This is a genomic window from Streptomyces sp. NPDC050743, from assembly GCF_044456925.1.
GTDB lineage: Bacteria > Actinomycetota > Actinomycetes > Streptomycetales > Streptomycetaceae > Streptomyces.
Genome location: NZ_JBITGJ010000025.1, coordinates 57,672 through 112,970, shown reverse-complemented (window position 1 = coordinate 112,970; position 55,299 = coordinate 57,672). Strand labels below are relative to the sequence as shown.

54 protein-coding genes (2 of these 54 running past the window's edge) are annotated in these 55,299 nt (G+C 71.5%); 37 read left to right on the top strand and 17 right to left on the bottom strand.

What is annotated here, in order from left to right; all coding sequences use genetic code 11:
- Positions 1 to 1,072: the 5' portion of a fibronectin type III domain-containing protein gene (locus ACIBJF_RS24140; RefSeq protein WP_399176552.1), read on the bottom strand. It extends 605 nt beyond the left edge of the window; only the first 1,072 of its 1,677 coding nucleotides appear in the window; it begins with the start codon at positions 1,070 to 1,072; the stop codon falls past the left edge of the window.
- 295 nt (positions 1,073 to 1,367) lie between these two features.
- Here ACIBJF_RS24140 and ACIBJF_RS24135 point away from each other — a divergent pair, with 295 nt between their 5' ends.
- Complete coding sequence (locus ACIBJF_RS24135; protein WP_399176550.1) at positions 1,368 to 2,474, top strand: sugar ABC transporter substrate-binding protein; 1,107 nt, start codon at positions 1,368 to 1,370, stop codon at positions 2,472 to 2,474.
- Positions 2,475 to 2,830: 356 nt separating this feature from the next.
- Entirely contained in the window at positions 2,831 to 3,877 is a 1,047-nt protein-coding gene (locus ACIBJF_RS24130; RefSeq protein WP_399176548.1) for a LuxR C-terminal-related transcriptional regulator, read from the top strand.
- On the opposite strand, the gene ACIBJF_RS24125 is transcribed toward ACIBJF_RS24130, so the two are convergent.
- Both ACIBJF_RS24125 and ACIBJF_RS24120 read right to left on the bottom strand, forming a co-directional pair.
- Entirely contained in the window at positions 3,840 to 4,829 is a 990-nt protein-coding gene (locus tag ACIBJF_RS24125; RefSeq protein ID WP_399176546.1) for a helix-turn-helix transcriptional regulator, read from the bottom strand. The genes ACIBJF_RS24130 and ACIBJF_RS24125 overlap by 38 nt on opposite strands.
- Positions 4,830 to 4,893: 64 nt before the next feature.
- Positions 4,894 to 5,838 carry a helix-turn-helix transcriptional regulator gene (locus ACIBJF_RS24120; RefSeq protein WP_399176544.1) on the bottom strand — a complete coding sequence of 315 codons (945 nt, stop codon included), beginning with the start codon at positions 5,836 to 5,838 and terminating at the stop codon, positions 4,894 to 4,896.
- Between the two features lie 377 nt (positions 5,839 to 6,215).
- On the opposite strand from ACIBJF_RS24120, the gene ACIBJF_RS24115 reads away from it, so the two are divergent.
- Positions 6,216 to 6,548 (top strand): hypothetical protein, encoded by a 333-nt coding sequence (locus tag ACIBJF_RS24115; protein ID WP_351807511.1) that lies wholly within the window; start codon positions 6,216 to 6,218, stop codon positions 6,546 to 6,548.
- 150 nt (positions 6,549 to 6,698) lie between these two features.
- Here the strand turns inward: ACIBJF_RS24115 and ACIBJF_RS24110 are convergent, their stop codons facing one another.
- Positions 6,699 to 7,091 (bottom strand): PPOX class F420-dependent oxidoreductase, encoded by a 393-nt coding sequence (locus tag ACIBJF_RS24110; RefSeq protein ID WP_356300297.1) that lies wholly within the window; start codon positions 7,089 to 7,091, stop codon positions 6,699 to 6,701.
- Positions 7,092 to 7,208: 117 nt separating this feature from the next.
- Here ACIBJF_RS24110 and clpB point away from each other — a divergent pair, with 117 nt between their 5' ends.
- Both clpB and ACIBJF_RS24100 read left to right on the top strand, forming a co-directional pair.
- Complete coding sequence (gene clpB, locus ACIBJF_RS24105; protein WP_399176541.1) at positions 7,209 to 9,806, top strand: ATP-dependent chaperone ClpB; 2,598 nt, start codon at positions 7,209 to 7,211, stop codon at positions 9,804 to 9,806.
- Between the two features lie 174 nt (positions 9,807 to 9,980).
- On the top strand, positions 9,981 to 10,520 hold the full coding sequence (locus ACIBJF_RS24100) for a YbjN domain-containing protein (protein WP_351807515.1): 540 nt from the start codon (positions 9,981 to 9,983) through the stop codon (positions 10,518 to 10,520).
- A gap of 15 nt (positions 10,521 to 10,535) precedes the next feature.
- On the opposite strand, the gene ACIBJF_RS24095 is transcribed toward ACIBJF_RS24100, so the two are convergent.
- Positions 10,536 to 11,726 carry a hypothetical protein gene (locus tag ACIBJF_RS24095; RefSeq protein ID WP_399176577.1) on the bottom strand — a complete coding sequence of 397 codons (1,191 nt, stop codon included), beginning with the start codon at positions 11,724 to 11,726 and terminating at the stop codon, positions 10,536 to 10,538.
- A gap of 119 nt (positions 11,727 to 11,845) precedes the next feature.
- Positions 11,846 to 13,039, bottom strand: coding sequence for a pyridoxal phosphate-dependent aminotransferase (locus tag ACIBJF_RS24090; protein WP_399176539.1), 1,194 nt, complete (start codon positions 13,037 to 13,039; stop codon positions 11,846 to 11,848).
- Between the two features lie 118 nt (positions 13,040 to 13,157).
- On the opposite strand from ACIBJF_RS24090, the gene ACIBJF_RS24085 reads away from it, so the two are divergent.
- From ACIBJF_RS24085 to ACIBJF_RS23990, 20 genes are all read left to right on the top strand, one after another.
- Entirely contained in the window at positions 13,158 to 13,502 is a 345-nt protein-coding gene (locus ACIBJF_RS24085; protein ID WP_399176537.1) for a hypothetical protein, read from the top strand.
- A 318-nt stretch (positions 13,503 to 13,820) separates the two neighbouring features.
- Positions 13,821 to 14,345, top strand: coding sequence for a DUF2617 family protein (locus ACIBJF_RS24080; protein ID WP_399176535.1), 525 nt, complete (start codon positions 13,821 to 13,823; stop codon positions 14,343 to 14,345).
- A 99-nt stretch (positions 14,346 to 14,444) separates the two neighbouring features.
- Positions 14,445 to 16,082: a polyamine aminopropyltransferase gene (locus ACIBJF_RS24075; RefSeq protein ID WP_399176534.1), complete on the top strand. Its 1,638-nt coding sequence runs from the start codon at positions 14,445 to 14,447 to the stop codon at positions 16,080 to 16,082.
- A gap of 54 nt (positions 16,083 to 16,136) precedes the next feature.
- On the top strand, positions 16,137 to 16,910 hold the full coding sequence (locus ACIBJF_RS24070; protein WP_399176532.1) for an SRPBCC domain-containing protein: 774 nt from the start codon (positions 16,137 to 16,139) through the stop codon (positions 16,908 to 16,910).
- A 39-nt stretch (positions 16,911 to 16,949) separates the two neighbouring features.
- Positions 16,950 to 17,738, top strand: coding sequence for an aldose 1-epimerase (locus ACIBJF_RS24065; protein ID WP_399176530.1), 789 nt, complete (start codon positions 16,950 to 16,952; stop codon positions 17,736 to 17,738).
- Positions 17,739 to 17,748: 10 nt separating this feature from the next.
- Positions 17,749 to 18,297 carry an orotate phosphoribosyltransferase gene (gene pyrE / locus ACIBJF_RS24060; protein ID WP_356300279.1) on the top strand — a complete coding sequence of 183 codons (549 nt, stop codon included), beginning with the start codon at positions 17,749 to 17,751 and terminating at the stop codon, positions 18,295 to 18,297.
- Between the two features lie 144 nt (positions 18,298 to 18,441).
- Positions 18,442 to 19,464, top strand: coding sequence for a class II fructose-bisphosphate aldolase (gene fbaA / locus ACIBJF_RS24055; RefSeq protein ID WP_399176528.1), 1,023 nt, complete (start codon positions 18,442 to 18,444; stop codon positions 19,462 to 19,464).
- Between the two features lie 69 nt (positions 19,465 to 19,533).
- A complete protein-coding gene (locus tag ACIBJF_RS24050; RefSeq protein ID WP_399176526.1) occupies positions 19,534 to 20,988 on the top strand; it encodes an MFS transporter in 1,455 nt (484 codons plus the stop codon).
- Between the two features lie 143 nt (positions 20,989 to 21,131).
- Positions 21,132 to 21,545 (top strand): DUF3151 domain-containing protein, encoded by a 414-nt coding sequence (locus ACIBJF_RS24045; RefSeq protein WP_208899685.1) that lies wholly within the window; start codon positions 21,132 to 21,134, stop codon positions 21,543 to 21,545.
- Between the two features lie 153 nt (positions 21,546 to 21,698).
- Positions 21,699 to 22,547, top strand: coding sequence for a tryptophan 2,3-dioxygenase family protein (locus ACIBJF_RS24040; RefSeq protein WP_351807525.1), 849 nt, complete (start codon positions 21,699 to 21,701; stop codon positions 22,545 to 22,547).
- Positions 22,540 to 23,724, top strand: coding sequence for a kynureninase (gene kynU, locus ACIBJF_RS24035; RefSeq protein ID WP_399176524.1), 1,185 nt, complete (start codon positions 22,540 to 22,542; stop codon positions 23,722 to 23,724). The genes ACIBJF_RS24040 and kynU overlap by 8 nt, the downstream gene beginning before the upstream one ends.
- 215 nt (positions 23,725 to 23,939) lie before the next feature.
- Positions 23,940 to 24,842, top strand: a complete 903-nt coding sequence (locus ACIBJF_RS24030; protein WP_399176522.1) for an alpha/beta hydrolase — start codon at positions 23,940 to 23,942, stop codon at positions 24,840 to 24,842.
- 153 nt (positions 24,843 to 24,995) lie between these two features.
- Positions 24,996 to 26,174, top strand: a complete 1,179-nt coding sequence (locus ACIBJF_RS24025; protein ID WP_399176520.1) for an alpha/beta hydrolase — start codon at positions 24,996 to 24,998, stop codon at positions 26,172 to 26,174.
- Positions 26,175 to 26,229: 55 nt separating this feature from the next.
- The gene (locus tag ACIBJF_RS24020; protein WP_399176575.1) at positions 26,230 to 27,525 is read left to right on the top strand and encodes an acyltransferase; all 1,296 of its coding nucleotides are present in this window, start codon (positions 26,230 to 26,232) and stop codon (positions 27,523 to 27,525) included.
- On the top strand, positions 27,518 to 29,032 hold the full coding sequence (locus ACIBJF_RS24015; protein ID WP_399176518.1) for a sensor histidine kinase: 1,515 nt from the start codon (positions 27,518 to 27,520) through the stop codon (positions 29,030 to 29,032). Before ACIBJF_RS24020 ends, ACIBJF_RS24015 begins: the two co-directional genes overlap by 8 nt.
- Positions 29,029 to 29,709 (top strand): response regulator, encoded by a 681-nt coding sequence (locus ACIBJF_RS24010; RefSeq protein ID WP_399176516.1) that lies wholly within the window; start codon positions 29,029 to 29,031, stop codon positions 29,707 to 29,709. Before ACIBJF_RS24015 ends, ACIBJF_RS24010 begins: the two co-directional genes overlap by 4 nt.
- A gap of 98 nt (positions 29,710 to 29,807) precedes the next feature.
- Complete coding sequence (locus tag ACIBJF_RS24005; protein WP_399176514.1) at positions 29,808 to 31,145, top strand: sensor histidine kinase; 1,338 nt, start codon at positions 29,808 to 29,810, stop codon at positions 31,143 to 31,145.
- Positions 31,142 to 31,807, top strand: a complete 666-nt coding sequence (locus ACIBJF_RS24000; protein WP_399176513.1) for a response regulator — start codon at positions 31,142 to 31,144, stop codon at positions 31,805 to 31,807. Before ACIBJF_RS24005 ends, ACIBJF_RS24000 begins: the two co-directional genes overlap by 4 nt.
- Before the next feature lie 68 nt (positions 31,808 to 31,875).
- A complete protein-coding gene (locus ACIBJF_RS23995) occupies positions 31,876 to 33,099 on the top strand; it encodes a cytochrome P450 (protein ID WP_399176511.1) in 1,224 nt (407 codons plus the stop codon).
- Between the two features lie 87 nt (positions 33,100 to 33,186).
- Positions 33,187 to 33,768, top strand: a complete 582-nt coding sequence (locus tag ACIBJF_RS23990) for a Uma2 family endonuclease (protein WP_399176509.1) — start codon at positions 33,187 to 33,189, stop codon at positions 33,766 to 33,768.
- A gap of 3 nt (positions 33,769 to 33,771) precedes the next feature.
- Here the strand turns inward: ACIBJF_RS23990 and ACIBJF_RS23985 are convergent, their stop codons facing one another.
- Together ACIBJF_RS23985 and ACIBJF_RS23980 are read right to left on the bottom strand one after the other, a co-directional pair.
- Positions 33,772 to 35,343 carry an ABC transporter permease gene (locus ACIBJF_RS23985; RefSeq protein ID WP_399176506.1) on the bottom strand — a complete coding sequence of 524 codons (1,572 nt, stop codon included), beginning with the start codon at positions 35,341 to 35,343 and terminating at the stop codon, positions 33,772 to 33,774.
- A complete protein-coding gene (locus tag ACIBJF_RS23980; RefSeq protein WP_399176504.1) occupies positions 35,340 to 36,242 on the bottom strand; it encodes an ATP-binding cassette domain-containing protein in 903 nt (300 codons plus the stop codon). The genes ACIBJF_RS23985 and ACIBJF_RS23980 overlap by 4 nt, the downstream gene beginning before the upstream one ends.
- A gap of 74 nt (positions 36,243 to 36,316) precedes the next feature.
- Here ACIBJF_RS23980 and ACIBJF_RS23975 point away from each other — a divergent pair, with 74 nt between their 5' ends.
- A complete protein-coding gene (locus ACIBJF_RS23975) occupies positions 36,317 to 36,817 on the top strand; it encodes a GbsR/MarR family transcriptional regulator (protein ID WP_399176502.1) in 501 nt (166 codons plus the stop codon).
- Positions 36,818 to 36,836: 19 nt separating this feature from the next.
- Here ACIBJF_RS23975 and ACIBJF_RS23970 read toward each other — a convergent pair whose 3' ends face one another.
- Complete coding sequence (locus ACIBJF_RS23970; protein ID WP_399176501.1) at positions 36,837 to 37,670, bottom strand: diacylglycerol kinase; 834 nt, start codon at positions 37,668 to 37,670, stop codon at positions 36,837 to 36,839.
- A 211-nt stretch (positions 37,671 to 37,881) separates the two neighbouring features.
- On the opposite strand from ACIBJF_RS23970, the gene ACIBJF_RS23965 reads away from it, so the two are divergent.
- The 4 genes from ACIBJF_RS23965 (at position 37,882) to ACIBJF_RS23950 (ending at position 42,082) form a co-directional block, all read left to right on the top strand.
- Positions 37,882 to 39,165: an adenylosuccinate synthase gene (locus ACIBJF_RS23965; RefSeq protein ID WP_399176499.1), complete on the top strand. Its 1,284-nt coding sequence runs from the start codon at positions 37,882 to 37,884 to the stop codon at positions 39,163 to 39,165.
- Between the two features lie 182 nt (positions 39,166 to 39,347).
- A complete protein-coding gene (locus tag ACIBJF_RS23960) occupies positions 39,348 to 39,560 on the top strand; it encodes a hypothetical protein (RefSeq protein WP_399176497.1) in 213 nt (70 codons plus the stop codon).
- Positions 39,561 to 39,798: 238 nt separating this feature from the next.
- A complete protein-coding gene (locus tag ACIBJF_RS23955; RefSeq protein ID WP_399176495.1) occupies positions 39,799 to 41,622 on the top strand; it encodes a bifunctional metallophosphatase/5'-nucleotidase in 1,824 nt (607 codons plus the stop codon).
- 28 nt (positions 41,623 to 41,650) lie between these two features.
- Positions 41,651 to 42,082 (top strand): ester cyclase, encoded by a 432-nt coding sequence (locus ACIBJF_RS23950; RefSeq protein WP_399176493.1) that lies wholly within the window; start codon positions 41,651 to 41,653, stop codon positions 42,080 to 42,082.
- An 86-nt stretch (positions 42,083 to 42,168) separates the two neighbouring features.
- Here ACIBJF_RS23950 and ACIBJF_RS23945 read toward each other — a convergent pair whose 3' ends face one another.
- From ACIBJF_RS23945 to ACIBJF_RS23920, 6 genes are all read right to left on the bottom strand, one after another.
- Positions 42,169 to 42,642 carry a hypothetical protein gene (locus tag ACIBJF_RS23945; RefSeq protein ID WP_399176491.1) on the bottom strand — a complete coding sequence of 158 codons (474 nt, stop codon included), beginning with the start codon at positions 42,640 to 42,642 and terminating at the stop codon, positions 42,169 to 42,171.
- 46 nt (positions 42,643 to 42,688) lie between these two features.
- Positions 42,689 to 42,922 carry a hypothetical protein gene (locus ACIBJF_RS23940; RefSeq protein WP_351807544.1) on the bottom strand — a complete coding sequence of 78 codons (234 nt, stop codon included), beginning with the start codon at positions 42,920 to 42,922 and terminating at the stop codon, positions 42,689 to 42,691.
- Positions 42,909 to 43,148 carry a DUF6400 family protein gene (locus ACIBJF_RS23935; RefSeq protein ID WP_351807545.1) on the bottom strand — a complete coding sequence of 80 codons (240 nt, stop codon included), beginning with the start codon at positions 43,146 to 43,148 and terminating at the stop codon, positions 42,909 to 42,911. Before ACIBJF_RS23935 ends, ACIBJF_RS23940 begins: the two co-directional genes overlap by 14 nt.
- 77 nt (positions 43,149 to 43,225) lie before the next feature.
- Positions 43,226 to 43,876, bottom strand: a complete 651-nt coding sequence (locus ACIBJF_RS23930) for a hypothetical protein (protein WP_399176489.1) — start codon at positions 43,874 to 43,876, stop codon at positions 43,226 to 43,228.
- Between the two features lie 62 nt (positions 43,877 to 43,938).
- Positions 43,939 to 44,634: a GntR family transcriptional regulator gene (locus ACIBJF_RS23925; protein WP_399176487.1), complete on the bottom strand. Its 696-nt coding sequence runs from the start codon at positions 44,632 to 44,634 to the stop codon at positions 43,939 to 43,941.
- A 135-nt stretch (positions 44,635 to 44,769) separates the two neighbouring features.
- Entirely contained in the window at positions 44,770 to 46,125 is a 1,356-nt protein-coding gene (locus ACIBJF_RS23920) for an aspartate aminotransferase family protein (protein ID WP_399176485.1), read from the bottom strand.
- A 287-nt stretch (positions 46,126 to 46,412) separates the two neighbouring features.
- On the opposite strand from ACIBJF_RS23920, the gene ACIBJF_RS23915 reads away from it, so the two are divergent.
- Positions 46,413 to 48,491, top strand: coding sequence for a serine/threonine-protein kinase (locus tag ACIBJF_RS23915; protein WP_399176484.1), 2,079 nt, complete (start codon positions 46,413 to 46,415; stop codon positions 48,489 to 48,491).
- A gap of 118 nt (positions 48,492 to 48,609) precedes the next feature.
- Positions 48,610 to 50,139 (top strand): substrate-binding domain-containing protein, encoded by a 1,530-nt coding sequence (locus ACIBJF_RS23910; protein WP_399176482.1) that lies wholly within the window; start codon positions 48,610 to 48,612, stop codon positions 50,137 to 50,139.
- Between the two features lie 23 nt (positions 50,140 to 50,162).
- On the opposite strand, the gene ACIBJF_RS23905 is transcribed toward ACIBJF_RS23910, so the two are convergent.
- Positions 50,163 to 50,912 (bottom strand): SLATT domain-containing protein, encoded by a 750-nt coding sequence (locus tag ACIBJF_RS23905; RefSeq protein ID WP_399176480.1) that lies wholly within the window; start codon positions 50,910 to 50,912, stop codon positions 50,163 to 50,165.
- Positions 50,913 to 51,197: 285 nt separating this feature from the next.
- On the opposite strand from ACIBJF_RS23905, the gene ACIBJF_RS23900 reads away from it, so the two are divergent.
- Genes ACIBJF_RS23900 through ACIBJF_RS23890 form a run of 3 tightly spaced genes read left to right on the top strand, consistent with a single transcriptional unit; the run spans position 51,198 to position 52,848 of the window.
- Positions 51,198 to 51,542: a YbaB/EbfC family nucleoid-associated protein gene (locus ACIBJF_RS23900; RefSeq protein WP_055705749.1), complete on the top strand. Its 345-nt coding sequence runs from the start codon at positions 51,198 to 51,200 to the stop codon at positions 51,540 to 51,542.
- A 51-nt stretch (positions 51,543 to 51,593) separates the two neighbouring features.
- The gene (gene recR, locus ACIBJF_RS23895; protein WP_031164801.1) at positions 51,594 to 52,193 is read left to right on the top strand and encodes a recombination mediator RecR; all 600 of its coding nucleotides are present in this window, start codon (positions 51,594 to 51,596) and stop codon (positions 52,191 to 52,193) included.
- Positions 52,186 to 52,848: a DUF5063 domain-containing protein gene (locus tag ACIBJF_RS23890; protein ID WP_399176478.1), complete on the top strand. Its 663-nt coding sequence runs from the start codon at positions 52,186 to 52,188 to the stop codon at positions 52,846 to 52,848. The genes recR and ACIBJF_RS23890 overlap by 8 nt, the downstream gene beginning before the upstream one ends.
- Positions 52,849 to 52,959: 111 nt before the next feature.
- On the opposite strand, the gene ACIBJF_RS23885 is transcribed toward ACIBJF_RS23890, so the two are convergent.
- Positions 52,960 to 53,688, bottom strand: coding sequence for a sulfite exporter TauE/SafE family protein (locus tag ACIBJF_RS23885; protein WP_399176477.1), 729 nt, complete (start codon positions 53,686 to 53,688; stop codon positions 52,960 to 52,962).
- A 232-nt stretch (positions 53,689 to 53,920) separates the two neighbouring features.
- On the opposite strand from ACIBJF_RS23885, the gene ACIBJF_RS23880 reads away from it, so the two are divergent.
- Positions 53,921 to 55,192, top strand: coding sequence for an aspartate kinase (locus ACIBJF_RS23880; RefSeq protein WP_351807554.1), 1,272 nt, complete (start codon positions 53,921 to 53,923; stop codon positions 55,190 to 55,192).
- A 34-nt stretch (positions 55,193 to 55,226) separates the two neighbouring features.
- A protein-coding gene (locus tag ACIBJF_RS23875; protein WP_399176474.1) for an aspartate-semialdehyde dehydrogenase crosses the window boundary here: on the top strand, positions 55,227 to 55,299 show its start. It continues 986 nt past the right edge of the window; 73 of the gene's 1,059 nt are visible here — the first part of the coding sequence; the start codon lies at positions 55,227 to 55,229; its stop codon lies beyond the right edge, outside the window.

The window sequence follows — 55,299 nt, the reverse complement described above, 5'->3', positions numbered from 1 at the left end:
TCTCGTCCCAGTGCACCCCGCTGACCGTGGCCGACCGCCCGGACTCGTTGCCGGCGGCGTCGACGGCCGTGACACGGTAGTAGTACCGCGTGCCCTCGGTGGCGGACGCGTCGAGGTAGGACGGCTGGTCGACGGTGGCGACGCGGGTGTAGGCGCCGTCGGTGCTCGCGGCGCGGTAGACACGGTAGGAGTCCGCGTCCGCGAGCGCGTCCCACGCGATGCTCACCCCCTTGCCGCCGCTGCCGGCCGTCACCCCCGAGGGGACGGCGGGCGGGGTGCGGTCGGCGGTGGTCACGCCCTGGTCCGCCGTGCCCGCGGACTCGTTGCCCGCCTTGTCGTAGGCGCGGACCTCGTAGTAGTACGTGGCGCCGGTCTTCGGCAGGGTGGTGTCGGTGTACGTGGTGGAGGTGGTCGTGGCCAGCGGCCTGTCGGGGTACGAGGTGCCCTTCAGCCGCCGGTAGACGCGGTAACCGGCGAGGTCCATCTCGGCGTTCTTCGCCCAGTTGATCCCGGCCTTGTAGGTCGAGGAGTCGTATCCGACCGAAGTCCCGGTAGGCACCAGGGGTTTGACCTTGTCGACGGTGGCGGAGGTGCGCGGGGTGTAGGCGAACTCGACGCTCGCGGTGCCGGTCCAGTTGACGTGGTCGACGCGCAGGGTGTGTCTGCCGGACGGGACGGTGAGGTTGATGGTCTTGGCGCGGGCGCCCGAGGTGTTCGACCACAGGTCCACCTTGCGGACGCCGTCCAGGTAGACGCGGATGCCGTCGGTCCCGGAGACGGCGAACGCGAAGGGCCCGCCGGAGCCGAAGTCACGGGTGACGGTCCAGCGGACGCCGAAGTTGTCCTTCGGCAGCCCGGTGGCGGGCGCGCCGGTCCAGTTCTGGTCGATGACGGGGTCGCAGTCCGTCTTCTTCGGCGTGCCGGAGAACGTGGTGTTCGCGTAGAACGTCCTCTTGTACACCGGTGAGCTGCACGTCACCGTGGCGGAGGCGGGCGTGGCGACCGCGCTCAGCAGAGCGCCGGCGGTGGCGAGCACGACGGCCGTGGCGGTCGCGCGTCTGGCTGGGTTCATTCGGTCCTCTGGTCGAGTCGGGGAAGCGGCGCACGGCCGCCGATGATCACGACTCGCGGGGACCCGGGTTGGTTGTGCCGATCTTTACCGGTCCATGAACTCCCGTTGAATGGAGGGTCCGTAAAGAGAATTTGGAGGCGATTCCGCTCCTCCTTCACAGGGTCAGCCGAGCGTGGTGTTGCGGACTCGTTAAGTAGTTCCGCTTGACGTCGGGTGTGGCCTCCGCGTTGTCTTTTCAGACACCTGGGTCGTATAGCAGGCCTACGTCCGGAACGCACCTGAAGTGAGCCCTCGAATGCGTCGAATCGCCATATCCGTGGCCGTGTCCACGATGACCCTCTCGCTTGCCGGCTGTGGCGTGCTGGGAGCGACGGGGGACGGCGCGAGCGCGAGCCCGAGCAAGGGCAACGACATCACCGTGGGCCTGTTGCTGCCGGAGAAGGCGAACACCCGTTACGACAAGTTCGACTACCCCATCATCAAGGACAAGGTGGCCGAACTCACCCGTAAGCAGGGCAGGGTCGAGTACGACAACGCCGACGCGGACGCCTCCCGGCAGGCCTCGCAGATGCAGAAGATGATCGACGAGAAGGTCGACATCATCATGCTCGACGCGGTCGACTCGCACGCCATCGCGCCCGAGGTGAAGAAGGCCAAGGACGCGGGCATCCCGGTCATCGCCTACGACCGTCTCGCCGAGGGCCCGATCGACGCCTACGTCTCCTTCGACAACGAGCTCGTCGGCGAGGTGCAGGGCCGCACCCTGCTGGAGGCCCTCGGGTCGGGCGCCGACAGCTCCGGCAAGATCGTCATGGTGAACGGCTCGCCGACCGACCCGAACGCCAAGCAGTTCAAGCAGGGCGCGCTCTCCGAGCTGAACGGCCATGCGCAGATCGCGGCGACGTACGACACCACGGACTGGAAGCCGGAGCTCGCCGAGACCGAGATGACCAGGGCCATCAGCGCGATCGGCAAGAGCAACATCGCCGGTGTCTACGCCGCCAACGACGGCATGGCGGGCGGTGTCATCAAGGCCCTGAAGGCGGCCGGCGTCACGAACCTGCCCCCGGTCACCGGCCAGGACGCCGAACTCGACGCGGTGCAGCGGATCGTGGCCGGCGAGCAGTACATGAGCGTCTACAAGGCCTACCCGGACGAGGCCCAGGCCGCCGCGCAGATGGCCGTCGCCAAGGTGCAGGGCAAGGACATCCAGTTCGACGCGCTCACCCAGGACAAGGTCGACAGCCCGACCGACAAGAACATCCCCTCGAAGCTGATCCAGCCGGTCGCCCTGACCAAGAGCAACATCAAGTCCACGGTCATCGCGGACGGCATCTACACCGTGGGCGACATCTGCACCGCCCAGTACAAGGCGGCCTGCGCGGCGAGCCACCTGAAGTAGGGGCGTCCCTCCCCGCGCCCCTGACGGGGCGCGGGGCTTTTCCCGGGGAGCGCCCCCGCACCGCGTCACCCCCGTGAACGCGGTGCGACGGCCCGGCGGCTCTCCCGGCGGAGCGTCCCGCTCCGGGGTGTCCGGTGATCCGGTGACACCCGGGGGAGACGTGACCAACGATGCCCTGACGCAGTCCGCCCCACCACCATCAGCTTGTTGCAATGCGAGGGGCGGAGCCTGGCATATACCCGGACATAACAGCGCTTTACGACAGCCCTGTTGAGGTGAGCCGTGTTGCGGACCCGGTCGGCGCCCGCGCATAGTTGCGCTGCGGAAGTGACAGCACACCGGGGGTGAAATGGGCGATGGCCGGGCGCGGGGCGGAGCAGCATCCACACGGCGCCGACCGCCTGTGCGCGGCCGGCGACCGGGTCTATTCCCGGGCCGTACGCCGGGGGCGCGTGCCGCGCACTGATGCAGAGGCGGTGCCCTGCCTGCTGGAACTGGCCCTGCTGCACCCGGACCCCGACGACATGGACTGGCTGGTGCCGACCTCCCCGCAGGAGGTCATGACCAGGCTGCTGCGCGGGGTCTACGACGAGGTCAGCGCGAGCCAGCGGCGGGTGGGCTCGGCGGTGGCCGCCTTCGAGTGGTACGCGGGACTCGGCCGTCAGCTCGGCGCGCTGGCCGCACCGGCCGAGGGCAGCGCGATCCGGGTGCTGGACGGGCTGTCCCGGATCCAAGCCGCGATGGACGAGGCGACCGAGGCGTGCACGACCGAGGTGCTCACCGTGCAGCCCGGCGGCATCCGCCGGGAGGCCGAGCTGACCGAGGGGCTGCACCGGGCGCTGGCCCTGCGCGGCCGCGGCGTGCGCATGCGCGACCTGTACACGCATGTCGCCCGGCACGGCCAGGGCCTGCTGAACTACCTGGAGCTGATGGGCGACACGGTCGAGGCCCGGACGCTGGACGAGGTGATCGACCGCCTGATCCTCTTCGACCGCACGGTGGCCTTCATCCCGGCGAACGCCGACCGCACGATGGCTCTGGAACTGCGCCACCCGGCCCTGGTGGAGTACCTGGTGACAGTCTTCGAACGCCTCTGGCGCCTGGCCATCCCGCTCACCGCCCCGCTCCCCGACACCGGCATCGAAGGCATCTCGCACCGCGAGCAGTCCATCGCCGCGCTGCTCGCGGAGGGGCACCAGGACGCGGTGATCGCCGAGCGGCTCGGCATCAGCGTGCGCACCTGCCGCGCCCATATCGCCCGGCTCTCGGAGACCCTGGGCGCGGCCAGCCGTACCCAGCTGGGCGTCCGGATCGCCCAGGTCGGCCTGGACGGCCACCGTGGGCCCGGGCTGTCGGCCGGCGCGCTCACGGCTCCTGATCGAGGATCCCCGAGCGTGCGATGAGATAGCCCAGCTGGGCCCGGCTGTCGCTGCCGAGGGTGGCGGCGAGCTTGGCGATGTGCAGCCGGGCGGTGCGGATGTTCATGCCCAGGCGGTCGGCGATGACGGCGTCGGTGTGGCCCTCGACGAGGAGGGCGGCGATGGCGCGCTGGCGGGGCGTGACGCCGTTGACCGACGGTGGCTGCACCGCCTTCGGGAACATCGGCGTGGCCAGCCGCCAGAGCCGGTCGAAGGTCGTGACGAAGTACTTGATCAGCGCCGGGTGGCGGACCTCCAGGGCGAGCTTGCCGTCGTCGTCGGCGGGGAGGAAGGCGACCTTGCGGTCGATGACGATGAGCCGGTCCGGCACCTCGTCGAGGCTGCGCGCCTCGGTGTCGCCGCGTCGGAAGTGCTCCAACGGCCCGTACACCTCCGGCACATGGCGCAGGGTGTGCTGGTAGAGGGTGCGGATGCGGCCGCCGCGGTCCAGCAGGGCCTGATCGCGCCCGAAGGCGGTGTCGCGGGCCGCCTCGCCGCGCGGGCCGGTGAGGCCGGCGTGCGGCTGGATGGTCAGGGACTCCTCGGTGGCGTCCACCATCGCGTCGGAGATGGCCCGGTTGATCTGCTCGGTGCCGCTGAGCAGCCGCAGCATCGCCGGCTCGGTGCCGGTGCCGGGCGTCTGCCCCACGCCGATCCGCAGCAGCGGCTCGAACCGCTCCACCAGCCTGTCCTCGCGCCGCCGTTCCTCGGCGACCCGTGCCGAGGAGGCGCGCAGCAGCCGGTGCAGGGCCGCGGCGGGTGCGACCGGCTCCAGCTGCCCCAGGTCGTCCAGGGCGGGGTGGAGCAGCCCGAAGTCGGTCAGGCACGGCACGTCGGCGGCGTCGCCGACAGGTATCCGCCCCTCCCGCAGGGCCCGCTCGTACAGTTCCTGCCCGGCGGCACACAACTCCTCGATCCCGTGCTCCCGGTGCGTCACCGGCCCACCTCCCCCTGCTGGTCGAGCCCTTGTTCCGTACAGTGACCTTCGCGTTCCGGCGGCGTCAGGGCTCCTGCTTGAGAATCCCCGACTGCGCTATGAGGAAGCCGAGCTGGGCCCGGCTGCCGCTGCCGAGGGCGTTGGCCAGCTTGGCGATGTGGGCCCGGCAGGTCCGCACGTTCATGCCGAGCCGGCGGGCGATGGCCTCGTCGACGTGCCCCTCGACCAGGAGCTTGGCGATGGAGTGCTGGATCTCCGTGATGCCGTCCGGGGCGGTTTCGTAGGGTGCGCCGGTGCTGAGCGGCACCGCGCGGGCCCACATGAACTCGAACACCTTGATCAGGTAGCGCACCAGGCCGGGATGCCGGAGTTCCAGGGCGACCTGCCGGTCGTCGCGGATGGGGATGAAGGCGACGGTCTCGTCACAGATGATGAGCCGCTCCACCAGCTCGTCGATGGTGCGGTACTCGACCTTGCCTTCGGAGAACTGGGACACGTACCCGAGCGTCTCAGGACTGTAGCGGGCCGTGTGCTGGTAGAGGGTCCGGATGCGCACACCGCGTTCGAGGAGCGGACGGTCGCGTTCCAGCCCCTGCACGAGGGTGTGTTCGAGGCGACGGCTGCTGGGCTGCACGGTGAGCACCTCGGAGCGGCACTCGGCCGTCGCCACGTCGAGGGCCGCGTTGATGCGGTCCAGGCCCTCCAGGACGGAAATGGCGTGCGTGGGTGTGGTGCTCTGGGCGCTGAGCGTCATGAACGGTTCGAACGCCTCGGCCAGTTCGACCGACAGCCGCCTGCGTTCGGATATCTCGCGCTCGATCGGGTTGAGCCGCTGGGCCAGGGCGACCGAGGGAGGGGTGGGGCGCAGCCAGTTCGCGTCGTCGGGGTCCGGGTGCAGGAGGGCGAACTCCATGAGGCAGGGGGCGGCTTCCACATCCGCACGGGCGATGCGTCCCGAGCGCAGCGCCTGCGCGTAGAGGCGGCTACCCTCCTCGCAGAGCTCGGTCATCGCATGGGGATGTGGCACTTTGGTCCGATTTCTTGTCAAATCTCCACCCCCCAGGGTCCTGAACATGCAGGAACATGATGCATCGATCGTGTGGCCATGACGTGCCCAAATGAGACATCGTCTTGTTCGACGGGGGAAGAGGGGACCATCAAGTGAGGACGAAGCCGACTATGCGCAAGAGAATGCTTCGGTCGATGCTTGCCGTTACCTTCTCCGCCGTTGTGGCCATCGGCGCGCTGAGTGGCCTCTCCGGTGGAAAACGTGACGTTGCGGCGGACACTACCTGGGGAGTGGCTCCTCGGACCGTCGCTGTGAGTGCCGACAGCACCGCAACCGCCCATATCGATGGTGCAGACGACACCACCTGGGGCTGACTGATGACTACTCCACCCGACGACCGGTCCTTCCGTCGCGAAATGGCCACGGCCTACCGCTCCGGCTGGCACTTCATCGACCTGGTCACCGCCATCCCCCACAGCGGTGACTCGCTGATGGTGACCGTGTTCGGTGAGCCGGTCGTCGTGACGCGGGACGAGGACGAGGACGTGCGGGCGTACCGGTGCCTGCGCAAGCCGCGTGGCGCGCCCCAGCCGGTGCGGTGCGCCGTCCGGTACGGAATGATCTTTGTGAACCTCGACCAGCGGGACCACCGGCTCGCCGAGCCGACGGACCAGGACCTGAGGACCATCGCCACCCCCCGCAGTGCCTGACGCGATTCCCCCGTCGTAAAAGATCGCTCAGGTACTTCCCCCCGCAGCGGCGTCACCGTGACCTGAACACGGTGACGCCGCTGCAGTTTTTGGGGATATTTCGGGGTATGGGCTCGTTTCCAGGGTGGCCGAAAATGTTCAGTCGCCTGTTCACCCGCGCCCTAGCGTCCGCTCCACCTCGATCTCGATCACCACGCGCGCCGGATTCGGCGAGGGCACCCGCTCGTACCGCTCGGCATAGCGCCGCTCCGCCTCGGCGACCCGCTCCGGCTCCGTCCGCACCCTCGCCCGCCCCTCCAGCGTGGCCCAGCGCCGGCCGTCCACCTGGCACACCGCGACCCGGGCGCCCTCGGGCCCGGCCGCCTGGACGTGTCCGGCCTTCACGCTCGACTTGTTGGTGATCACCCTGGCAAGCCCGGCCTCAGCGTCGTACGTCACCCCCACCGGGACCACGTGCGGACTGCCGTCGGGCCGGAGCGTCGTCAGGGTGCACAGGTGACGTTCCCGCCAGAACTCCAGGTACTGCTCCGAGTGCTTCGCCATGCCCGCAACCTAGTCTCCGCACGGCTTCCTTCCCCACCTTGAGCGGAATAGACTCAACTTTGTGTACGCTGGTGAAGTCAGTAGTGGAGTGTGTGGCCGAGGAGGAGAACGGACGACGTGGACGCCGAGCTGACCAACAGGAGCCGGGACGCCATCAATGCGGCCGGCAACCGAGCCGTGACCGAGGGGCACCCGGACCTCACCCCCGCTCACCTGCTGCTGGCTCTGCTCCAGGGGCAGGACAACGAGAACATCACCGACCTGCTCGCGGCGGTCGAGGCCGATCAGGCGGCCGTACGCGCGGGCGCCGAGAAGATCCTGGCCGCGCTGCCCAGCGTGACCGGGTCCACGGTCGCGCCGCCGCAGCCCAACCGCGAGCTGCTGGCCGTGCTCGCCGACGCCGACGAGCGCGCGAAGGAGCTCGGTGACGAGTACCTGTCGACCGAGCATCTGCTCATCGGCATCGCCGCCAAGGGCGGTCGCGTCGGCGAACTGCTCCAGGCACAGGGCGCCGACGCGAAGAAGCTGCTGGAGGCCTTCAAGAAGGCCAGGGGAGGACGCCGCGTGACCACCGCCGACCCCGAGGGTCAGTACAAGGCCCTGGAGAAGTTCGGCACCGACTTCACCGCCGCCGCCCGCGAGGGCCGGCTCGACCCGGTCATCGGGCGGGACCAGGAGATCCGGCGGGTCGTGCAGGTGCTGTCCCGCCGTACCAAGAACAACCCCGTGCTCATCGGTGAGCCGGGCGTCGGCAAGACCGCCGTCGTCGAGGGGCTCGCCCAGCGGATCGTCAAGGGTGACGTGCCCTCGTCACTGAAGGACAAGCGGCTGGTCGCGCTCGACCTCGGCGCGATGGTGGCCGGCGCCAAGTACCGCGGCGAGTTCGAGGAGCGGCTGAAGGCCGTCCTCGGCGAGATCAAGGACTCCGACGGGCAGATCATCACCTTCATCGACGAGCTGCACACCGTCGTCGGCGCCGGCGCGGGCGGCGACTCCGCCATGGACGCGGGCAACATGCTCAAGCCCATGCTGGCCCGCGGCGAGCTGCGCATGGTCGGCGCCACCACCCTGGACGAGTACCGGGAGCGGATCGAGAAGGACCCGGCGCTGGAGCGGCGCTTCCAGCAGGTGCTGGTCGCCGAGCCGACCGTCGAGGACACCATCGCCATCCTGCGCGGTCTCAAGGGCCGGTACGAGGCCCACCACAAGGTGCAGATCGCGGACTCGGCGCTGGTGGCCGCCGCCACCCTCTCCGACCGCTACATCACCTCCCGCTTCCTGCCCGACAAGGCCATCGACCTGGTCGACGAGTCCGCCTCCCGTCTGCGCATGGAGATCGACTCCTCCCCCGTCGAGATCGACGAACTCCAGCGCGCCGTGGACCGGCTGAAGATGGAGGAGCTGGCGATCGCCAAGGAGACCGACCCGGCCTCCGTCGCCCGGCTGGAGAAGCTGCGCCGCGACCTCGCCGACAAGGAGGAGGAGCTGCGGCACCTGACCGCCCGCTGGGAGAAGGAGAAGCAGTCCCTCAACCGGGTCGGTGAGCTCAAGGAGCGCCTGGACGACCTGCGCGGCCAGGCCGAACGCGCCCAGCGCGACGGCGACTTCGACACCGCCGCCAAGCTGCTCTACGGCGAGATCCCGCAGCTGGAGAAGGAGCTGGAGGCCGCCTCCGAGGCCGAGGAGGAGGCCTCCAGGGACACCATGGTCAAGGAGGAGGTCGGCTCCGACGACATCGCCGACGTCGTCGCCGCCTGGACCGGCATCCCGGCCGGCCGCCTGATGGAGGGCGAGACGCAGAAGCTGCTGCGCATGGAGGACGAGCTGGGCAAGCGCCTCATCGGCCAGAGCGAGGCCGTACGCGCGGTCAGCGACGCCGTACGGCGCTCCCGCGCGGGCATCGCCGACCCCGACCGCCCCACCGGCTCCTTCCTCTTCCTCGGCCCGACCGGCGTCGGCAAGACCGAACTCGCCAAGGCGCTCGCGGACTTCCTCTTCGACGACGAGCGGGCCATGGTCCGCATCGACATGTCGGAGTACGGCGAGAAGCACAGCGTGGCCCGGCTGGTCGGCGCGCCTCCCGGATACGTCGGCTACGAGGAGGGCGGCCAGCTCACCGAGGCGGTCCGCCGCCGCCCGTACTCCGTCGTCCTGCTGGACGAGGTGGAGAAGGCCCACCCGGAGGTCTTCGACGTCCTCCTCCAGGTGCTGGACGACGGCCGCCTGACGGATGGTCAGGGCCGCACGGTCGACTTCCGCAACACCATCCTGGTGCTCACCTCCAACCTGGGCAGCCAGTTCCTGGTCGACCCGCTGACGTCCGAGGCGGAGAAGAAGGAACAGGTCCTGGAGGCCGTCCGGGCCTCCTTCAAGCCGGAGTTCCTCAACCGGCTGGACGACCTGGTGGTCTTCTCGGCACTGACCAAGCCCGAGCTGGAGCGGATCGCCGGGCTCCAGATCGACCGCCTGGGCAGGCGCCTGGCCGAACGCCGGCTCACCCTGGAGGTCACCCCCGAGGCGCTGGCCTGGCTCGCGGAGGAGGGCATGGACCCGGCCTACGGCGCCCGCCCCCTGCGCCGCCTGGTCCAGACCGCCATCGGCGACCGCCTCGCCAAGGAGATCCTCGCCGGCGAGATCAAGGACGGCGACACGGTCCGCGTCGACCGCTTCGGCGAGGGCCTGCTGGTGGGACCGGCGACCGGGAAGACGCTGTGACGCTCACATGGTGAACGCGGGGAACCGTACGAGGGCCCGGTCCGGGCCCTCGTACGCTCCCGGCCCGGCGGCCGGAATCATGTCGGCCAAAGGCGGACAGGCGGGCGTCGGGGCTTGCCTCCCCCCTCCCCGCATGAGGGAGGATGGCGGAATCCGCACGAAGGGAAAAACACGGTGAGCATCGACCCGTCCTCGATTCCGAATTTCGGGGGCCAGCCCGAACCGCAGCCCCAAGGACCGGCGGGCCCCGTCGTCCCGGATCAGGATCTCGTGAAGCAGCTCCTCGACCAGATGGAGCTGAAGTACGTCGTCGACGAGGAGGGTGACCTCGCGGCTCCGTGGGAGCAGTTCCGCACGTACTTCATGTTCCGAGGAGAGGCCGAACAGGCGGTCTTCTCGGTGCGGACGTTCTACGACCGCCCCCACAAGATCGACGAGAAGCCGCAGCTGCTGGAGTCCGTCGACGACTGGAACCGCCGCACCCTGTGGCCCAAGGTGTACACCCACACCCACGACGACGGCACCGTCCGTCTGATCGGCGAGGCCCAGATGCTGATCGGCACGGGCGTCGACATCAACCACTTCGTCTCCTCGACCGTCAGCTGGGTGCGGGCCGCGATCGAGTTCGACCGGTGGCTCGTCGAGCAGCTCGGCCTGGAGCAGGAGGTCAACGAGGCGGACAAGCCCGAGAACCCCGAGGACGACGGCGAGTAGGCCCCGTCCCGCCGCCTACAGCGGTACCTGCGCGTACACCACGAGGTACGCGCCGTAGACATAGCTGAGCCCGGCCAGGGCCGCGACCACCACGGTCGCGTGCCAGGGCCGGGTTTTCGCCGTTCTCGCCAGCACCTGGGCCAGGGGCAGCAGCAGCGGGAACGCCGGCAGCAGAAACCGCGGCTTGGACTCGAAGAAGCCGGACCCGCCGAGCGCGACAACCAGCAGCACCCCGCTGAACACCAGCAGCGGCAGCGGGGCGCGATCCAGGAGCAGCAGCGCGTACAGCAGCGTCGCCGCCGCGACCAGGAGCAGGGCCATCGGGAACACGAACCGGGTGGCGTGCAGCAGCATGGCGCGCACGAACAGCAGTGAGCCGTGCCCGAGGTCGAACGTCGACCCCCACAGCCGCTGCACCTCGAAGTAGCCCCCGAGCAGATCGCCCTTCCGCAGCCCCACCCACAGCACATACGCCGTCCAGCCCAGCGGGGCGAGTGCCGCGCCCGTCCACAGCCTGTGGGAAACCCTTCCGCGGCGCCGCCACACCTCGGCTCCGGCCGTGGCGAGCACCGCGGCGGCGACCGCGAATCCGTTCGGCCGGGCCAGCCCCGCCAGCGCCGCCAGCGCGCCCGCCCACAGCCAGTTCCCGGCCAGCAGCGCATCCAGCGACCAGGCCGCGAACGCGGACAGCACGGGCTCGGTGTACGCCATCGACAGCACGACCGCGTGCGGCAGCAGCCCCCACAGCAGCACCAGCGCGCAACCGGTGGCCCGCCCGTGCACCCGGGAGCCGACCGCGTGGATCCCGGCGGCGGCCACCGCGGCCGCGGTCCAGGAGATCAGCAGCCCGGCGGTGCCACCGCCGACCGGGGCGGGCGCCGTCACCGCCCGCAGCAGCGCCGGGTACAGCGGGAAGAACGCGAGGTCGCTGTGCGGGCCCGGGTCGGAGGAGGGCAGGTCGTGACCGTAGCCGTGCGCGGCGATGCCCAGGTACCAGACCGAGTCCCAGGACCGGGCGAGCAGCGGCAGCGGGTGCCGGCCGGCGCCATGGGCGACGAGGGCGAGCACGGCGACCCCGGTGAGCCGGACGCCGAGAAAGAGGCCTACGGCGGCCCCGCCCGCACGGATCAGGGAGGGCCGGGCGCGGTCGCGCGGCGCCGGCTTCGCTGCGGCTACGGGCGGGGCGAGGGTGGTGCTGGCGTGGATCACATCACCGCACCCTGCAAGGGCGGCGGCGCCGATGCGAGCAGGTGGGCGCCGGGTGCGGCGCGGGTTCACCTGTGTCGAGTAAGCGGTGAAGCGCCGCTCGGCCGTCGGCGGGGCGCCTACAGGGCCTGAAGTCGTTCGGCCGCCTCCCGCAGCACCTCTTCCCGCTTGCAGAACGCGAAGCGCACGAACGGCGCCCCCGCCTCCCGGTCGTCGTAGAAGACGGCGTTGGGGATCGCCACGACGCCGGCCCGTTCCGGCAGGGTCCGGCAGAAGGCGAAGCCGTCCTTCTCGCCGAGGGGGCGGATGTCGGTGGTGATGAAGTACGTGCCGGCCGGCCGGAAGACCTCGAAGCCCGCCTCCGTCAGGCCCTGCGCGAGGATGTCCCGGCGGGCCAGCATGGACCGGCGGAAGCCCTCGAAGTAGGAGTCGGGCAGGGCGAGCGCCTCGGCGACCGCGTACTGGAAGGGGCCCGAGGAGACGTACGTCAGGAACTGCTTCACCGCGCGGACCGCGGACACCAGCTCCGGCGCGGCCGTGACCCAGCCGACCTTCCAGCCGGTGAAGGAGAACGTCTTGCCGGCCGAGCCGATCGTCACCGTGCGCTCGCGCATCCCGGGGAAGGACGCGAGCGGCAGGTGCTCGGCGTCGTCGAAGACCAGGTGCTCGTAGACCTCGTCCGTGACCACCAGCAGGTCCCGCTCGACCGCCAGCTCGGCGATCGCGGCCAGCTCGGCGCGCGTGAGGACCGTACCGGTCGGATTGTGCGGGGTGTTGATCAGCAGCAGCCGGGTGCGGTCGGTGACGGCGGCGCGCAGCACGTCCAGGTCCAGGCGGAAGGACGCCCCCTCCTCGAAGTGCGGCCGCAGCGTCACCGGCACGCGCGTGCCGCCCGCCATGGCGATGCTCGCCGCGTAGGAGTCGTAGTACGGCTCCAGGGCCACGACCTCGTCCCCCGGCTCCACCAGCGCCAGCAGCGCGGCCGCGATCGCCTCCGTGGCGCCCGCCGTGACCAGCACCTCGGTGTCGGGGTCGAAGCTCAGCCCGTAGCGGCGCAGCTGGTGCGCGGCGATCGCGGTGCGCAGCTCCGGGATGCCCGGCCCCGGCGGGTACTGGTTGCCGCGACCATCGCGCAGTGCCCGTACGGCCGCCTCCCTGACCTCCTCCGGGCCGTCGGTGTCGGGGAAGCCCTGGCCCAGGTTGATCGACCCGGTGGACAGGGCGAGGGCGGACATCTCGGCGAAGATCGTCGTCCCGAACTCGGCGAGCCGGCGGTTGAGGCGGGGGCGTGCGCTGGAGGTCATGGCGGCCATCCTCCGCCCAAGCTCTGGAGTTCCTCAACTCTGCTTTGCGCCCCCGGGCGGCCGGGCATCTGCCGGTCACCGCGGTCCACGGGGGGCCGCTTCGGGGGAACGGAAGGAGGGTGACGCCATGATCGCCGGCATCATCTTCATCCTGGTCGTGGCCGCGTTCGTGGCCCTCACGGCGCTGGCGGGCGCGCGGACCGGGAACCGGCAGCGCAAGGTGTCGCTCGGCAAGAGCGGCCGCGGCAGGTCCCGGTCGTACCGCGCATCGTCTTCTTCTTCGTCCTCGGCGTACGACGACAGCCGTAGCTGGTGGGCGGGCGGCGTCGACTCCGGCTCGTCGGGCGGCCACCACGGGGGACACCACGGCGGCCACTCCTGCGGTGGCGGCCACTCCTCCTGTGGTGGAGGTTCGTCCTGCGGCGGGGGTTCGTCGTGCGGCGGCGGTGGCGGATGCGGGGGAGGCAGCTGACAGGGGGCGGCCGAGCCTTCGGGGGAACCGTATCCGGGTCGCATTCTGGGCGCCCGCCGGGCGAAACAGCCGGCGGGCGCTCGCCGTTCGTCTTCCGCGCCAGGCGCACGCCTTGATTGAACAGTTGAGCTGTGGAGCCCTCTGAGGGATGGAAACCCCACGAAGTTGGGTAAAAACGCTGTGGGGGTGCCTCTGTTCATGATTCCCTATAAATCGCCAATGCAGCCTCCCGGACGTTCCTGAGACTTCCGCCCCGGCCGAGCCGGCTGGGCTGACGTGGCCGATCTCCCCCTCAACGCGTGTTAGCGGAGCCGACCCATGCTCACGACCCTGAACACCTCCTACACCGATACGCGTGCGGCCGACCTGGCCTGGGCCCTGGGACGCGAGCCGCTGCCGGCCCTCGCCACGCTCGACCTGGAACTGACCGGGGCCAGGCTCCAGTTGAGACTGCTCGGCGCGTCCCACCAGGTGCTGCTGGACGAGGAGCGCGGCCGCTGTTCGGAGACCGTCGCCTGTATCCCCGGCTCCAGCACCCCGCTGCCGCTCGGCGTCGCCAAGCGGGTCGGCGACTGGGAGTACGAGTTCGCCGCGCGCGTCGAGGTGCTCACCCCCGGCTCGTTCGCGGGCCGCGCCCAGGAGTTGCTGGCCCTCGTCTCCGACCATCCGCACGGCCTCGCCGGCGTCTTCCCGGGCAGCCCGCACGCATTCACCGCGATGCTGGCCCAGCGCCACGAGGGCCAGGTGCACTGGCGCACCTGGCACGCCTACCCGCAGGACGGGCAGTTGGTGGCCACCCGGACCCGGGTCGGCGTGCGCGTGCCGACCGCACAACTGAGCTGAGCACGCCCGCGCGGAGATAAACCCACCAGACGTCAACTGCCTCCAGATCCACACGTGTGGGTGACGAAGCGTACTGAGCGTGTGACGTAACGTCGCAGAGTGATCGATCCGCACGCCCCCGCGCCCCCGGGCTGCCCGCCGTCCTGGACGGCCCCCGCACGGCTGCCCGTCCGGCCCGGCACCGGGCGGTTCCTGGTCCTTGCGTGTGTCTTCGTCTGCGCGGCCTGCGGACTCGTGTACGAACTCGAACTGGTCGCGTTCGCCTCGTACTTGATGGGCGACTCGGTCACCCAGGCCTCCGTCGTGCTGTCCGTGATGGTGTTCGCGATGGGCGTCGGCTCCCTCGGCGCCAAGCGGCTGCGCTGGCACGCGGCGGCCGGCTTCGGCGCCATCGAGACCGCCCTCGCGCTGATCGGCGGCTGCAGCGCGATGGCGCTGTACGCCGTCTTCGCCTGGACCGGCGGCTGGGGCGGGGTGTGGGCCGAGGGCCCCCGCTGCCTGCTGGTCGCCTTCTCCCTCGCCATCGGCCTGCTCATCGGCGCCGAGGTCCCGCTGCTGATGGAGCTGATCCAGCGCATCCGGCACCAGGACGCGGGCGGTGCGGTGGCCGACCTGTTCGCGGCGGACTACGTCGGCGCGCTGGTCGGCGGCCTGGCCTTCCCCTTCCTTCTCCTGCCGCTCCTGGGCCAGTTGACGGGTGCGCTGTTCACCGGCACGGTCAACGTGGTGGCCGGCGGCGCCCTGGTCCTCGGGCTCTTCCGCCGCGACCTCACCCGCCGGGCCCGCTGGACCCTGCTCCTCGTCGGACTCGCCGTCCTCGGCGTCCTCGCCTCCGCCGCGGCCCTCGCCGACGAGTTCGAACGCGCCGCCCGGCACGCCGTCTACGGCAGGGACGTCCGGGTCGCCGAACAGACCGACGTCCAGGAGGTCGTCCTCGCCGGCGGCACCGGCGGCGAGCCCCTCGACCTCTTCCTGGACGGCCGGCTCCGCGTCGGCGGCCGCGACGAACGCCGCTACCACGAGGCCCTCGTCCACCCGGCCATGTCCGGCGGCCCGCACGCGCGCGTGCTGATCCTCGGCGGCGGCGACGGCCTGGCCGCCCGCGAGGTGCTGCGCCGGCCCGGGGTGCACCGAGTCGACGTCGTCGAACTCGATCCCGGCCTGCTCCGCCTGGCCCGCCACGACCCCGGTCTCGCCGCCGCCAACCACCACGTCTACGACGACCCCCGCGTCCACCCCACCGCCGCCGACGCCCTCGGCTGGCTGCGCGGCGCGCCCCCCTCCCGGTACGACGTGGTGATCGCCGACCTCCCCGACCCCTGCATCACCGCCAGCACCAAGCTCTACTCCCAGGAGTTCTACGGCCTGGCCCGCCGCGTCCTCGCCCCCGGCGGCCGGCTCGTCGTCCACGCCGGGTCCGTCACCACCCGCCCCCGCGTCTTCTGGACGGTCGCCGCGACCCTGCGCGCCGCCGGCCTCGTCGGCTCCGCCTACCGGGTCCTCGGCCACGACTCCGGCTTCCCGGCCGGCCCCGACCGCTCGGCGGGCGCGTCCGGGGCCCCGCACGACTGGGCCTTCCTGCTCGCGAGCCCGGGGACCACTCCACCACCGCTGCGACTGACCACCGGGCGGTCGCACACCCTGACGCAGGCGGAACTGAGGGCGGACGCGCGGGCGGCGCAACGGACCCGGATCGGGCGGCTGCCCGCGTCCACGCTGGTGCGTCCGCGGTACTGACGAGCCGGTCAGGTGAGGGTGAATTCCGGTCACGGCTGGGTAGGCTCACCGGACATGGAGCACCAGGTCTTCGTCCCGGTCCCGTCCGAGCCGCTCAGAGCCGCCCTCGCCGACCCCGCGCGCATCGCCCGCGCGCTCCCCGGTCTGCAACAGGACGCCGGTGCCGAACCCGTCGCCGGACGCCTCAAGCTCCGCGTCCAAGGACACTCCGTCACCTACCGGGGTACGGCGCGGGTGGCCGCCCGCGCCGACGGCACGTACGCCGTCGAGGCCGACGCCACCGAGGCCCGCGGCACCGGCGCCGTGAAACTCGCCCTCACCCTGCGCCTCGCGGAGGCCGAGGGCGGTACCACGGTCACGGTCGAGGGCACGGCGAACGCCGACGGCCGTATCGCGGAGCTCCCGCCGGACGCGGTGCACGCGGCGGCGACCCGCCTGCTGAACCGTTTCGTGGAGAACCTGGCGACGGTGGAGCCCGCGGCGGACTCGGAGGAGGGGCAGGAGCAGGCACCGGAAGCCGGGGCCGAACGCACCTCGGTCTTCGACACCGAGATCCCGCCGCCGTCCCTGGACCCGGCGGCCGACCACCTCGCCGAGGACTTCGCCGACACCGGGGAGCCCCCCGCCGAGGCCGCCCACGCCCGCCGCACGATGATCGGCCGCAGCGCGGAGGAGGTCGACCACGCGCCACCGCGGGGCCGCTACGCACCCGTCCCGGCACCCCAGACGGTGACGGCGACATCGGCACTGCGCTGGGCGGCGCCGGCGGCGGCACTGGTGGTGGCGTCGGCGATCGTCGTGAGCAGGGCACTGCGCAAACGCCGCTGAGCGCGATGCACCCCGATCTCCCCCAAGTACTGTCGTCCCGTGAGTAACGAAGACATCACGCTGACCGCAGGTGAAGCGGACGTACGCGTCAGCCCCGCCAACGGCGGCCGTATCAGCGGACTGCGGATCAACGGCACGGAACTGCTCCGGCAAGGCGAACGCTACGGGTGTTTCCCCATGGTGCCCTGGTGCGGCCGCATCCGCGACGGCCGCTTCCTGGACGGCGGCACCGTCCGCCAGATGCCGCTCAACTCCCCGCCCCACGCCATCCACGGCACCACCCGCGACGGCGCCTGGCGCACCGCGCGCGTCGCGGAGAACGAGGCGGTGATCACGTACGACCTGGTCGACCCCTGGCCGCACCCCGGCCGCGTCACCCACGTCGTCACGCTCGCCGAGGACTGTCTGACGCTGACGATGTCGGTGGAGGCGCGGGACGACTCCTTCCCGGCGCAGATCGGCTGGCACCCCTGGTTCAACCGCAACCTGGGCGGCGAGGACGTCACGGTCGACTTCAAGCCCACCTGGCAGGAGGAGCGCGGGGACGACCATCTGCCCACCGGCAACCGGATCGACCCCAGGCCCGGCCCCTGGGACGACTGCTTCGGCATGCCCGGCGGCGTCGACGTCACCCTCACCTGGCCCGGGCAGCTCCAGCTGAAGGTGGCCAGCCGCGAGGAGTGGGTGGTCGTCTACGACGAGCAGGCCGAGGCCGTGTGCGTGGAGCCGCAGACCGGCCCGCCCAACGGCCTGAACACCCTCCCGCGCCTGGTCACCCCGCTGGAGCCGCTGGAGGCGACGACGACCTGGAGCTGGCGTCGCCTTTAAGCTGGTCGGCATGACGGACGTACGCGGCGCGCTGCTGCAGCAGATCAAGGACAAGGCCGTGGTGCACGGCAAGGTGACCCTCTCCTCGGGTCTGGAAGCCGACTACTACGTCGACCTGCGCCGCATCACCCTCGACGGCGAGGCCGCCCCGCTGGTCGGTCAGGTGCTCCTGGATCTCACCGCGGACCTGGAGTTCGACGCGGTGGGCGGTCTGACCATGGGCGCCGACCCGGTCGCGGCCGCCATGCTGCACGCCGCCGCCGCGCGCGGGAAGCGGCTCGACGCGTTCGTCGTCCGCAAGGCCGCGAAGGCGCACGGGCTGCAGCGGCGCGTGGAGGGCCCGGACATCGCGGGCCGCCGGGTGCTCGTCGTCGAGGACACCTCCACCACCGGCGGCTCCCCGCTGACCGCCGTGGAGGCCGTGCGCGAGGCCGGCGCCGAGGTCGTCGCCGTGGCGACCATCGTGGACCGCGCGACCGGCGCCGCCGAGAAGATCGAGGCCGGCGCGGGTGTTCCGTACCGATTCGCCTTCTCGAAGGATGAACTGGGTCTGGACTGACGACGCGTAGTGACCTGGACTTGACCGGCGCATGGACCATCGGTCCATGTCTGGAAAGATGGGGACGACGACGGCGTCGAAACCCTCAGGTCTAGGTCAGGGCCGTAACGCACAACCCCAACCCGCAACACAAGGAGCGGACAGATGCCCATCGCAACCCCCGAGGTCTACAACGAGATGCTCGACCGGGCGAAGGCAGGCAAGTTCGCCTACCCGGCCATCAACGTCACCTCGAGCCAGACCCTGAACGCGGCGCTGCGCGGCTTCGCGGAGGCGGAGAGCGACGGCATCGTCCAGATCTCGACCGGTGGTGCCGAGTTCCTCGGCGGCCAGTACAGCAAGGACATGGTCACCGGCGCGGTCGCGCTCGCCGAGTACGCGCACATCCTCGCCGAGAAGTACCCGGTCAACATCGCGCTGCACACCGACCACTGCCCGAAGGACAAGCTCGACGGGTACGTACGCCCGCTGATCGCGATCTCCGAGGAGCGCGTGAAGGCCGGCCGGAACCCGCTGTTCCAGTCCCACATGTGGGACGGCTCCGCCGAGACCCTCGCCGACAACCTCCAGATCGCCCAGGAGCTGCTGGAGCGCACCCGCGCCGCCAACATCATCCTGGAGGTGGAGATCACCCCGACCGGCGGCGAGGAGGACGGCGTCTCGCACGAGATCAACGACTCCCTCTACACCACGGTCGAGGACGCGATCCGCACCGCCGAGGCCCTGGGCCTGGGCGAGAAGGGCCGCTACCTGCTGGCCGCCTCCTTCGGCAACGTGCACGGCGTCTACAAGCCGGGCAACGTCGTCCTGCGCCCCGAGCTGCTGAAGGAGCTGAACGAGGGCGTGGCCGCCAAGTTCGGCAAGGCCTCCCCCTTCGACTTCGTCTTCCACGGCGGCTCCGGCTCCACCGAGCAGGAGATCCTGACCGCGCTGGACAACGGCGTGGTGAAGATGAACATCGACACCGACACCCAGTACGCCTTCACCCGTCCGGTCGCCGCGCACATGTTCCAGAACTACGACGGCGTCCTGAAGGTCGACGGCGAGGTCGGCAACAAGAAGGCCTACGACCCGCGCACCTGGGGCAAGCTGGCCGAGGCGAGCATGGCCGCGCGTGTCGTCGAGGCCACGCAGAACCTGCGCTCGGCGGGCAACAAGATCAAGTAAGCGGTACGTCCGTTCCGCGGCGGGCCCGGTGGCTGTTCTCGGCCGCCGGGCCGCTGTATACCTGGGGGCATGCCCGATGTCCGGCTGGCCTCGCCCCAGGGCAAGTGGATCCTGTTCACCACGGTTCTCGGCTCCAGCATGGCGCTGCTGGACTCGACCGTCGTCAACGTGGCACTCCCGCGCATCGGCGACGACCTGGGCGCGAGCCTGGCCGCCCTGCAGTGGACGGTCAACGCGTACATGGTCACGCTGGCCGGGCTGATCCTGCTGGGCGGCTCGCTGGGCGACCACTACGGCCGGCGGAAGATCTTCATGCTGGGCGTGGTGTGGTTCGCCGCGGCGTCGTTGCTGTGCGGCCTGGCGCTGAACGCGGGCATGCTCATCGCCGCGCGGGCCCTGCAAGGCGTCGGCGGCGCGCTCCTGACCCCCGGCTCCCTGGCGATCATCCAGTCTTCCTTCCACCGCGACGACCGCAGCCGGGCCGTCGGCCTCTGGTCCGGCTTCGGCGGGATCGGCGCGGCGGTCGGCCCGTTCCTGGGCGGCTGGCTGGTGGCCGGACCCGGCTGGCGCTGGGTGTTCCTGCTGAACGTCCCGCTGGCGCTGCTGTGCGTGCCGGTGGCGCTGCGGCACGTCCCGGAGTCGCGGGACGGCGGCAAACACGCCCGCTTCGACGTCCTCGGCGCGGCGCTGGGCGCCCTGGCCCTGGCCCTGCTGACGTACGCGCTGATCGAGGCGAAATCGGGCTCCGTGGTGGTGGCGCTGACCGGGTTGGCCGGTGTGGCGGCGGCGGTCGCCTTCGTGCAGGTGGAGCGACACCGCCCGGACCCGATGCTCCCGCCGGACATCTTCTCCTCGCGCCAGTTCACGGCGGTCAACCTGGTCACCCTCTGCGTGTACGCGGCGTTCGGCGGCTTCTTCTTCCTCACCGCGCTCCAACTGCAGGTGGTGTCGGGCTACTCACCCCTGCAGGCCGGTACGGCCCTGCTGCCGACGACGGCCCTGATGCTCCTCTTCTCCGCCCGCTCGGGCGCCTTGGCGGACCGCACGGGCCCGCGCCTGCCCCTGACGGTCGGCCCTCTCCTCTGCGCGACGGCGATGCTGCTGATGCTCCGGGTGGGCAAGGGCGCCGACTATCTCACCGACGTCCTCCCGGCCCTCCTGGTCATGGGCGCGGGCATGGTGACCCTCGTAGCCCCCCTGACGGCGACGGTGCTCGCCTCCGTGGACACCGCGCGGGCCGGTCTGGCCAGCGGCATCAACAACGCGGCGGCGAGGGCGGCGGGCCTGATCGCGGTCGCCGCGCTGCCACTGCTCGCGGGCATGGGCCCGGACGCGTACCGGTCGCCCACGGCGTTCGACGCCGCGTTCGACCGCGCGATGCCGATCTGCGCGGGGGTGCTGGTGGCCGGGTCCCTGCTGGCCTTCACCCTGGTGCGCCGCCTGCCCCCCGACTGCCGCCACCCGGAATGCCAGGTACACGGCTGCGTGACGGCTCCGCCGCTGGAGGGGGAGCGGAGGGGGTAGGCGCGGGCACCTCCCGGCGAGCAGCGGCCCGACCCCGCCCGGCACCAGCTCAGGGGCACGGACCGGCACGCGCCGGCCGCACATGACGCCGGCACAGGACACCGGGCAGGAAACCGGTGAGCGGGAGCGGCAGACTGGACCCCATGACGATTCACGAAAACCTCCTCGGCGGTCCGCCCCCCACCCACCTCCCCGACGACCCCGAGCCCCGCGAACAGCTCGCGGCCGGCACCGCCCCCGCGGACGTCGCCGCCAAGTACCCCACCTCCTCCCTCGCCTGGGCCCAGCTGGCCGACGAGGCGTTCGAGCGCGGCGCGGTCGTGGAGTCGTACGCCTACGCCCGTACCGGCTACCACCGCGGCCTGGACGCCCTGCGCCGCAACGGCTGGAAGGGCCACGGCCCGGTCCCCTGGGAGCACGAGCCCAACCGCGGCTTCCTGCGCGCCCTGCACGCCCTCGCCCGCGCCGCCCAGGCGATCGGCGAGCAGGAGGAGTACGAGCGCTGCGCGCAGTTCCTGAAGGACTCCTCCCCGACGGCGGCCCAGACCCTCGGCTAGCCGAAACGCACGTCACCCGGTGTGGCCCGTCTGGCAACGGACGGGCCTTGCCGTATCCGGGCCCATTGCGGAGGATGCCGAGTGGGGACCGGGGCCCCCGTGCCGGCATCGGCAGGGGCGGACCGCTACCCGGAGCTACAACAGGAGACAGCGATGTCCCAATCGGCTCAGCAGTCCTTGGAGACTCAGGAGCCCGAGACTCCGCATCTCGATTTCGCGGGCACGACGCCGTACGAGGACTACGTCAGGGCGGACGTGCTCACCCACCTCCAGCACACCCTCTCCGACGATCCCGGAGAGATGGTCTTCCTGGTCACGACCCAGGTCATGGAGCTGTGGTTCACCGTCATCGTCCACGAGTGGGAGACCGCGGCGGCCGCCCTGCGCGGCGACGACGTACCGACCGCGATCGCCGCGCTGAAGCGTTCCGTACGGGAACTGGAGGCCCTCAACGCCTCCTGGACGCCGCTCGGCCAGCTCACCCCGGCGCAGTTCAACTCGTACCGCTCCGCCCTCGGCGAGGGTTCCGGCTTCCAGTCGGCGATGTACCGGCGCCTGGAGTTCCTGCTCGGCGAGAAGTCCGCGTCCATGCTCGTACCGCACCGCGGTGCCCCCCGCGCGCACGCGGAGCTGGAGAAGGCGCTGCACGAGCCGAGCCTGTACGACGAGGTGCTGCGGCTGCTGGCCCGGCGCGGCCACGCGATCCCCGCGTCCGTCCTGCGCCGTGACGTCTCCCAGCGCTACGAGCCCTCCGAGGCGGTCGAGCGGGCCTGGACGGCGGTCTACTCCGGCGACCAGGACGCCGAACTCGCCCGCTTGGGCGAGGCGTTGACCGACGTGGCCGAGCTCGTCTGGCGCTGGCGCAACGACCACCTGGTCGCCACCCGCCGCGCGATGGGCGCCAAGCCCGGCACGGGCGGCTCGGCCGGCGTGGCCTGGCTGGAGAAGCGCGCCCGCAAGAACGTGTTCCCGGAGCTGTGGACGGCGAGGTCCCATGTCTGAACCGGTCCTGGAGGCGGCGAAGCTGGACGCGGCCGACGAGCTCGCACCGCTGCGTTCCCGTTTCGTCCTCGACGATGTGATCTACCTCGACGGCAACTCGCTCGGCGCGCTGCCCGCGAACGTCCCGGACCGGGTGGCCGACGTGGTCCGCCGCCAGTGGGGCGAACTGCGCATCCGCTCCTGGGAGGAGAGCGGCTGGTGGACCGCGCCGGAGCGGATCGGCGACCGGATCGCCCCGCTGGTCGGGGCGGCGGCCGGGCAGATCGTCGTGGGCGACTCCACAAGCGTCAACGTGTTCAAGGCACTTGTGGCCGCCGTGCGGATGGCGGGCGAGGACCGCACCGAGATCCTGGTGGACGCCACCACCTTCCCCACGGACGGCTACATCGCCGAGTCGGCGGCCCGCCTGACCGGCCGCACCCTGCGCGCGGTGACGCCCGCGAAGGTGCCGGGGGAGCTGAGCGGCCGTACGGCGGCGGTGCTGCTGAACCACGTCGACTACCGCGCGGGCCACCTGCACGACCTGCCGGGACTGACCGCCGCGATCCACGCCGCCGGCGCCCTCGCGGTGTGGGACCTGTGCCACAGCGCGGGCGCGCTGGAGGTGGGCCTGGACGAGCACGGGGTCGACCTCGCGGTCGGGTGCACCTACAAGTACCTGAACGGCGGCCCGGGTTCCCCGGCGTACCTGTACGTCCGCAAGGAGCTCCAGCCCCGCTTCGACTCCCCGCTGCCCGGCTGGAACTCGCACACCGACCCCTTCGGCATGAGCCCGTCGTACACCCCGGCGCCGGGCGCCCTGCGCGGCCGGGTGGGCACCCCGGACATCCTGTCCATGCTGGCCCTGGAGGCGGCCCTGGACGTCTGGGACGAGGTGTCCGTCGCCGCCGTCCGCGCCAAGTCCCTCGCGCTGACGAACTTCTTCCTGCGGTGCGTGCGGGCGTACACCGAGCCGGGGCGCGTGGAGTCCGTGACCCCGGAACGCCACGAGGAACGCGGCAGTCAGGTCGCCCTGCGCTGCGACGACGCGGGCGAGGTGATGAAACGCCTGATCGCCCGGGGCGTCGTGGGCGACTTCCGGCACCCCGACGTCCTGCGCTTCGGCTTCACCCCGCTGTACGTGACCTTCGCCGAGACGGAGCGGGCGGCGCGGATCCTGGGCGAGGAACTGGCGTAGGGGAGGGCCGAAGCCCCGAGGCCGGGGCCTGGGAGAAGGGGGGACCCCTCTCCCAGGCCCCGGCCTTTCCCTACAGAACCGTTTATTCCTCACCCTGCGTGACATCCCCATGTCCGCGCATGTCACCGGCCTGATACGGTCCCGCCAACGCGAACGGGAATTCCCCACCTGGTCCGCCAGACGCCAAACGCGTTCCATCGCTGAGAGGTTGGAGCATGCCGGACGACGCCGCAGCAGCCCGCGCCGCCGCAGAAGAGGAGTCGGCCTTCTCGCATCCGCCGGTCGACCCCGACGTCACCTCCGCGTACGGCAGCCACCCCGACCAGGTGATCGACTTCTACGCCTCCCGGAGCGACCCGGACTCGCCGGCCCCCCTGGTGGTGGTCCTGCACGGCGGCGCCTGGCGCGCCCGCTACGACCGCCGCCACATCACCCCCTTCGCGGACTTCCTGGCCCGCCGGGGCTTCGCCGTGGCCAACGTGGAGTACCGGCGCGGCGCCGACGCCCTGATCCCCGGGCAGAACACGGGTGACGGCGGCGACGCCACCACCCCTCCGGCCGGCCGCTGGCCCGCCACCTTCGACGACGTCGCGGCCGCCCTGGACGCGCTGCCCGCCCTGGTCCGCGAGGCGCTGCCGCAGGCCGACCCCCGCCGCACGGTGCTCACGGGCCACTCGGCCGGCGGCCACCTGGCCCTGTGGGCGGCGGCCCGCCACGTCCTGCCCCCGGACAGCCCCTGGCGCACCGACGGCCCGGCCGCCCTGCGGGGTGTCGTGGCCCTGGCCCCGATCGCGGACTTCGAGGTGGCGGAGAAGCTGGACGTCTGCGGCAACGCGAGCCTGCAACTCCTCGGCGGCCACGACACCTTCGCCGAGCGCCGCCCCTACGCCGACCCCGTCCTGCTCCTCCCGACGGGCATCGCGACGACCCTCGTCCAGGGCCGCACGGACCTGGTGGTGCCGCAGGCGGTGGCCGAGTCGTACGCGGACGCGGCGGCGAAGGCCGGCGAGGTGGTGGGCCTGACCCTGCTGGAGGACGTCGGCCACTTCCCGCTCATCGACCCGGCGGCGGACGCGTGCGCGGTGGTGGCGGAGGAGATCGCCCAACTGGCCTGGTGACAGGGGGCTCCGGGTCCGCCCCGGTGATACCCGTAATACCTGAGAGCTACCTCGCAGAACAGCTCCCTGGCGGGACGCCGACGACACGCCCCGATCCATAACTTCCTTGTCAGACAAGCCCGATGGCCGGGCGATCTGAAAGGAAGCCCGACCATGGGGCACCCCCAGCACACCGCACACCCGCCCGCACCGACGGACGACGCGTCCCGCTCCACGGACGCGCAGCCGCCGACGCCGACCGCGCCCCACGAGGGCCACCCGCACCCGACGACGAAAGCAGCACGGGCGGTGCGGACGGGAACAAGGACCTGGCCGAAGGCCGGGTCCCCACCCACGGACCCGCAGCCGGACTCCGCCGGCGCGCCCCCCGCCCGCCGCCACCGCAGGGCCCGCCGCGCCCTCCTCGCCACCCTCCTCACCGCAGCCATAGCCGCCCCCCTCTCCGGCGCCGCCCGCCCCCAGATCCCGGCCCCGGCCCCCGCCGCCCTCCCTCCACTCACGGCGACGACCCTCCAGACGGCCTACGCCGCCAACCGAGCCGACGCCACCCGCGCCGCCGGCATGGCCGCCGCGCACGGCGACAGCCACCGCGCCGCCGCCGACCGCACCCTGGCCGCCCCGTCCCGCCACCTCCTCACCTTCGACGGCCGAGGCGCTGGCCAGGCGACGGAGGTGCTGGGCGATCTCGCCCACGCGGACGACATCGCCGTCCTGGTCCCCGGCTCGGACACCTCCCTGGACACCTACGCCCGCTTCCACAAGGCGGCCGCGGCCCTGTACACGGACCTCACCCACCGCGCGCCCCGAGGCACCCGCACCGCGGTCGTCGCCTGGCTCGGCTACGAGACACCGGCCACCGTCAGCACCACGGTGACCACGACCACCCGCGCCGAGGAAGCCGCCTCCCACCTGCGCGCGTTCGTACGCGAGCTGCGCACAGCGACGAAGCCGCGGGCGCACCTCTCCCTGATCTGCCACTCCTACGGCACGGTCGTCTGCGGCCGTGCCGCCCATGGCCTGGACGCCGACGACATCGCCCTGATCGGCAGCCCCGGCACCGGCGCGGACTCCGCCGCCGCCCTGCACACCCGCGCACGAGTCTGGGCGGCCCGCGGCAGCGAGGACTGGATCGCGAACGTGCCGCACGTCAGCGCCACCCTCTTCGGCACCACCGTCGGCTTCGGCACCGACCCGGTCTCCCCCACCTTCGGCGCCCGGGTCTTCAACGCCGGCAACGCCAACCACAGCGGCTACTTCACCCCGGGCTCGGCCTCCCTCACCAACCTGGCCCGAATCACCCTCGGCGACCTCCTGGAGGTGCCCCGTGCCTGACCCCGGCACCAGCACACCACACACGCGCCGCAGGCCCCCGCAGCCGCCGACGGTGATGTCGCTCCACAAGGGCCACCCGCAGCCGAGGACGAAACGGTCACGGGTGGTGCCGGTGGGCACCCGAACCCCGCCGAAGGCGCCCCGCACCCGCACCCGGAAATGGTGCCGAGCCCTCCACGCCGTCTCCCAGTCCGCCCGCCACCTGGACACCCTCACCCCCGTCACCCGGGACCGGGCCGTCGACGCGCTCCGGGCGATCGCGATCCTCGGAGTGGTCCTGGGCCACTGGCTGGTGACCGCACTCGTGGCGAGCGACGGCGGCCTGCACACCACGAGCCCGTTGCAGCACATGCCCTGGCTTGCCCCGATCTCCTGGCTGTTCCAGACCCTGGCCGTGTTCTTCCTGGTCGGCGGCCACGTGGCGAGCCGAAGCCTCGCCACCGCCCGGGACAGAGGCGAGACCTACGGCTCCTGGCTGCGCGCCCGCCTGACCCGCCTCCTCCGCCCGGTGGCCGCGCTCCTGTGCGTGTGGGCGGCGGCCGCCACGGCCCTCCTCCTCACCGGCACCCCGTTCGCCACGATCGAGGCCCTGGTCAAGCTCGCCCTGTCACCGTTGTGGTTCCTGCTGGTCTTCGCCGCTCTGACGGCCGCCACACCGCTCCTGACCCGTCTCAACCCACTCTGGCCGCTCGCCGTCGTCCTGCACGTGGACCTGCTCCGCTTCGGCCTGCACACCGGCCCGTCCTGGCTCGGCTGGCTGAACCTCCCGGCGGGCTGGCTGGTCCCGTACACCCTGGGCGCGGCCTGGACCCGGGGCGAGCTGGACAGCCGCCGTGCGGCCCAGGTCCTGTTCCTCGGCGGTACGGCGGCCACGGCCGTCCTCGTCGGTTGCGCCGGCTACCCGGCGTCCATGGTCGGCGTCCCCGGTGCGAGGATCTCCAACCTCGACCCCCCGACCCTGGCGGCCGTCACCTTCGGCCTGGCCCAGTGCGGGCTCGCCCTGCTCCTGCGCGACCGGCTGCGCCGCGCGATGACCCGCCCGCTGCTCTGGGCGGCCGTGGCCCTGGTCAACCTCTCCGCGATGACGATCTACCTGTGGCACCAGACGGCCATGATGGCCACGACGGCCACGGGCCTCCTGGCCGGCCGGCTGCCCGGCCTGCACACCGCACCCGACTCCCTGGGCTGGGTGCCCTACCGCCTCGCCTGGCTCCCCGTCTTCGGCCTGGCCCTCGCCCTGTGCCGGACGGCCTTCCGCCACCACGAACAGGGCCCCCGCCGCCCTCGAAACCGCAGGTCCCCCGTGGTCCGCCGCCATTTGCCTCCAGCAAAGAAGCCACGCAATGCCTAGTGTTGACCTTGTGAAGCCCGCGGCCGCCGACGGTGAGAACCCCCAGGGGACACCCGCACCCGAGAACGCGCCCGCCACCGACCGCGCACACGCCCCGAGGACGACCCCGCGCCGCCTGCGGACCTGGCTCGGCGAGAACCCCTCGCCGAACTCGCCCCCCTTCTCCCGGCACCGCTGGGCCCGCCTCCTCACCTACCTGCTCGTGGGCTACTTCGCCCTGGGCATCGTCCTCGGCGGCGGCGAGGAGCTCGCCGACAGCTACGGCCTCACCCCGGCCGTGGCGTTCCTCAGCACGTTCCTCCAGGCCGCCGCCGTCGTCCTGGCCCTCTGGCGCCCGGTACCCGCCTGGGCGCTGTCCCTGTCCACCGCCCTCGCCACCGCGCTGCTCGCCCGCCAGCAGATGGCGACACCGACGCTTCGGCTAGCGAGCCCCAACTGGCCCTGGTCCACCCCCGTCCTGCTGGCCCACATGGCCGTCCTGCTGCTCCTCGCCCTGCGCGTCCGGTTCCGGGGTACGGTCGCCGCGCTCGTGACGACCGCCCTGGTCACCGCCGTCGTGGAGGGCGGCGTAGGGGCCCTGCGCTACTCCCCGACAGGCACGGTCGCCGTCGGCCTGTTCGCAATCGCCGCCGTCATCGGCGCCGCCCTGCGCAGCCGCAGCGAGGCCCGCACCGAACTGGTCCAGCAGACGACGATCACCGCCGAGGAACGGGCCCGGCGCACGCTCCTGGAAGAGCGCAGCCGTATAGCCCGCGAGCTGCACGACGTGGTCGCGCACCACATGTCGGTGATCTCGATCCAGGCCCAGGTGGCCCCGCACCTGGTGGAGAACCCCTCCGAGGAGCTGAAGGAGAACCTCGCCGGCATCCGCAACAACGCGCTGGAGGCCCTGACCGAGCTGCGCCGGGTCCTCGGGGTGCTGCGGTCGGAGGGCCCGGACGACCCCGAGACGGTCGAGGAGGCCCACCGGCTGTCCGCCCCCGGCACCGGTCCGGCCCCCGACGCCCCGCAGCCGAATCTCGCGCGCCTGGACGCCCTGCTGGAGAACACCAGGGCAGCCGGCCTGGACGTGGTCAAGACGGTGGAGGGCGAGCCCCGTGCCTACCCGCCGGGCGTGGAGCTGTCGGCGTACCGGATCGTCCAGGAGGCCCTGAGCAACGTCCTGCGGCACGCCCCGGGCGCGAGGGCCGGCGTGGACGTCCTCCACCATCCGCACGGGATATGCCTGGACATCACCAACTCCCGGCCCAGCCGTCCGGCCCCGCCGTCCCCGGGCAGCGGTCATGGTCTGCTCGGCATGCGGGAGCGGGCGGCGATGCTGGGCGGTCACGTCGTCGCGAGGCCGGAGCAGGGAGGCGGCTTCCGGGTGACCGCGTTCCTCCCGCGTGACGGCACCCCGGTGCCGACCGACCTCGCCCTGCCCGCCGCGTTCCGGCGGCAGCTGCCACCCGGCTCCACCCCCGATCCGTACCCGCCCGAGCCCCCGACAGGAGAACAGGACCCATGACGAGCGGCGCCGGTCCCATCCGCGTACTCATCGCCGACGACCAGCAGATGGTCCGGCAGGGTTTCAGCGTGCTGCTCGGCGCCCAGCCCGGCATCGAGGTGGTCGGGCAGGCGGTGGACGGTCTGGACGCGATTCGGCAGACCGCCGACCTGGCCCCGGACGTGGTGCTGATGGATATCCGGATGCCCGAACTCGGCGGCATCGAGGCGACCCGCCGGATCACCGCCGAGCATCCCGCCATCAAGGTGCTGGTGCTGACCACGTTCGACCTCGACGAGTACGTGTACGAGGCGCTGCGGGCCGGGGCCTCCGGCTTCCTGCTCAAGGACGCCTCCGCGGACAAGCTGGCCGAGGCGGTACGGGTCGTGGCGGCGGGCGACGCCCTGCTCGCGCCCGGTGTCACCCGTCGTCTTATCGCCGAGTTCTCCCGCATGGACGGTAGTCGCCGGGCCCCGCTCAAGCAGCGCGTCGGCGTCCTCACCGAGCGGGAGACGGAGGTGCTGGCCCTGATCGCGCAGGGCCTGTCGAACGCGGAGATCGCCGAGCGGCTGGTCGTGGCCGAGCAGACCGTGAAGACGCACGTGGGCCGCATCCTGGTGAAGCTGGGCCTGCGCGACCGCACCCAGGCGGCGGTCTTCGCCTACGAGTCCGGCGTGGTCCGCCCGGGCGGCCGGTGAACCTCCACGCGCGACCCGCGTAGTACCTGAGAGGGACGCCCGAGAACCCCTCTCCAAGGTGACGACCGCGCCCCGCCCGCCCGCCTACCGTTTCGTACGTGACCCAGACGACGCACACGCAGACGACACCGCCGGGCCCGGCCGGCCGGCCGCGCAGCCCGGAGTTCCGGCTGGCCGCGGACGCTTTGCGCGGGCTGCGGCAGGACCTGTTCCAGGACGCCTTCGCCTACGACCCGCTGCCCCGCCGGAGCGCCGACGGCACGCTCAGCCGCCGGTTGTCCGCGGGCTGGCTGCCGCACGCGGTGGTGGCCGCGCTGGGCGTGATGGCGATGTCCCTCGCCATGGCGAGCTCCTTCGACTCCGGGCCGGCCGCCCTGCTGTGCGGGCTGCTGGCGCTGGCGCCGGTCCTGCTGACGCTGGCGCGACCGGTGGGGGCGTTCTGGTTCTCGCTGGCCGCGAGCACGGCCGCCGCCGTGATCGGCCGGGGCGAGTGGAGCGACTGGCCCTGGCTGCCGGGCAGTTTCCTGTCCCACCTGGTGGTGCTCACGGTCGTCGCGCTGCGCACCCGCCCGCGCACCGCGGCCTCGATGTGGGTGATGACCGCGGTCTACGGCTTCGTCACCGCGGGCCCCTTCGGCTGGCACCGCTACAACACCAACGTGCCCCCGATGCTGCTCGTGTCGGCCCTGATCCTGCTGGCCGTCTCGCTCCGGCACATCCGCCGCCAGGCCCAGCAGGAGGTGACCGCCCAGCAGACGGTCACCGAGCACGAACGCTCCCGCCGCACCCTCCTGGAGGAGCGCACGACGATCGCCCGCGAACTGCACGACGTGGTCGCCCACCACATGTCGGTGGTCGCCATCCAGGCGGAGGCCGCGCCCTACCGGGTGGAGAACCCGCCGGAGGAACTGGAGAAGGCGTTCGTCACCATCCGGGAGAACGCGGTGGCGGCCCTGACCGAGCTGCGCCGGGTCCTCGGGGTCGTACGCGCGGAGGACTACGAGGCGCCGGACGCCCCCCAGCCGACCCTGGCCGACCTCGACGGGCTGCTCGCCAATGTGCGGGAGGCCGGCCTGACGGTGGAGAAGGCGGTGACCGGCGCGGTGCGGGAACTGCCGCAGGGCGTGGAGCTGTCGGCGTACCGAATAGTGCAGGAGGCCCTCAGCAACACCCTGCGGCACGCACCGGGAGCGAGCGCCCGGGTGGAGATCGGCTATGTCCTCGGCGGTCTGGGCCTGCGCATAGTCAACACCCCGCCGCCCGCGCCGCACCTGACCAAGCCCTCGCCGGGCGCCGGGCACGGCATCACGGGCATGCGGGAGCGCGTGTCGATGCTCGACGGCGAGATGACAGCGGGCCCGACGGAGGCCGGGGGCTATGAGGTGACGGTGTTCCTGCCGGTGCCGGCGGCCACCGCGAGCGAAGGGGACGCATGACCATCCGCGTGCTGATCGCGGACGACCAGATGATGGTCCGCGAGGGCTTCTCCGTCCTGCTGAACGCGATGCCGGACATCGAGGTCGTCGGCGAGGCCGTCAACGGAAGGGAGGCGGTGGACCGGGTCCGTGACCTCGCCCCGGACGTCGTGCTGATGGACATCCGCATGCCGGAGCTGAACGGCATCGAGGCCACGCGGGAGATCGTGGCGGCGGACGCGGCGGCGAAGGTGCTGGTCCTGACGACCTTCGACCTGGACGAGTACGTGTACCAGGCGCTGCGCGCGGGAGCCTCCGGCTTCCTCCTGAAGGACGCCTCGGCCCGCCAACTGGCCGACGGAGTGAGGGTGGTGGCCGCGGGCGAGGCCCTGCTGGCCCCCTCGGTCACCAAACGGCTGCTCACGGAGTTCTCCCGCCTCTCGGACGCCCCGCGTCTGGTCCCGTCGGCCCAGGCGGCGTACGGCGAACTCACCGAACGCGAGACCGAGGTCCTGATCCTGATCGCCCAGGGCCTGTCCAACGCGGAGATCGCCGAGCGCCTGGTGGTGGCGGAGTCGACGATAAAGACCCATGTGAGCCGCATCCTGGTCAAACTGGGTCTCAGAGACCGCACGCAGGCAGCGGTGTTCGCGTACGAGGCGCGCCTGGTGACACCGGGATGACATGAAGGGCGACTCCTGCGGTCGGGGACCCCTGGTCAGACGTCTGTCCGGCGGGTTAGCGTCCCGGCATGGCAGGCCCCACCGACCTCGGTTTCGATCCCTGGGACCCGGCGTTCCTCGCCGACCCGTACCCGGCCTACGCCGAGCTGCGTGCACGCGGCCGGGTGATCCGGTACGAGCCGACCGACCAGTGGCTGGTTCCGCACCACGCGGATGTCGCGGCGCTGCTGCGGGACCGCCGGCTGGGGCGGACGTATCAGCACCGGTTCTCGCACGAGGAGTTCGGGCGGACCCCGCCCGCGCCGGAGCACGAGCCGTTCCACACGCTCAACGACCACGGCATGCTCGACCTGGAGCCGCCGGACCACACCCGGATCCGGCGCCTGGTGTCGAAGGCGTTCACACCGCGCACCGTCGAGCGCCTGAAGCCGTATGTGCAGGGCCTGGCGGGCGACCTGGTGGCGGCGCTCGTCCACAACGGCGGCGGGGATCTGCTCACCGACGTGGCCGAGCCGTTGCCGGTGGCGGTGATCGCCGAGATGCTGGGCATCCCGGAGGCGGACCGGGGTCAGCTGCGCCCCTGGTCGGCGGCCATCTGCGGGATGTACGAGCTGAACCCCTCCGAGGAGACGGCCGCGAAGGCGGTCCGGGCGTCCGTGGAGTTCTCGGAGTACCTGCGGGAGCTGATCGCGTCCCGCCGCAAGGAGCCGGGCGAGGACCTCGTCTCCGGCCTGATCGCGGCCCACGACGAGGACGACGACCGGCTGACCGAGCAGGAGATGATCTCCACGGCGGTCCTGCTCCTCAACGCCGGCCACGAGGCCACCGTCAACGCCACGGTGAACGGCTGGTGGGCGCTGTTCCGCAACCCCGGCCAACTGGCCGCCCTGCGCGCCGACCACTCCCTGATCCCGTCCGCGATCGAGGAGCTGATGCGCTACGACACCCCGCTCCAGCTCTTCGAACGCTGGGTCCTGGACGACATCGAGATCGACGGCACGGTGATCCCGAGGGGCTCGGAGATCGCGCTGCTCTTCGGTTCCGCCAACCACGACCCGGCCGTCTTCGCCGACCCCGGCCGCCTGGACCTGACCCGCGCCGACAACCCGCACATCTCCTTCAGCGCCGGCATCCACTACTGCATCGGCGCCCCGCTGGCCCGCATCGAGCTGGCCGCCTCCATGACGTCCCTCCTCCAGCAGGCCCCCACGCTGACCCTGGCGGCGGAGCCGCGTCGGAAGCCGAACTTCGTGATCCGGGGGCTGGAGGGGCTGAGCGTCGAGGTGGGGTGATCACCCGTTCGGCTGGTCCATGGCGAACTCCGGCAGTGGACGCGGGCGACTCGGCAAGGTGGTGTGCGTCGGAGAGGGGAAGGGGCCATGGCGGGCACTTCGGATCAGCTGTTGGTGGAGGAATTCGAGCGGATCGCCGCCTTAGCCGAGCGGGAGATCGAGACCGTCCGGTTCGAGTTCGTCGGCGGCCGGATCGGACTGAGAAAAGCGGTCGACGGGAACCACAGCACGCTCGTCATGCGTCTCGTCCGGCTGTGGATGCAGACCCGGCCCGAGCTCGGGCTCTTCCCCGCGCGGGGTCTGAAGGTGGAGGCGCGGCGCGGGGGCCGTGTCCTGCCCGACGGTGTGCTCGCTCCCCTCGGGCACTTCGCGGGTCACGGGGACTGGTCCGACCCCGACGGGGTGCTCATGACGCTGGAGATCACGTCGTTCGACCCGGACACACACCACCGTGACCGCGTGGTGAAACCCCGCGCCTACGCCGAGGCGGGGATCCCCGTCCATCTGCTGATCGACAGGGACAACCTCTCCGTCCTTGTGCACAGCGATCCCGACCCGGAGCACGGATACCGGGATGTTTACATGGTGAAGCTCGGCGGCAAGGTCACCCTCCCCGAATTCGTCGGTATCGAACTCGGCACCGAGGACTTCAAGCAGTATGTCGACTGAGCCTCAGCCCGCCAGATCACGGCGCCGCACGCCCGCCAGCCCGCCGGCCACCAGCACTGCGGCCAGCCCCAGCAGCACCAGCACCGGCCCCCACTCCATCCCCCCGCCCGGCAGCTTCGGCAGATGCCCGAATGGGGACAGGTCCAGCACCGCCCGCGGCGCGTTCAGCGCGGGGCCGATCCAGCCGATCAGCAGCACCGCGCCGGCCACACCCCACGCCGCGACCGCGCCCCGCGGCAGCACGCCGAACAGCAGGACCGCGACCCCGCCGATCACCCATACCGCGGCGACCTGGAGCAGGCACGCCCCCAGCACCGGGCCGATCTGCCGGCCGTAGCCGACGGCGAAGCCCAGGCCGGCCAGGAGCATCAGCAGGGCCGAGCCGCCGAAGGCGATGATCAGGTGGCCGGCGGCCCAGCGCAGCCGGCCCACGGCCGTGGCCAGCACCGGCTCGGCCCGGCCGGAGGTCTCCTCGCCGCTCAGCCGCAGCACGGAGGAGACGACGTAGAGCGCGGCGACCAGACCGAGCATGCCGACCATCGCGGCGAGGAACGCGTCCGTCAGCCCCGACTGGCCGCCCATCCGCTGGAAGATCTCCCGGGCCTTGGCGTTGTCGCCGACGAGCCGCGCCGCGCCGTCCGTCATCCCGCCGTAGACGACCCCGGCGAGGAAGAAGCCGATCGACCAGCCGAGCACGCTGCCGCGCTGCAGGCGCCAGGCCAGCGCGCCCGCCGTGCCGAGGCGGCCGGCCGCCGGTCCCGGCCGGGTCGGCAGGAAGCTCATGCCGATGTCCCGCCGCCCGGCCAGCTCGTAGGCGGCCACCGCCTGGAGGGCCACGGCGGCGACGAACAGCAGCAGCACCCACCAGCGTTCGGCCGCGAAGGCACGCAGGTCCTCCAGCCAGCCCAGCGGGGACAGCCAGGTGAGCAGGGAGGATCCGTCGTCCGACGCCGAGTCGCCCGCCGCGCGCAGCACGAACGCCGCGCCCAGCACGGCCGCCGTCAGCCCCCGGGCCAGCCGGGCGCTCTCCGTCAGCTGGGCGACGATCGCCGCCATCGTTGCGAAGACCATGCCGGCCCCCGCCACCCCGAGCCCGAAGGCCACGGCACCCGGCGCGCCCTGTCCGGCCAGCCCCGCCACGATCAGGACGCACAGGGCTGCGTTGGCCACGGCCGCCGTCAGCAGGGCCGCCGTGAGCGGGGCCCGGCGCCCCACCATCCCGGAGGACACCAGCTCCTGCCGCCCGCTCTCCTCCTCGTCCCGGGTGTGCCGTACGACGACGAGCAGGCTCATCACGGCGGCGAGGGCGCCCGCGTACACCCCGACCCGCCAGGCCGTCAGCGCGCCGATGGAGTCGTCGAAGACCGGGCCGACCATGGCGCGCAGGGAGGTGTTGGTCGCCATCTGATGCATCAGGTCGGCGCGGGCGGCCGGGGTGTCGTACAGGCCCTTCAGCGTCTTCGGCATGGAGAGGACCATCAGCGCGTTCACCGCGACCCAGACCGGGATCAGCACGCGGTCGCGGCGCAGGGCGAACCTCAGCAGGGCTCCCGTGCCGGCCAGTTGGCGCGTCATACCGCCACCCCGTCCGGCTCGTCCTGGTAGTGCCGCAGGAACAGCTCCTCCAGCGTCGGCGGCGTCGAGGTCAGCGAGCGCACCCCGGAGGCGATCAACGAGCGCAGTACGGCGTCGAGTTGGTCGGTGTCCACCTGGAGCCTGACCCGGTGGCCCTGCACGTCGAGGTCGTGCACGCCCGGCAGGTGGGCCAGCCCGTTGGGCGGGCCGGCGAGTTCGGCGCTCACGCTGGTGCGGGTCAGATGCCGCAGGTCGGCCAGCGACCCGCTCTCCACCGTCCGGCCCTTGCGGATGATGCTGACCCGGTCGCAGAGTTCCTCGACCTCGCTCAGGATGTGCGAGGAGAGCAGGACCGTGCGGCCGCGCTCCCGCTCCTCCTCCACACAGCGCTGGAAGACCTCCTCCATCAGCGGGTCCAGGCCCGAGGTCGGCTCGTCCAGGATCAGCAGGTCCACGTCCGAGGCGAAGGCGGCGACCAGGGCGACCTTCTGCCGGTTGCCCTTGGAGTAGGTGCGGCCCTTCTTGGTCGGGTCCAGCTCGAAGCGGTCGATCAGCTCGGCGCGGCGCCGGGTGTCGAGACCTCCGCGCAGGCGGCCGTAGAGGTCGATGACCTCGCCGCCGGAGAGGTTGCGCCACAGGGTCACGTCGCCGGGCACGTAGGCGATCCTGCGGTGCACCTCCACCGCGTCCCGCCACGGGTCGTGGCCCAGCACCTGAGCGGCGCCCGCGTCGGCGCGCAGCAGCCCGAGCAGCACCCGGATCGTGGTCGACTTGCCGGCGCCGTTCGGGCCGAGGAAGCCGTGCACCTCGCCGGCCTCGACGTCCAGGTCGAGGCCGTCCAGCGCGTGGGTACGGCCGAAGGACTTGTGAAGTCCGGAGACCGTGATTGCCTTCGTCATGGCTCCGAACGTACTCTTCTTTCAGAAATTTGTGAAGTTAAGGAAGAGTAGAAACCCTCGGTTAGGGTGAGGGCATGACGGAGTCGAGCACAGGAACGCCGGAGCGGGACCCGGAGTCGGTCTCGCGGTTCGTGGAGCACTTCGCGGCGCAGCTGGTCGAGGCGGGCGTACCGCGCATGCCGGCCCGGGTCTTCGCCGCGCTCCTCGCCTCCGACACCGGCACCCTGACCTCCGCCGAGCTGGGTGAGCGACTGCGGATCAGTCCCGCCGCGGTGTCCGGCGCGGTCCGCTATCTCGCCCAGGTCCACCTGGTCTCCCGCGAACGCGAGCCGGGCTCACGCCGGGAGCGGTACCGGGTGCACAGCGACCAGTGGTACGAGGCGCTCACCAACCGCGAGGCGATCATCAAGCGCTGGGAGGAGGCCCTGCGGGAAGGCGTCTCCAGCCTCGGAGCCGACACCCCCGCGGGACGCCGGCTCGCCGAGACGCTGGACTTCTTCGAGTTCGTGGAGAGGGACGTGGCTCAGATGATGGAACGCTGGCGGGTGTACCGGGAGCGCAAGTACGGCCGCTGAACGCGGCGCCCGGTCGCCCTCACCGCTCGGGCACCGAAGGCAGCACCAGCCCCCAGGCCCCCTCCACCACCCGCCACGTCCGCCTCCGTACCGGCCCCGTCACCGCCGCGTCCGCCCGGTACCGGAAGTCCGCGCCGACGACCGTCACGGTCCGCCCGGAGGTCCGCAGAGGCGTCGCCTCCGCCCCGACCGACAGGGGCCGTACCTCCACCCGCGCCAATCCGCCCGGGCCCGGCGCGACGGACACGGCCTCCACGGGCTGGCCGAGGTCGACCACCGTCTCCCCGTCGACCTCGACCCGGAACCGGGAGGGCCCCGGCGCCGGTACGGCGGCGAGCCGGGGCGGGCGGGGGGCGAGGGTGCGGACCAGGGAGCGGTACCAGGCCCGCCCGGCGGCGACCGGCACCGGCTCGGCGGCCGCCGCCCGCACCACCGGCTCCGGCGGAATGCCCAGCCCGCTCAGCACGACCCCGTCGCTGTCGTCGACCAGCAGGTCCAGGCGCCGCTCGGCCCCGTCCAGCACGGCCCGCGCCGCCGCCACCGCGCCGCCGGGCACGCCCAGCGACTCCGCGAGGCCGGTGTCACCCACCGGGACCACCGACAGTGCGCATCCGGCCAGCTCCCGCGCCCGGTGCAGCAGGGTCACGGCCCGCATCAGAGCGTGACCGTCGCCCACCACGACCGGCCGCCTCGAACCCCGCCGGTCCAGCGCGCGGGCGAATTCCTCCGGCCCGTCCGGCAGGCACACCTTGGCCGCCGCACCCGCGCTGAGCACGTCTTTCGCGATCCGTACGGACTCCCCGTCCGTCTGCCGTGCCGCCGGATCGATGATCACCAGCAGCTGTTCGGACATCGCGAAAGTCGCCACCTCGGTCCTGCCTCGCTTCCTCGGGTAGCATCTTTGTGCAAGAGCCCCTTGCGCTATTGCGCCAGGGGCTTCGTCTATTCCGGGGCATCCGGTCCGACGGTTGGCGACCAACGGCGGTCGCTGTGGCACGCGGCGGTGAACCTTACGCCCACGCCCCCGACCTTGGACATGCCCCGCCCGGAAGGGGTGTACGCGCGTGCCCGCACTTGTGCTGCTCGGTGCTCAGTGGGGTGACGAAGGCAAGGGAAAGGCGACCGACCTGCTCGGTGGCTCGGTGGACTATGTAGTGCGGTACCAGGGCGGCAACAACGCCGGCCACACGGTCGTCGTCGGCGACCAGAAGTACGCCCTCCACCTCCTCCCTTCCGGAATCCTGTCTCCCGGATGTACTCCGGTCATCGGTAACGGCGTCGTCGTCGACCCGTCGGTCCTGCTCTCCGAGCTGAGCGGTCTGAACGAGCGTGGCGTCGACACGTCCAAGCTCCTGATCAGCGGTAACGCGCACATCATCACGTCGTACAACGTGACCGTCGACAAGGTCACGGAGCGCTTCCTCGGAAAGCGGAAGATCGGTACGACGGGGCGCGGCATCGGCCCGACCTACGCCGACAAGATCAACCGCGTCGGCATCCGGGTCCAGGACCTGTACGACGAGTCGATCCTGACCCAGAAGGTCGAGGCGGCCCTCGACGTCAAGAACCAGATCCTCACCAAGCTCTACAACCGGCGCGCGATCGCCGTGAGCCAGGTCGTCGAGGAACTGCTGGGCTACGCCGAGCAGATCAGGCCGTACGTCGCCGACACGGTGCTCGTCCTCAACCAGGCGCTGGAGCAGGACAAGGTCGTGCTCTTCGAGGGCGGCCAGGGCACGCTGCTGGACATCGACCACGGCACGTACCCCTTCGTGACCTCCTCGAACCCGACCGCCGGCGGCGCCTGCACCGGCGCCGGCGTGGGCCCCACGAAGATCAGCCGGGTCATCGGCATCCTCAAGGCCTACACGACCCGCGTCGGTGCCGGTCCCTTCCCGACCGAGCTGTTCGACGAGGACGGCGAGGCGCTGCGCCGGATCGGCGGCGAGCGGGGCGTGACGACGGGCCGGGACCGGCGCTGCGGCTGGTTCGACGCCGTCATCGCCCGGTACGCCACCCGCGTCAACGGCCTGACCGACTTCTTCCTCACCAAGCTGGACGTCCTCACCGGCTGGGAGCAGATCCCGGTCTGCGTGGCGTACGAGATCGACGGCAAGCGCGTCGAGGAACTGCCGTACTCCCAGACCGACTTCCACCACGCGAAGCCGGTGTACGAGACCCTGCCCGGCTGGTCCGAGGACATCACCAAGGCGAAGTCCTTCTCCGACCTGCCGAAGAACGCCCAGAACTACGTCAAGGCGCTGGAGGAGATGTCCGGCGCCCCGATCTCCGCGATCGGCGTGGGCCCGGGCCGGGACGAGACGATCGAGATCAACTCGTTCCTGTGAGCCCCCGGGCCGCCCGGCCCTGATCGGCCGCGCCCCCGTCCGGCTTCCGCCGGCGGGGGCGTTTCGGTCGGCCGAGCCGGAGCGAGGCCGCCGAGGGATCGCGGCGGACGCCGACGGGATCCCCCGTTTCCCCCGGCGGTGATCAGCGGGCGCTCGTTCGGCGTGCGCGGTGCAATGGGGGTATGAGCGTCCACCGGAATGCACGGTGCCGGGGACCGTACGGTGGCGAGGGCGACGACGCCGAGGGCATGGACTGCTCCGACCCCGCGATCTTCGAGGTCGCCCGGTACCACCGGCCCCCGCTTCACGTGTGTCCGGTGCACCTCGGCCCCTCCCTGCTGATGGCGAGCGGGGTGCTGTGGCCGCCGCAGATCAGGCTCATCGGCCGTGTCTGAACCCGGCGCTTCCCGACCGCGCCGCCGGGCGTCAGGCAACAGCAACCAGCCCTGGCGGTACGTCGGTTAAAAGCGGGTGAACAGACCCGGGCTGGTCGTGGACATGAACTTCCTTGACCGGCCCTTGGGTTGTTCGTGGTTCTCAGCGGAACCGGAGTGAGGCAAGCATCTACGCGGGTAGTCCCCGCACGTCTCTCGCACAGAACCTCCGCACTCCAGCCCTCTCCAGGAGCCTCGAATGCCCCTCAGTCCCATGAACCGCCGGGAGTTCGTGAAGAAGTCGGCCGTCACCGGGGCGGCGGTGGCCGCCGCCGGGACCGTCGGCACCGGCACCGCGCAGGCGGCCGAGGCCGGTCACCGTCCCGAAAAGGCGCCCCGGACCTGGTCGTTCTCCATCCTCGGCACGACCGACCTGCACAGCCACGTCTTCGACTGGGACTACTACAAGGACGCCGCCTACACCGACAAGGCGGGCAACTCCGTGGGCGTGGCGCGCGTGGCCACCCTCATCAAGCAGCAGCGCGAGGCGAAGGGCGAGGACCACGTCCTCCTCGTCGACGCCGGCGACATCATCCAGGGCACTTCCCTGGCCTACTACTTCGCGCGCGTCGACCCCATCACGGGCACCGACGGCAAGAAGGGCCCCAAGCACCCGATGGCCGTGGCCATGAACCACATGCGCTACGACGCCGCCGCCCTCGGCAACCACGAGTTCAACTACGGCATCGAGGTGCTGCGCAAGTTCGAGAGCCAGTGCCACTTCCCGCTGCTGGGCGCGAACGCGCTCGACGCGACGACCCTGCGCCCGGCCTTCGCCCCGTACACCGTGAAGCGCATCTGCGTGCCGGGCGCGCCGGACATCAAGGTCGGCATCCTCGGCCTGACCAACCCCGGCATCGCGCTGTGGGACAAGGACAACGTCAGCGGCAAGATGGTGTTCCCGGGCCTGGTGGAGCAGGCGAAGAAGTACGTGCCGAGGCTGCGCGCGCTGGGCTGCGACGTCGTCTTCCTGACGGACCACTCGGGTCTCGACGGCTCCTCGTCGTACGGCGATGAACTCCCGTACGTCGAGAACGCGTCGAACCTGGTGGCCGAGCAGGTGCCGGGCATCGACGCGATCCTGGTGGGCCACACGCACGTGGAGGTCCCGTCCTACACGGTGAAGAACGCGGAGACCGGCGAGGAAGTGCTCCTCTCGGAGCCGTACTGCTGGGGCTACCGGCTCAGCGTCTTCGACTTCGAGCTCGAACTGCACCACGGCCAGTGGAAGGTGACGAGCAAGAAGGCGCAGACCCTCAACCCCAACACCGTGGACGAGGACCCGGAGATCAAGAAGCTCCTGGAGGCCGACCACGAGCTGGTGGTCAAGTACGTCAACACGGCGGTCGGCACCTGCACGCAGGACCTCTCGGCGGCGGAGTCCTGCTGGAAGGACGTGCCGATCATGGACTTCATCCACAAGGTCCAGATGGACACGGTGACGACGGGCCTGTCCGCGTCGGACGCCGCCCTTCCGCTGATCTCGGTCGCGGCCCCCTTCTCCCGCACGGCCGACATCCCTCAGGGCAACGTCACCATCAAGGACATCGCCGGCCTCTACATCTACGACAACACCCTGTACGGCAAGAAGCTGACGGGCGCCCAGCTCAAGGACTACCTGGAGTACGGGGCGAAGTACTACCACCAGGTCCCGGCCGGCACGAAGGTCGACACCGCGACGCTGACCAACGCCAACAACTTCTGGGACTACATGTACGACACGGCGGCGGGCGTCGACTACGAGATCGACATCGCGCAGCCGGAGGGGTCGAGGATCAAGAACCTGACCTACAACGGCGCGCCGGTGGCCGACGACCAGGAGTTCGTCGTGGCGGTGAACAACTACCGCGCCAACGGCGGTTCGGGCTACCCCCACATCGCTTCCGCCCCCATCGCCTACAGCTCGACGAACGAGATCCGTCAGCTGATGATCGACTACGTGACCGCGAAGAAGAGCCTCGACCCGGCCGACTTCGCCGTCACCAACTGGAAGCTGACGCAGGCGGGCACGCCGGTCTTCTGAGAGCGGCGTCCTCGACGAAGGGGGAGCGATGAGCACGGTGGACGACGACAAGAAGGTGGTCCGGGGCTTCTTCGAGGCGGTGAGCGAGGGCCGGCTCGAGGACCTGCCGCGGTACATGGCGGCGGACGTCGTGGACCACAACAAGATCATCCACGGTGAGGCGGACGACCCGGGGGCTGCGTTCGAGGGCCTGCGCCGGCAGTCGGAGGCCCTCGCACCGCTCACGGTCCAGGTGGACGAGCTGATCGGCGAGGGCGACCGGGTGGTGGCCCGCGTGACCCAGCGGGGCGTGCACAGCGCGGCCCACCCGCGCATGCCCGAGCCGACCGGCCGGTCCTTCGAGATCGAGGCGATCTGGATCTTCACGCTGCGGGAGGGCAGGATCGCGGAGATCCGCGCGGTGAGCGACCGCCTCGGTCTGTTCGCACAGCTCGGCTGGCCGTTGCCGGTGGCCGACTGACCGCACCGCACCGAACCGACCGCCGGCCGGGGAGAGGACGAGCACCGTCCCCTCCCCGGCCGGTGCCGTGTCCGCGCTGCGGATGATCAGCCGGTGGTGAAGGGGGCGTACCCGGTCGGCACCTCGCTCACCCGCAGGTCCGAGAAGAGCAGGGTGAGCCGCTGTGCGCTGGTCTCGATCCGCACCTCGTGAAAGTCGACCCCCACGGCTCGCGCCCACCGACGAGCCGCCTCCGACTCGGGCAGGACCTTCGCCCCCGGGTACAGGGCATGCCACCTGACGCCCCAGACGTATCCGTCGAGGCCGGCATCGGGTTCATGGCCGATGAGGCGGTCGTCCAGGGAGATCCGCCAGGTTTCGGGCGACACCGACGACTCGCACCGGGCCTCGACGCAGTGCCTGAAGAGATACCGCAGGTAGCCGGGCTCGACGCCGGTGCGGGGATCCGCGGTCGCGTGGACGATGACCTCGTAGTCGCGCAGGTAGCCGGTGAATCCGTGGTGCACGAGGGCCTGGTCGAAGACTTCGTCCAGCAGGTGCTGGAGTGCTGCGGCGTCCATGCGGCCGTTCTATCCCACGCGGTCGGACGTCCGTCGGCGGGATTCGTCAGCCGGACGAGCGCGTGGCGCCGAAGTGTGTCTCGTGTGTCCAGACGTGGTGGCAGGAGGGGCACTGCAGGTTCAGCAGGCTGCCGGTGTTGGAGAGCAGATAGCGCCAGTGCGCGGTGCAGGTGCTGCTGCCGCCCTGCCGGCACGTCTCGCAGCCGGCCCGGTCGTCACAGTTCGGGCACGCCACCCAGGCGCGCCGCCCTATGTCGGCCTGCGGATCAAGCGGCAGCATCGCCGGGTCCCGGGGGGAGCACACCGGCCGCCACCAGCTCGTCGTAGATGCGCTGCTGCTCGGCGTCCAGCCCGGAGTACAGCAGCGCACGCGCCTCCTCCTCACCGCGCAGCGCCGCCGCGGGGTCCCAGTCGGGGCCGAGGGAGGCCATGACGTGGGTGCGCCGGAGCATCTCGTGCGAGCTCAGGTCGACGCTGAAGTCGAAGGTGGGGTCGTGGGGGGACATGCCACCGAACGTAGGTAGGCATTTCCCCCACGGCAAGGAGAGGTGGGTGAGATCACACAGTCCGGCCGACCGGTCGGTCAGCTGAAGACGATCATCGAGCCTTGGGCCAGGGAGCGCGTCGCCGCTGCGTGCAGGCCCAGCCACACGTGCCGTTCCCGGGCGAAGGGGCTGGGGTCGTACGGGGCCGGGACGGCCGGTTCCTCCAGCTCCGTGGGGGCCGCGGGCGGGGCCGGGGCGGCCGGAGGGTTGGCCGGGTCGATGCCGATCGAACCGGCGACGTACTCCAGCTCGCGCAGGAGGGACTGGGAGGAGCCCAACGGGCCGCCCCCTGCGAGGAGTTCATCGTTGGACAGCGGGTTCGGGAAGTCGACCGGGACGTAGGCGCCCGCGTGGTCGTAGTGCCAGACCAGGTGGGACTGCTGGGCCGTCGACTCGAACATCTCCAGCAACTGCTCGTAGTCGCCGCCGAGTTCGTCGACGGGGGTCACCGGCAGGCCGCAGACCTGGAGCAGGTACGCGCGGCGCAGGAAGTGCAGCGCGTCGTAGTCGAAGCCGGCCACCGGCGCGACCTCGCCGGACAGGCCCGGCATGTACTGGTACACCGGCACCGGTGGGAGCCCGGCCTCGGCCAGTGCGTTGTTGTACTGCGCGAGTTCCTCGGCGAACGGGTTGTCGGGCGTGTGGCACAACACGTCCACGAGCGGTACCAGCCACAGGTCACAGGCCAAAGAGGGCTCCTCGCACACAGAAGGGGCCACCAAGGAGGTGGTTTGGGAAGGGTACTGGTCATTTACCCGTTGGTCAGGTGTTCCAGCAGCTGAAGCGAGTGGGCGTTGGAGTCGGCGACGATCCTGCGGGCGGTGTCGGTCTCGCGGCGTGCCAGCGCGTCGACCAGGTCCGTGTGCCCGGCCCACAGCCGGCCGCGCAGGTCGGGCAGGCGCAGCAGGTGCTGCACCGCGCAGACCCAGGACTGCACGCGCAGGCGGTTGAGGAAGTCGCCGAGGTAGGGGTTGCCGAAGAGGGAGCTGAGCTCGCGCCAGAAGCGCAGGTCGTAGCCGATGAGAACCGTCAGGTCGCCGGCCGCGGCGGCCCGCGCGGCCTCCTCGCCGCGGCGCCGCACCGTGGTCAGCGCGGCCTTCGTACGGGCGTCCTCGGGCGGGGTGCGGAAGGCGGGGTGGCCGGTGGTGAGGGCCTGGAACATGCCGTCGGTGACCAGGCTGCGGGCCTCGATCATGTTCCGGTAGTCGGTGACGGAGTACTCCGGCACACGGAAGCCGCGGTGCTGGTCGGCCTCCAGGATGCCCTGCGCGGACAGGTCGACCAGCGCCTCGCGGACGGGGGTGGCGGAGACGCCGTACTGATCGGCGATCTCCTTGACCGTGAACGCCCGGCCCGGTCGCAGCCGCCCCGCCAGCACCTCGTCACGGAGCGCGTCCGCGATCTGCTGGCGCAGGGTGCTGCGGGTCACGGCGCCGGTGCCGGGCATGGGGGGCCTCTCCTCACGCGTCAGGTGACGTGCTCGTACGCACACGCCCGTACTCGCGGTCTACGCGGGTACGTCATGTCTTACGAGCACGCCACCTTACGCGTTCGAATCGCCCCGGCGGCAGCCGTCGTACCGTTACGCGGTGTGTTCGTCGGCCACGCTCAGCGCGGCGTCCAGGGCGGCGAGGCCCTCCTTCAGCTCGGCCTCCGTGACGTTGCACGGCGGGACCACGTGCGTGCGGTTCATGTTCACGAAGGGCCACACACCCTGCTGCTTGGCGGCGGCGGCGAACGCGGCCATCGGGGCGTTCGCCTCGCCGGCCGCGTTGTACGGCACCAGCGGCTCGCGGGTCTCCCGGTTCTTCACGAGGTCCAGCGCCCAGAACATGCCGACGCCGCGCACCTCGCCGACGCTCGGGTGCCGCTCGGCCAGCTCGGCGAGGGCGGGGGCGAGGACGGTCTCGCCGAGGCGCCGGGCGTTCTCCACCACGCCCTCCTCCGCCATCACGTTGATCGTGGCGACGGCGGCGGCACAGGCCAGCGGGTGCCCGGAGTACGTCAGACCGCCGGGGTAGGGCCGCTTGCCGAAGGTCTCGGCGATCGCGCCCGAGATGGCGACACCGCCCAGCGGGACATAACCGGAGTTCACGCCCTTGGCGAAGGTCATCAGGTCGGGTACGACACCGAAGAGGTCGGCGGCGAACCACTCTCCGGTGCGCCCGAAGCCGGCCATGACCTCGTCCAGGATGAAGACGATGCCGTGGCGGTCGCAGATCTCACGGACTCCGGCCAGATAGCCGGGCGGCGGGATCATGATCCCGGCCGTGCCCGGGATGGTCTCCAGGATGATCGCCGCGACCGTGCCCGGCCCCTCGAAGGCGATCGTCGTCTCCAGGTGTTCCAGGGCGCGCGCGGTCTCCTGCTCCTCGTTCTCGGCGTAGAAGCGGGAGCGGTAGAGGAACGGCGCCCAGAAGTGGACGACGCCGTTCGTGGCGCCGTCGCTCGCCCAGCGGCGCGGGTCGCCGGTGAGGTTGATCGCCTGCTGGGTGCCGCCGTGGTACGAGCGGTAGGCCGAGAGCACCTTCGGGCGGCCCGTGTGCAGCCGGGCCATGCGCACCGCGTGCTCGACGGCGTCGGCGCCGCCGTTGGTGAAGAAGATCTTGTCCAGGTCGCCGGGAGTCCGCTCGGCGATCAGCCGGGCCGCCTCCGAGCGCGCCTCGATCGCGAAGGCGGGCGCGAAGGTCGTCATCCGCGCCGCCTGCTCCTGGATGGCCGCGACGACCTTCGGGTGCTGGTAGCCGATGTTCGTGTACACCAGCCCGCTGGTGAAGTCCAGGTACCGCTTGCCGTCGTAGTCCCAGAAGTACGACCCCTCGGCGCCGGCGACGGCGAGCGGGTCGATGAGGTCCTGTGCGGACCAGGAGTGGAAGACGTGCGCGCGGTCCGCTGCCTTGACTGCGGCGCCGGCGTCGGGGTTGGGCTGAGGGGTCATGCCGGTGAGGGTAAATGTCCGCGATGCGGAAGGCCTATCGGCGTCTTGTTCTGTGGACGGGGGCTTTCCGCGACAGGTTGTCGAAGGGGTGGGTTCCGGGTGACCCGTACCAACCCCTGTCCTGCCCCCGCCGGGTATTACGGAACCGTGGGCGGCGGGCCGCGCGACTCAGCGGTAGGGCCGCATTATTCTCGGTCCGTCGCACACGTATGCGCCGTAGTCGTATGCGTTGCGTATATGGGGTGGATGGGGCGTGCGGGGCGTATCGGGGGGAAGGCGGGGCGGCCATGGAGAAGCTGGGGGCGGGGGATCCGCAGCGCATCGGCGGCTACCGGCTGCTGGCGCGGCTGGGTGCGGGCGGCATGGGGCACGTGTATCTGGCCCGGTCGGACCGGGGCCGTACCGTCGCCGTGAAACTGGTCCGTGAGGACCTCGCCACGCGGGAGGAGTTCCGGGCCCGGTTCCGACAGGAGGTGCAGGCCGCGCGGCGGGTCGGCGGGTACTGGACCGCGCCCGTGCTGGACGCGGACACCGAGGCGGCGGTGCCGTGGGTGGCCACCGGGTACGTGGCCGGGCCGAGCCTGCAGCAGGTGGTCGGGCACGATCACGGGGCGCTGCCGGAGAGGTCCGTACGGATCCTCGCGGCCGGGCTCGCGCACGCGCTGAAGGACATCCACGCCGCGGGGATCGTGCACCGGGATCTGAAGCCGTCGAACGTGCTCGTCACCATCGACGGTCCGCGTGTCATCGACTTCGGGATCGCTCGGGCGCTGGAGACGACCTCGCTGGGCGGGGAGGGGCTGACCCGGACCGGGTCGCTGGTCGGGTCGCCGGGGTTCATGGCGCCCGAGCAGGTGCGGGGGGACCGGATCACGTCGGCGTGTGACGTCTTCTGCCTGGGATCCGTGCTGGCGTACGCGGCCACGGGGGCGCTGCCCTTCGGGAGCGCCAACAGCGGTGTGCACGCGTTGATGTTCCGGATCGCTCAGGAGGAGCCGGATCTGGAGGGGGTGCCGGAGGGGATCGCCGACCTGGTGCGGGAGTGTCTGCGCAAGGATCCGGGGGCCCGGCCTTCGCTGGACGCGGTGCTGGAGCGGACGGGGGCGGAAGACACCGTGACCGGGGGGCGGTCCCGGGACCCCTGGCTGCCGGGGGCGCTGGTCGCGCAACTGGGCCGGCACGCCGTGCGGTTGCTGGAGGTCGAGGATCCGGAGGGGGACGGGGCGTCGTCTTCGGGTGCGGGGGCGTCTTCGGGTGCGCGTGCGTCGGGGGACACCCGGCCTTCGGCCGGGTCTGGGTTCCCACCCGCACCACCCGTGCAGCAATCGTCGTCGGGTGCGGGTGGTGCCGGAGGCGGTGCTGCCCCGTCGGCCGACGGTGGCTCGGCGCCGGCCGATGCCGGTGGTCCCGGTTCGGGCGCTCGGGACAGCGTGGCGTCGGTCGAGCACGCTGCCGTCGCCGATGCCGGGAGTGGGCCCGGAGCCGTGGGGGAGCCGGGGGCCGGGGGTGGGGTGAACCATCTGCCCACCGTGGTGGCGGGGCAGACTCCGCCGCCCGGAGCGCTGCCGGCGGCGCCGCAGTTCGGGGCCCCGCCGGGGGCGTACGGGTATGCGCAGCAGCATCCGCAGCCTCAGCCTCAGTCCCAGCCGTATGCGCCGCCGGTCGGTGCCTACGGCTATCCGCAGCAGGGCGGGGGCCAGCCGCCGTACAACCCCTATGGCGGGCTCGGGTCCACGCCGCCGTACGGGCCGCCGCCCGTCGGCGGGGCGCCGGAGCCGGAGCGGCGGGGTGGGCGGTCGACCGCGCTGCTCGTCGTGCTCGCGCTGGTGGTGGCGCTGGGCGCGGGTGGCTCGGTGTACGCGTTGATGAGGAACGGCGGCGGGAACGACGACAAGGGCGGCGGGACCGTCAGTCCGACGCCCACCGGCAGCAGTCCCGGTACCTCGGGGGCGCCCAGCACGGCGGAGCCGACGCCGTCCGACTCCGCTTCCGCCTCCGCCTCCTCGGACGGGGCCGTGCCGGCCGCCTATCTGGGCACCTGGGAGGCGACCATCGACAACGCCAACGGGACCAGCACCCGCCGACTGACCGTCCGGCAGGGCGAGGTGGGCGACAGCGTGCTGACCCTGGTCGCGGACGGGCCGATGGCGAGCGGTGGCACCTACCACTGCGTCTTCGGCGCCGAGCTCACCGAACGGCCCGGCGCCGCCGGGCCGTTGGAGATCGGGCCGTCCACCGTCACCAGCGGCGAGCCCGCCTCCTCGTGCACTCCGGGCGAGGCCACCGAGGTCACCCTGCTGCCGGACGGCAGGCTGAAGCGGACGAAGGCGGGCGGCGGGGAGAGCCTGACGTACACCAGGCGGTGAGGCCCGCCCGGGACTGTTGAACGTCAGACGAACTTCACCGAACACAACCGGTTCGTCCCCTTGTTCGCACGTACCGTGACTCCACCATCCGACTCCGGTCAGTGGCGGGGGCTTCCACATGCAGTGGCTGAACGCGGAGAACGTGGTCGCCATCGGCACGGCGCTGCTGGGTATCGCCGCGTCCGCGGGCATGGTCTGGTACGAGCGCCGGGTGCCGCGGCGCAAGCGGCTCGGCTATCGCGTGCAGATGGACAACGCCATCGGCGACGACGCGCGTTCGGGGCGGGTCAACCGGCGGCTCGGGATCTTCCTGGAGATGCCGGGGATGGAGGACGCCACACTCGTCCTGCTGCGCATCGAGAACGACGGCTCGCAGGGCATCGACCGAGACGACTACACCGGCCCCGAACGCCACGGCCTCACCGCCGTGTTCACCGACCGGACCATCCGCGGTGTCTCGGTGACCCAGCCGAGCGACGCCGACCATCTGATGGACCACTTCACCGCCGACCGCGGCTTCGGCTACGAGGGCAACACCCTGCGCATCCCCCGCGTCCCGCTCAACAGGGGCGACCACTTCAAGCTGCTGGTGCTGCTGTCGGGCGGCGACGTGGGGCGGGGCATACGGCTGAGCGGCGGCCTCCGGGACGGCGAGGTCCACACCAACCGCAGCGCCACCCCGGACGACAAGCCGCCGTTGTTCAGCGCCGCGTCCCGGCTCATCACGGTCATGCTCACGGTGTGCGTGGTGACCCTCGCGGCGATCGTCGTGGCCCGCGACGACACCCGGCCCCCGATCGGCTGCGAGAAGGGCGCGCTGACCGTGATCGGGTCGACGGCCTTCGCGCCGGTGATACGGGACGCGGCAGCGCAGTACGAGAAGGACTGCGAGGGCTCCCGTATCACGGTCGATCCGCACGGGTCGACCGCGGGCGTACGGGAGCTGGCGGCGGACGGGGCCGGGCGCAGGAGCGGCGGGGCGCCCCCGGTCGTCGCCCTGTCGGACGGACCGAAGCCCGACGAGATGCCCGAACTGCGCGAGACCAGGGTGGCGCTTTCCGTCTTCGCGCTCGTCGTCAACGACGACGTGGGCGTGCGCGACCTGTCCACGGCGGACGTGCGGCGGCTGTACCAGGGCCGGATCACCGACTGGGCGCAGCTCGGCGGGCGTTCGCTTCCGGTGCACCTGGTCAGCCGCGACGCCAACTCCGGGACGCGGCAGGTGTTCCAGCGGCGGGTGCTCGGGCAGGGCGAGATGGCGAACTCGTCCGTCGACTGCGTCCACAAGGACTATCCGTCGGCACCGGTGACCCGGTGCGAGCTGGACTCGACCGACCAGGTGCTGGCGGAGGTGGCGCGGCTGCCCGGCGCGATCGGTTACAGCGAGCTGAATCTGGCGACGCGGGAGAAGGGGCTGCGGGTGCTGGGCATCGACGGCAACGCGCCCTCGGTGGACGCCATCGAGCACGGGCACAGTGCCTACCCGTACCGCGAGATCGAGTACGCCTACACCTACGGCAAGCCTCCGGCGGACTCCCTGGCCTCCAGCTTCCTGACCTATCTGTCACGCGGGCAGGGCCAGGAGATCATCCGCACCCATGGGCACGTGCCGTGCTGGACACCGGAGGGGATGAAGCTCTGCGCGTAGGGGCTCCCGCACGGCGGCAGCCCCTACCGCGGCTCCGGCGGCCGCTGGCGCGGCATGTTCGGGCGGGTGCCGTTCGCGGGCGGCGTCGAGAAGCGGCCCAGCGGGCCCCCGGCCTCCTGGCGCGGCACGTACGTCACCGCCGCCTGCATGCCCAGCGGTGCGGAACCGGTGCGGAACTCGACCATCCAGTCGGTCGTCTCCATGCGCATCAGTTCCGTGACGTCCTCCGCGAAGCGCCGCAGGACCCCCAGGCACCGCTCGGCGGCCTCGCTCGCCGTGCCCTCCGCCGGGCCCAGCACCTCCCGGATGCTCTCGGAGGCCCAGTCGAACTGCAGGGCCTGCAGCCGCCGCTGTACCGCCTGAGCGGTGGCCACGTCCCTTATCCAGCCGGACGTGACGCCGAAGAACCGGTCGATGCCGACACAGGCGACACCGAGCAGCAGCGCCAGGCAGCCCCAGGGCGCGACGCCGGGGGCCGCCCCGGCGAGGTCGAGCAGGGGGAGCGCCGCCCCGGCCACCGCGCCCACCGCCGCGCCGGAGCGCAGGATCCGGGCGCCGCGCCGCTTCCAGACCCGGTCCTGCAGATACCAGGACGCCGTCTGCAGCGCCCCGTCCTCCACCCACCGGTACAGCTCGTCGAGCCGCTCGGCGGGTTCGCCCCAGTCCCCGAGCGGAAAGGTCCGCCCGGTCAGATCGCCCGGCCGCAGCCCGGCCGCGCCCTCGCCCCGCCCGTCCTGAGGCGGACCCTCGGGCTGCATCTCCGGCTGACCCACCCGGCACTCCCTACTGATCCTTGATCACCTGTCGCGGCCCGGTCACGTCGCGTGACAGCCCATGCCGATGCCATGCCGATCCCATGCCGATTCCATGCCGACGCGCGGCACCCTTCCTACCGCCCAATGGGTGGCGATGAAGAAGCTTTCCCGGCTTTTCCGCCCGGAAGAGGGTCTTGATCAGGTATAGGGCTGCCGCGCTTGTCACTCGAAAGAGTGGCGGGGCGACGGGGGCGGGGACCACGTAGGCTCGTGCCCAAGGAGAAGTACGCAAAGGAGCTGATCGTGATCCCCGGTGGTGGCCAGCCCAACATGCAGCAGTTGCTCCAGCAGGCCCAGAAGATGCAGCAGGATCTCCAGCGGGCGCAGGAGGAACTGGCGAACACGGAGGTCGACGGGCAGGCGGGCGGCGGTCTCGTGAGGGCCACCGTGACCGGCGCCGGCGAGCTGCGCGCGCTGAAGATCGACCCGAAGGCGGTCGACCCGGAGGACACCGAGACCCTCGCCGACCTGATCGTGGCGGCCGTACAGGCGGCGAACGAGAACGCCCAGACGCTCCAGCAGCAGAAGCTCGGCCCGCTGGCGCAGGGCCTCGGCGGCGGTACGGGCATCCCCGGTCTGCCGTTCTGAGGCCGGGCCAACTACGGTACGTACCGACAGGTCTCAAGGAAGGGCAGTCCGGTGTACGAAGGCGTGGTCCAGGACCTCATCGACGAGCTGGGGCGGCTGCCCGGCGTCGGTCCCAAGAGCGCGCAGCGGATCGCCTTCCACATCCTGCAGGCCGAGCCGACGGACGTGAAGCGGCTCGCGCAGGCGCTCCTGGAGGTCAAGGCGAAGGTCCGCTTCTGCGCGACCTGCGGCAACGTGGCACAGGAGGAGCTGTGCAACATCTGCCGTGACCCGCGTCGGGATCCCTCCGTCATCTGCGTGGTGGAGGAGCCCAAGGACGTCGTGGCCATCGAGCGCACCCGTGAGTTCCGCGGCCGCTACCACGTGCTCGGCGGCGCCATCAGCCCGATCGAGGGTGTGGGCCCCGACGACCTGCGTATACGAGAACTTCTCGCGCGGTTGGCCGACGGGACGGTCACGGAGCTGATCCTGGCGACGGACCCCAACCTGGAGGGCGAGGCCACGGCCACCTACCTCGCCCGGATGATCAAACCCATGGGCCTGAAGGTCACCCGCCTGGCCAGCGGCCTCCCGGTGGGTGGCGACCTGGAATACGCGGACGAGGTCACCCTCGGCCGCGCCTTCGAGGGGAGACGACTCCTAGATGTCTGACGCCACACTGCACGCGACCGGTCATGACCCGGACGATTTCGCGGTCCAGATCGCGGACCAGATCGAGAGCTTCCTGGTGGCCGTCACGGAGCTGGCGAGGGGCGACGAGCCCGGCTCGACCGTGCCCTTCCTCCTCCTGGAGGTCTCCCAGCTGCTGCTGGCCGGCGGCCGCCTGGGCGCCCACGAGGACCTGGTCCCCGAGGAGCGCTACGAGCCGGACCCGGGCCCCGACGCCGACGTGGACGGACTCCGCGAGAACCTGGGCCGCCTGCTGGAGCCGGTCGACGTCTACTCCGAGGTCTTCGACCCGTACGAGCCCCGCAAGGCCCCGGTGCCGGCCCGGATCTCCGACGACCTCGCCGACGTCATCACCGACCTGCGCCACGGCATGGCCCACTACCGCGCGGGCCGCACCACGGAGGCGCTGTGGTGGTGGCAGTTCTCCTACTTCTCCAACTGGGGCCCCACCGCCTCCGCCGTCCTGCGCGCCCTGCAGTCGGTCCTCATCCACGTCCGCCTCAACCAGCCCCTGGAAGAGCTGGACGGCCTCGACACCGACCAGTCCGACGTGGGCGACGACACCCTGGAGTTCGAGGCGGGCCGCGTCATGGCGCAGGAGATCGGCGGACAGCTGGGGATCCGGCAGGGGCGGTGACCGCGAGCAGCGCCTCCGCCCTCGCGCACGATCGGCCCCGCATCCCCCTCGCCCCGCTCGATCAGCCGGTCGGTGGCGCGGTCGCGCGGCAGCCGGTGGTCCCGTCCGGGTTCAGCGACTGAGCCAGACCCCCCACAGCCCCTTGGTCATCGCCGTGCCGCCGCCCACGAGGGCCAGCAGCAGGACCAGGTGCCGGGCCCGGTGCTCCGGGATGCGGCCGGCGATCGCGTTGCCGATCAGCGCACCGCCCGCCATCACGGCGCAGACGAGGGCCCAGTCCGGCCCGGTCAGGCGGGGCATGCCGTTCGCGGCGATCGAGAAGGCGTTGACGGCGACGCCGTAGAACTGGGCGTTGGGCACGAACTCCCGTACGGTCCAGCCCGCGTTGAGGGCGTACAGGGACACCGGTGGGCCGCCCACGCCCGCCGCCGCGTTCATGAAACCGCCCAGTGCCCCCGCCGTCACCGCTCCCTTGCCGCCGCGCAGGGCCGGGACCCGGGCGCCGCGCATCACGAGCAGGACCGCCGCCGTCACCAGGGCGCCCATCACCGACAGCAGGATGGGCCGCGGGAGTTGGCGGGTCATCCAGGCGCCCAGCGGTACCGTGCAGGCCGCCGCGGCGCACAGGGGGACCATCGCCGCCGGGCGGACCCGGCGCCAGCCGCCCGCGAGGCCCACGACGCTGATGGCGCCGGCGGCGCAGTTGGCGAGCACCACGCCGTCGGCGGGGCCGAGCAGCAGCACCAGCGCCGGTACGGCGACCAGGGCGAAGCCCATGCCGGTCAGCCACTGCACACTCGCGCCGAGCAGGACGGTCGCCGCGAGCAGCGTCTCCGTCATGTCGCCCCCGTATGTCGCCCCGTATGTGGCACCCCTGTTGTTGAAAACTAATGCAGTGGCGACTGTGACGCGGGGCACTTTCCCGCGTGGTCCGGCGGCGGCTGGGCAGGTGCCGGAACGCGGACGTCACGATGACTCACCGGTCCGATGTCTCACCATGCGGGAGCAGGGTGGTGGAATTCGGGCGCTCGTTAGACTGAGCCGACACAAACGAACCGAGCGAGGAGCGCACGTGGGCCTTGTCGTGCAGAAGTACGGAGGCTCCTCCGTAGCCGATGCCGAGGGCATCAAGCGCGTCGCCAAGCGGATCGTGGAAGCGAAGAAGAACGGCAACCAGGTTGTCGTCGTCGTTTCCGCGATGGGCGACACGACGGACGAGCTGATCGATCTCGCCGAGCAGGTTTCTCCGATGCCTGCGGGGCGTGAGTTCGACATGCTGCTGACCGCCGGAGAGCGGATCTCCATGGCCCTGCTGGCGATGGCGATCAAAAACCTGGGTCACGAGGCCCAGTCCTTCACCGGCAGCCAGGCAGGCGTCATCACCGACTCGGTCCACAACAAAGCCCGGATCATCGACGTCACGCCGGGCCGGATCCGCGAGTCGCTGGACAAGGGCAACATCGCGATCGTCGCCGGTTTCCAGGGCGTCAGCCAGGACAAGAAGGACATCACCACGCTCGGTCGCGGTGGGTCCGACACCACGGCCGTGGCGCTCGCCGCCGCGCTCGACGCCGAGGTCTGCGAGATCTACACCGACGTCGACGGCGTGTTCACCGCCGACCCGCGTGTGGTGAAGAAGGCGAAGAAGATCGACTGGATCTCCTTCGAGGACATGCTGGAGCTCGCGGCCTCCGGCTCCAAGGTGCTGCTCCACCGCTGTGTGGAGTACGCCCGCCGCTACAACATCCCGATCCACGTCCGGTCCAGCTTCAGCGGGCTGCAGGGCACCTGGGTCAGCAGTGAGCCGATTGGGGACAAGAAGGTGGAGCAGGCCATCATCTCCGGTGTCGCGCACGACACCTCCGAGGCCAAGATCACGGTCGTCGGCGTGCCGGACAAGCCGGGTGAGGCGGCCGCGATCTTCCGGGCCATCGCCGATGCCGAGATCAACATCGACATGGTCGTGCAGAACGTGTCCGCCGCCTCCACCGGGCTGACGGACATCTCCTTCACGCTGCCGAAGACCGAGGGCCGCAAGGCGATCGACGCGCTGGAGAAGAGCCGGTCGGGCATCGGTTTCGACTCGCTGCGCTACGACGACCAGATCGGCAAGATCTCCCTGGTCGGCGCGGGCATGAAGACCAACCCGGGCGTCACCGCCTCCTTCTTCGAGGCGCTGAGCGACGCGGGCGTGAACATCGAGCTGATCTCCACCTCCGAGATCCGTATCTCGGTCGTCACCCGCAAGGACGACGTGCCGGAGGCCGTGCGCGCTGTGCACACCGCCTTCGGGCTCGACTCCGACACCGACGAGGCCGTCGTCTACGGCGGCACCGGCCGATGACCGTCTCCACCGCGACGTACGGAGGCGTACGACGATGACCGGCAAGCCGACGCTAGCGGTCGTGGGAGCGACCGGAGCCGTCGGCGCGGTGATGCTCCAGATCCTGT

What these genes read in the sequence shown, in the direction of transcription:
- ACIBJF_RS24000 (WP_399176513.1), top strand. Translation starts at nt 31,142, where the DNA reads ATGACCATCCGCGTGCTGATCGCGGACGACCAGATGATGGTCCGCGAG.
- ACIBJF_RS23915 (WP_399176484.1), top strand. Translation starts at nt 46,413, where the DNA reads ATGGAGAAGCTGGGGGCGGGGGATCCGCAGCGCATCGGCGGCTACCGG.
- ACIBJF_RS24130 (WP_399176548.1), top strand. Translation starts at nt 2,831, where the DNA reads ATGGCCGGGCGCGGGGCGGAGCAGCATCCACACGGCGCCGACCGCCTG.
- ACIBJF_RS24010 (WP_399176516.1), top strand. Translation starts at nt 29,029, where the DNA reads ATGACGAGCGGCGCCGGTCCCATCCGCGTACTCATCGCCGACGACCAG.
- ACIBJF_RS24030 (WP_399176522.1), top strand. Translation starts at nt 23,940, where the DNA reads ATGCCGGACGACGCCGCAGCAGCCCGCGCCGCCGCAGAAGAGGAGTCG.
- ACIBJF_RS24070 (WP_399176532.1), top strand. Translation starts at nt 16,137, where the DNA reads ATGGAGCACCAGGTCTTCGTCCCGGTCCCGTCCGAGCCGCTCAGAGCC.
- ACIBJF_RS23885 (WP_399176477.1), bottom strand. Translation starts at nt 53,688, where the DNA reads ATGACGGAGACGCTGCTCGCGGCGACCGTCCTGCTCGGCGCGAGTGTG.
- ACIBJF_RS24120 (WP_399176544.1), bottom strand. Translation starts at nt 5,838, where the DNA reads ATGACCGAGCTCTGCGAGGAGGGTAGCCGCCTCTACGCGCAGGCGCTG.
- ACIBJF_RS24110 (WP_356300297.1), bottom strand. Translation starts at nt 7,091, where the DNA reads ATGGCGAAGCACTCGGAGCAGTACCTGGAGTTCTGGCGGGAACGTCAC.
- ACIBJF_RS24050 (WP_399176526.1), top strand. Translation starts at nt 19,534, where the DNA reads ATGCCCGATGTCCGGCTGGCCTCGCCCCAGGGCAAGTGGATCCTGTTC.
- ACIBJF_RS24115 (WP_351807511.1), top strand. Translation starts at nt 6,216, where the DNA reads ATGACTACTCCACCCGACGACCGGTCCTTCCGTCGCGAAATGGCCACG.
- ACIBJF_RS24045 (WP_208899685.1), top strand. Translation starts at nt 21,132, where the DNA reads ATGACGATTCACGAAAACCTCCTCGGCGGTCCGCCCCCCACCCACCTC.
- ACIBJF_RS23890 (WP_399176478.1), top strand. Translation starts at nt 52,186, where the DNA reads ATGTCTGACGCCACACTGCACGCGACCGGTCATGACCCGGACGATTTC.
- ACIBJF_RS24135 (WP_399176550.1), top strand. Translation starts at nt 1,368, where the DNA reads ATGCGTCGAATCGCCATATCCGTGGCCGTGTCCACGATGACCCTCTCG.
- ACIBJF_RS24020 (WP_399176575.1), top strand. Translation starts at nt 26,230, where the DNA reads ATGTCGCTCCACAAGGGCCACCCGCAGCCGAGGACGAAACGGTCACGG.
- ACIBJF_RS23925 (WP_399176487.1), bottom strand. Translation starts at nt 44,634, where the DNA reads ATGCCCGGCACCGGCGCCGTGACCCGCAGCACCCTGCGCCAGCAGATC.
- ACIBJF_RS23910 (WP_399176482.1), top strand. Translation starts at nt 48,610, where the DNA reads ATGCAGTGGCTGAACGCGGAGAACGTGGTCGCCATCGGCACGGCGCTG.
- fbaA (WP_399176528.1), top strand. Translation starts at nt 18,442, where the DNA reads ATGCCCATCGCAACCCCCGAGGTCTACAACGAGATGCTCGACCGGGCG.
- ACIBJF_RS23950 (WP_399176493.1), top strand. Translation starts at nt 41,651, where the DNA reads ATGAGCACGGTGGACGACGACAAGAAGGTGGTCCGGGGCTTCTTCGAG.
- ACIBJF_RS23975 (WP_399176502.1), top strand. Translation starts at nt 36,317, where the DNA reads ATGACGGAGTCGAGCACAGGAACGCCGGAGCGGGACCCGGAGTCGGTC.
- ACIBJF_RS24080 (WP_399176535.1), top strand. Translation starts at nt 13,821, where the DNA reads ATGCTCACGACCCTGAACACCTCCTACACCGATACGCGTGCGGCCGAC.
- ACIBJF_RS23920 (WP_399176485.1), bottom strand. Translation starts at nt 46,125, where the DNA reads ATGACCCCTCAGCCCAACCCCGACGCCGGCGCCGCAGTCAAGGCAGCG.
- ACIBJF_RS23995 (WP_399176511.1), top strand. Translation starts at nt 31,876, where the DNA reads ATGGCAGGCCCCACCGACCTCGGTTTCGATCCCTGGGACCCGGCGTTC.
- ACIBJF_RS23970 (WP_399176501.1), bottom strand. Translation starts at nt 37,670, where the DNA reads ATGTCCGAACAGCTGCTGGTGATCATCGATCCGGCGGCACGGCAGACG.
- ACIBJF_RS23945 (WP_399176491.1), bottom strand. Translation starts at nt 42,642, where the DNA reads ATGGACGCCGCAGCACTCCAGCACCTGCTGGACGAAGTCTTCGACCAG.
- ACIBJF_RS23990 (WP_399176509.1), top strand. Translation starts at nt 33,187, where the DNA reads ATGGCGGGCACTTCGGATCAGCTGTTGGTGGAGGAATTCGAGCGGATC.
- ACIBJF_RS24085 (WP_399176537.1), top strand. Translation starts at nt 13,158, where the DNA reads ATGATCGCCGGCATCATCTTCATCCTGGTCGTGGCCGCGTTCGTGGCC.
- pyrE (WP_356300279.1), top strand. Translation starts at nt 17,749, where the DNA reads ATGACGGACGTACGCGGCGCGCTGCTGCAGCAGATCAAGGACAAGGCC.
- ACIBJF_RS24025 (WP_399176520.1), top strand. Translation starts at nt 24,996, where the DNA reads ATGGGGCACCCCCAGCACACCGCACACCCGCCCGCACCGACGGACGAC.
- ACIBJF_RS23935 (WP_351807545.1), bottom strand. Translation starts at nt 43,148, where the DNA reads ATGTCCCCCCACGACCCCACCTTCGACTTCAGCGTCGACCTGAGCTCG.
- ACIBJF_RS24040 (WP_351807525.1), top strand. Translation starts at nt 21,699, where the DNA reads ATGTCCCAATCGGCTCAGCAGTCCTTGGAGACTCAGGAGCCCGAGACT.
- ACIBJF_RS23955 (WP_399176495.1), top strand. Translation starts at nt 39,799, where the DNA reads ATGCCCCTCAGTCCCATGAACCGCCGGGAGTTCGTGAAGAAGTCGGCC.
- ACIBJF_RS24090 (WP_399176539.1), bottom strand. Translation starts at nt 13,039, where the DNA reads ATGGCCGCCATGACCTCCAGCGCACGCCCCCGCCTCAACCGCCGGCTC.
- ACIBJF_RS23985 (WP_399176506.1), bottom strand. Translation starts at nt 35,343, where the DNA reads ATGACGCGCCAACTGGCCGGCACGGGAGCCCTGCTGAGGTTCGCCCTG.
- ACIBJF_RS23960 (WP_399176497.1), top strand. Translation starts at nt 39,348, where the DNA reads ATGAGCGTCCACCGGAATGCACGGTGCCGGGGACCGTACGGTGGCGAG.
- ACIBJF_RS24015 (WP_399176518.1), top strand. Translation starts at nt 27,518, where the DNA reads ATGCCTAGTGTTGACCTTGTGAAGCCCGCGGCCGCCGACGGTGAGAAC.
- ACIBJF_RS23940 (WP_351807544.1), bottom strand. Translation starts at nt 42,922, where the DNA reads ATGCTGCCGCTTGATCCGCAGGCCGACATAGGGCGGCGCGCCTGGGTG.
- kynU (WP_399176524.1), top strand. Translation starts at nt 22,540, where the DNA reads ATGTCTGAACCGGTCCTGGAGGCGGCGAAGCTGGACGCGGCCGACGAG.
- ACIBJF_RS23980 (WP_399176504.1), bottom strand. Translation starts at nt 36,242, where the DNA reads ATGACGAAGGCAATCACGGTCTCCGGACTTCACAAGTCCTTCGGCCGT.